Raw genomic sequence first — 55,971 nt, forward strand, 5'->3', positions numbered from 1 at the left:
CTTTGGGTGTTAAAAAAATGACAAGGTTATACGAAATACCTAAACGACCAGATATACTTATCGTTAATCCAATTATGCATACGTATATGAAATGCTCGAATTACATAACGAAACTAGCGCTACAATACGTGGCACCGGAAGACTTTCACCAGTATTCAATAGACGAATTTTTCATGGACATGACGGCTAGTATTCATTTGTTTGCAGCTAGTCCGTACGAATTTGCACTAAATTTTAAGCGTGAAGTCTACGACCGTACGCGTATTATATGCACAATCGGTATTGGTCCCAATTTATTAATGAGTAAGGTAGCACTGGATAGTGAGGCAAAGCGGAACAAAACCGGGATTACACAATGGACGTACGACGATATACCCGAGAAGTTATGGAGCATAAGGCCGCTTAGTAAATTTTGGGGTATATCGTACAAAACAGAAGCGAAGTTAAACCGAAAAGGAATTTATACAATCGGTGATCTAGCGAACTATCCACTGAAATATTTAAAACAAAACTTCGGGGTACTCGGAGAAGAATTACACTTACATAGTAACGGTATAGATTTCAGTCGTATATCGGAAAAACATATCCAGGCGGAAAAATCTATCGCTAAGAGCCAGATATTATTACGTGATTATATGATAGATGAGATTCCGATCATTTTGCTCGAGCATACAGAAGAAGTGTGCTATCGATTACGCATGCAAAAGAAACTCGCTCGAACAATCCACCTTTCGATAGGTAGCAGTAAAGGGTACGGTGGTGGCTTTAGAAAAACGCACACGTTCAGCCGGCCGACCAATTTAACGATGGATGTGTATCACGTTTGTACATATTATTTACACACACTATACACTGGTGAGCCAATTCGAACGGTTCGTATATCACTAACGAATCTAGTCGCAGAAGGTGAAGAACAGATGTCGTTATTTGATAACGTAATACAACGAGAAAAAGAAATGAGACTTACGCAGGTCATGGATGAAATTAGAACACGTTTCGGAAAAAATAGCATTTTACGAGGTGTTTCCTATACAGAAAATGCAACTGCGAAATATCGAAACACACTACTAGGGGGACACAAATCATGAATAACGCAAATATGCCAAAAGGAAGAGGTATGGTAAAATGGCAGCCGTTTGCAAGTATGCCGGAACAATTTGCCGGTATAAGAAGAATCATTAGAGAAAATGCAAAAGTGTCACGACCAATCGTAACGCAAGACTCCCAGGAACGAATTGAGAATCGTCTACTAATGTCGTTATTAACCGAAGAAGAAATATTAATTACATACTATGAGGATGGTTACGTACTTACTAGTTATATGACCGTTGTCGATATTGATCCTTTAAAAAAAGAAGTAATATGTACGGATGCATTTCATTATAAGAAGAGGTTTACATTTATCGATGTAATTGATATTGAATAAGGGATATTGAAATGACATGAAGCTTCATACTTGCTGTACACTAGGTGAATTAGAAGAAACTCGTTTTGTGCCTTTCTTCTATTAGCCGACGCCTTCACGACGGATGTGCCTCAAAAACTTCAGGTCTACAAAATGAACATTTTACAGGATGTAAAACGCGTTGAATGTATTTGTATTACTTCGAATATACGTACTCAATTTCGCTGATAAATCTCTAGGGAAAACGACTATAAAATAGGAAATAATAGGTTTAAAGCGTAAAAGAAAACTGCCTGTAAGGGCGGTCTTTTTTTACGCTTCTATATCTTTTTCCGCTGCTACCACTTTATCTCTCCACAACACTAGTAGTTTTCTAAACTCAGGGGTCTCAATTTTACATTGGTTATTTGGGGGACTCATAAAAAAGTTAATAGCACTTGTATAATTAGGTTCGATGTAGACAGCTGCCACGTTCCCCTCTATTTCATATTGCGGGAATTTTTTATCTACTACATTATCTAAAATCTGTATATATTCATCTGCCTCATCATCTAAAATATCTTCTAGAAAATGAGAAATAATAGGAATTTCTTTTGGCAAGCGTATTCTTAATCCACCAAGCCCATCACGATAAAATTCATATGTGTATTTCATTTTTTCACTCCTTGTATAAACAGGATATGCGGTTATTATCTCATTATTTTTTATAATCATTTCTACTCTATCCCATTCTTTAGGGAAAATAAAGAATGAGTTGTTTTTGTTCCGCCAGGCGTTTGAAAAATCCGCGCAAAATTTAAAACTTCGGGTCTAATTTACGAGATAATACGCTAGGTTTTATGATATGTAAGCCGTTTTGAATGCATTTGTATTGCATAGGGTTTACATACTTAATTTCGTTGGGAATTCTCTGGGGAAAACGACTTTAAAACATAAGATAATGGGGGGAATGTGAAATAATAGCTAGAGCTGACTTCTATAAGAAGTCAGCTCTAGCTATTATTTCAATTCTTTATTTTTCTCTTTTTTAAATTCTTTTTGTTTATCTAGCCAAATATGAATTAAATCTACTAATTCAATCGTTTCTATCTCACAAAAATCTCCCTTACCATCTTCAGCCAAATTGTCTAGGACAGTAGTTGTATCTTTCCGAATTTCTAAACCGCAAATGTTTCCATTTACTACTACGTAATTTTCTTTCCCATTTAAAACACTATGTATTTCTTCTAAAATCCAATCTCCAAACACAGAAACTTCAACGCCTAAAAAAGTCTCAATAAGTTTAATTTCTTGAGGAAGCCTCATAACTAATTTTCCGTTGGTAAGTACTTCAAAGCTATATGGATATTTCATTACTATTGTACTCCTTTATACTAAAAATAAAATTTATTCCGATGGGAAAGCAGAGATGATTTTCCCATTTCCATCTATATACATGCTAATCTTTATACCATCTGAACCTATTCCAGAATATGTGTTACCAAATTCATAAGTTCTATTATTATATGCTTCATTTTATAGTTTTGATTGTCCCGATTTTTAAATTTTAATAGTTTTTTTTATGTTTTTATAAAGTAAATAAAAAAGTTCAAACCCTTGGTATGGTTGGGTTTGAACTTCATAAAAAGATATGACCCCGGAGAGGCTCGAACTCACGACCTCCACCCTGTCAAAATAGCGTTTGGTATTAATTATATGTGATGGAATGGGAGAGAAGTGCATGAAATCAAGGTTTTACTTCTCTTCCCAAACATCTGTTTTTACTCTAATTTACTCTATTTTATATAAGTGTGTGGTCAAAAATGTGGTCATTGTGGTCAATGCGTGGCATCGTTTTTCTTTTGTTTCATTGCCTGTTCGAAGTTATTCGCCGCGTTCTCTTGCATATCAGGTAGCACATGACTATAAATGTCCAATGTAATATCAACACGACTATGTCCAAGACGCTCAGAAACGACTTTAGGATTTTCACTAAGTAATAATAAAATCGTTGCATGGGTATGTCTTAAATCATGAAAGCGAAGCTCTGGAACATTGGTCTCTTTTTTCATCCTTGCAAAATGTCGCAAAAGATTTCGTGGGTCAATGGGTTTCCCATCCTCTGTACAAACTATGAGGTCATTATCGATATAACCAGGGCCAAGTAATAGTTTGTATTTATTTTGTTCAGAGCGGTGCTTTTTTAACGCTGAAATGACTTCTTCAGTAATTGTAATCCGCCGCTTAGATCCTTTTGTTTTTGGCTCTTGGAAAACTAGTTTTCCATCCACTCGCGCTAATGTTTGTCGAATACTTACTTTAGCTTGTTCCAAGTCACAATCCCTCCAACGTAGCCCTAGAATCTCACCGCGACGCATTCCAGTATAAATAGCTAAAACATAAGCGATATGAAGACGCTCATTCTCGGTATGTTGAAGAAATTGATTGGCTTCTTCTAATGACCAAGTTTGAATATCTTTTGTTTCGATACGAGGAGGGTTGCACAAGCTCCATGGTGTTTTGACTGATTAGTTTCCAAATGACAGCTTGTTTAAAAACTTTTCGTAATACACTGTGCATTGTTCGTACATAATCAGGGCTTAATCCCTCACCTTGTACCATATCCTTATAGAACTTTTGTATAATCTCAGGGGGTATTTTGTTCAGCTTGTAATGTCCTATAGCTGGAATAATACGCTTTTCAATTAAATCTTTTCGATTATGAAAAGTAGAAGGGCGGAGGGATTGGCTAGCGATAAGGTCAAGCCAATCCATGAGAAGATCAGCCACTGTTTTTTCAGTAGGTTCAATGTAAGTCCCTTTATTGAGTTGGTTAATTAATTCATTACAAGATTTTTCAGCCTCTTTTTTTGTTTTGAAACCTGACATCGTTTTTTGTTTACGTTTCCCGGTAGGATCTTTTCCTAAATCAACAGTAAAAGACCATTTGGTACCGCGCTTTCGAAAATATCCTTTCATTTCTAACGCCTCCTAAGTTTCACTGTGCAATTAAACACGTTTTTGAAAATATATCCTGCAGGCGACTAGCTAATAATTGATTTTCATAATGTAAGAAACGTTGCTTTGCAATTTTAAATGAAACATTAAAAGTTTGTGCGATTAGACATATCGTCTCTATTTGTGTTTCAGGGAAATCCAGTTTTCTCAACATAAAAGTAGGAATGCAGAAATGTAACATGAAACTTTTAGCTTTAGCTTCCTGATAGTCTAAAAACATTTTCGGCACATGTAACTGATTTCCTACATGAAATAGAACATGACATAGTTCGTGGCTAAAATCTTCCCAACGATGGTAAATATCCTTTCGACTATCGATAATAATACTAGGTAAATCATCTCTACAAATAGCACGACTTCTGAATGGTGCGAAATGCAACCAAATATTTAATTTTTGAGCAATCGTTATCATATCAATTTGTTCAGGAACAAAGATAGATAGTGAGTGGTACAATTTCTCAATATAGTCTTCGATTTGTGTTGTGTAGTAGGATTGTGTTTTATGCATATTGTTTCACTCCATTACTAATTATACAAACATATGTTCCTATTATAACAAAAAAGAAAAGCCACGAAGTGACTTTTTTGTAAAAACATCCTATATATTTAGCTAATCTTCCCAGCTATTTCATCTGCAAATGCAGTATTACAATTAATAATTTAAAACTAGAGTGAAATTCATCAACTATAGTCAATGAGTAGACCTAAAAAAATATGCATTGAAAAGTGCATTTATATATACCCTATTCAATTAATGTTGTTTCTCCCCAGGCTTACGGTTTTTCTCCTTAGCTTTAATGAACTCCCAAAATTGTTTAAGTTCTTCCTGTTTTTCAGGAGAAGCATCTTTGATGTCTTTGAACCAAAGACCTAAATTTGGATCTGTTAAAGGATTATCAATAGTAGCATTCTTATCGGTATTTTTTACTGAATCTCGTCCTAGGAGATAATCAGCTGAAACCTCGAAAAAATCTGCAAATTTATTTAAGGTGTCATAATCAGGTTTTCTGTTTCCATTCTCATATCCAGATATTGTGGATTCTGCAAGATTTAATTTTTGACCTAATTCTTTCATAGTTAGTTTGTTTGTTTTTCTTAACTTTCGTAAACGTTCTCCAATCATAGGAATCCTCCTATTCATCTTCTAAGTTTAATTATACTTTGCAAAGTGCAAAATTTAAAATGAATTAATAAAAACTTTGCAAAACGCGTTGGCACTTTTTGTTATGCGTAGTATATTTTGTTTAACAACACAAATTGCAAAGTTTAGGTGGTGATAAAAGTGAACGGACCAAAAGAGATGCGTATGAAATTGGGAATTAGTATTGAAGAAGCTGCAAAGAAACTTGGCATTTCGGGTGGATATTTATCGCAAATTGAAAAGGGCCAACGTCAAGTAAGTACTGAACGAGCAGATCAAATTGCAAAACTATATGGGAAGAAAAAAGAAGAGATTTTTTTACCTACACGCTATTCAGTTTGCAAAGTTTCAGAATGATAAATAGGAGGTAGAAGATAATGTCAAACAAAACAATCAATGATTATCCATTAGTTCTTACAGCAGTTCATGTTTCGGAAATTCTTGGAATTTCTAAACGTGTTGCGTACGAAATTATGGAATACAAGGATTTTCCACTGGTTCGTGTCGGACGTCAGAAAAGGGTAGGGCGCGATGCATTTTTCAATTGGTTAGAATCACGTTCTCAGCAAGCTATATAAATATTGTAATGGATATATTTGTAACAAACAAATACCGATTTAGGTACAAAAAGGGTGAGGGAAATGTATATAGGAAAAGAAATAGCGTCGGTACGAAAACGAAAAGGTTATACGCAGGAAGAACTTTCATCTAGTATTCCAGCTAGTCGTGAGTCACTAGCGAAATATGAAACAGAAAATCGCATTTTACCGAAAGATATGCAAAAGCATCTTTCAGAAGCACTCGATGATCCACAATTCTTTTTCCAAGTGTGGGGAGAAGCGGCTGGAACAGTTAGTATTCCATATTTAGACGGAGAATATATAGATCAGCATCCTACTAGCATGAAGTACATGGTTCAAAAAGAAACGGCGGAGGCTCTTGAACAACTAGAAACAGTTTGTTGGTTTAAACCTCCTCAAGCTTTATCAGATTTAGAAAAACAAGAAATGAATAAAGTTATGCATGAAATTTTAGATGCGGCGGCATCGATGACAAATTTAGTAGCTGTTCTTTGTGAGCGGCATGATTTTTCAATGAAAGAGGTTTTTAAATATTGGAGGTTGTCCTTAAGGGCAAGGCGGTATACAGAAAATTAATTGAATGATTTTTGTATAGAAGGACTGAGGCGAAAGGAGAATACAAATGACAGTAGATTACAAAAATCCAAGTTTAAAAGAGTACAAGGAACTTATTCGTTATGATGCAAAGCTAACTGGTGAGATGAAAATTGCTAAAACATTTGCTGATAATAGAAAGTTTGAAGAGTTAAATCAAGAGAAGAAGTTAGTGGGTATTCGTATCAAAATTATCGAAGCGTCCTTCACTTTAAAGCATAAATGGGCAAAAGAAAAAGCTACCGCCTAGACAACAGTAGCTCGCAATAAATTCGATAAAGCAATTATAACATTTTATTATTTGTTTGGACAAGCACTGTGCTTGTCGTTATGACTAGAAAGGGATTGTTACCCCCATCCCCTTAAAAATGATTCTCCTTTCTGGTTGTAACGATGCGTACAGCATCAGTTTAAAAAGAAATGAGGTGTAATCTATGACAGCGAAATACAATCGCCTTCATGATCTTGTTCTTCCAGGAGATTTTTCATTTGCGAATAAACTTCACGACTGTATGATTGCATGCATTAATAACATGTTTAATGCGAAATCAGTTGAAGAATCAAATCGTTGGGAAGATGAACTTAATCGATGCGCTGAAGAATTTAAAATGCTTCGTGATGCAAAAGAAGAACATGAGGTATCGAAAAGCTATCGAGTAATAATCAAAGGTCTTCAAGCAAAGGGAGTTAATGTCTCCTTAGTAACTCGCAGAAAATAAAAAAATCTATCGCTTTGCCGAGCGATAGAAGAAAGTTACTTTTCAAATTTAACTTAGGTTAATTATACCAAACTGATGTTGGTATAACAATGGAGGGTGCTACATGCTTTTGGACAAATCATTACATAAAGTGTTGCTGAATCCAAAATTACTTCAGCAATCGACATCAGAGCAGCACCTTATTTATTTAGTAGAACAATATTTAAAAAAGCTTATAAAAATTATCGCTTATTACGTATAGAAGACGGATTTGCGATATGTAAACGGGAGGATGAATAACATGGCAATTTTCAGACCAGTACAAGTTTCATTTTGGCAGGATGCAAAAGTTATTGAAGAGATGACTCCGGAAGATAAATTATTTAATCTGTATCTTCTTACAAATCCATGTACTACACAAATCGGAGTGTACCAAATCACCAAAAAGCAAATGGCTTTTGATTTAGGTTACTCCATGGAAAGTGTTAATTCACTCTTAGATCGTTTTGAAAATCACCATAAATTAGTTAAATATAATCCAGAAACACGCGAACTAGCGATTATCAACTGGGGGAAATACAACCTTAATAGAGGAGGTAAACCAATTGAGGATTGTGTTCGCAAAGAACTGGATGGGGTAGTTGATATTAGTCTTGTTAGTTTAGTCGCTCCAAAAGTTAAAAATGATAAAATCCGTGCTATTTTTGAAGAATTCCTTGCTAACGACGATACGTCAACGACAGGTGGGCAAGAAAAAGAAGAAGAAAAAGAAGAAGAACAACAACAAGAAGAAAAATGCGCGAACGCGGAAGAAGTTGTTGAAGTTAATCCAATTTCTTTTTATGAACAAAACTTCGGAGTTATTTCTCCTTTCATCGCAGAAGGAATTCTTGCATGGGTTGATGATTTAAATGCAGAGCTAGTTATTAAGGCAATGGAAATCGCTTTAGAAAAAAATACAAGAAACATGTCTTATGTAAATTCAATTTTGAGAGATTGGCATGTTAAGGGCTTTAAAACAGTAACGGATGTTGAAGTAGCCGACAAAGAGTTTCGTGCTAAACGAACAACACAAGTAAACCAACAACCAGCACAACAACCTGTCGCTATGTCTGAATCTACTAAGCAAGTATTACAACAACAAGAATCATGGCAACGAAACATTCCTACAGACGAAGAACTTGCAGTACTTAATCAACAGAATGGATGGATGCAATAATGAGTAACGACATCATTCGTAATGTAGAGGCGGAACAAAGCGTTTTAGGGAGCATTATTGTTGAAGGAGATTTAATTAAAGATTGTCAGTTAAATCCAAATCAATTTTCTCTTCCAACGCATCAAGTTATTTTTAAGACGATGAAAGAACTTGATGATGCTGAAAGTCCTATAGATCTTGTAACTGTAGTTGAAAAATTAGATAGCTTTTTGGACCAAATTGGTGGTATTCAGTTTTTAGTTAATTTAGCCGAAGGCGTTTCGACAACAAAAAACTTTTCATATCACGAAGGGCTCGTAATAGAAGCATAGAAAATGCGACATGCTCAAGAGGTTGCTGGTGATTTATATAACCGTCTTCAGAAAGACAAGGATATTAGTGCAATCAGCAATACAATCGATGAACTAAATGCGATAGAGGAAACGGGTTATTCAGGTGAGTTTGATTTAAAAGAAACGCTTGTTGGGCTATATAAGAAGATGCAAATCGATGTTGGCGATTTAACAGGTATAAACACTGGATATAACGATTTTAATCGAATGACTTCCGGATTACAGACAGGAGACTTAATTATTGTTGGCGCACGTCCAGCAATGGGAAAAACGGCGTTTGTACTAAACGTTGCTTATCATGCTGCAAGTTCGGATACAGCAGTTGGAGTCTTTTCACTAGAGATGGGAGAAGAACAATTGCTCAAGCGAATGATTTCTAGTGCTGGTAATGTTGAGGCAACCAAAATGAAAAACCCTAAGAAGCTTTGCAATATCAAAGATTGGGAAAATATTAGTCAAGCGATGGGGCTGATAAATAATTTACCGCTGGAAATATACGATAAAGCAAATGTAACAATGCAAGAAATTTATGCAAAGACCAGAAAACTAAAACGTAAACATCCAGATAAAAAGGTATTAATAGCGATTGATTATTTACAGCTTATTGTTGGTGATCCAAAGCATCGAGGAAATCGTATGCAAGAGATTGGTGAGATTAGTCGTAAGTTGAAATTGATGGCCAGAGAATTAGATGTATGTGTAGTTGCTTTATCACAATTAAGTCGTGCTGTTGAGAGCAGACAAGATAAACGTCCTCTGTTATCCGACTTACGTGAGACAGGGCAAATTGAGCAAGATGCTGACTTGATTGCATTTTTATATCGTGAAGATTATTACGATGCTGAAACAGCGAATAAAAGCATAACTGAAATTATTCTGGCCAAGCAGAGAAATGGGCCTGTCGGTACAGTAGAGCTGGCATTCATTAAAGAATTTAGTAAGTTTGTTAACTTAGAACGTAAATTTAATGAGCAGCAGGAGGCCAGATGATGTTATTACGACGGGAAGTTGAAAGAAGAAAATTGTTTATTATTCGTAAATTACTAGACTTAGGATTATCTGAAATAAACGGACAAACATTAGACCAATTAACGTTAACGCAGCTTGAAGGGATTTTAGCAGCAAGCTTGCAAGTGCTGGAGGGAACAAAAAATGATTCTAACAAGAAATTGGCGTAATGGAGATACGATTCATCTCAAACGTAAAAAATTTAATGATATCCTACATGCCGTACAGGATTTAGAAAAAAGAGGATATTCATGTGTTCATCCGATTAGATCGTTAGTGCAGCGGCTGAGGGAATTCATTCATAAGCGAACGAACGGAAAGATTAGTACAGCTAATTATAGTTTTAAACAAACGGATGCTGATACTTGCTATGTTGTGATGATGAAAAAAGAAAAGAGTGAAGATTATGAAGCAGCTAACGATTTTTGATGTTGAGCCTGTTGTTTCATTTGATCTTAATAAAGCGAATGTTCATCGATTGAATTCAAAATTACGTTTTGTTGATGTAGTCGTGCAAATACCTCGTCAAGCCAAAGCAATTGATGAATTGAAACCAACGACAGCACCAGATGATCGTTATGAATTATTTGAAGAGTACGCAATTGGGGTTTGGCGTTATAAACGAGCTGAGGATAAACAATTTGAGTGGGAAGAAGCGGAAGAAATGTGTAGGCGAGCAAGGGATAGTAAAAAGCCAATTTCGATACGGCTTCACTTATCTATTGAACAACCGTTCATTCCAGAGAATGTTGTGCAATATTTATAGGCAAATAAAAAAGCCGGGATTACTCCCGACATAATTATTCGACAAAGTAATTATAACACAAATAGGAGTGGTTCCGGTGGCAATTATTAAGGAAAACATTGCAGAAATGAAGGCTGAAATTTCATTAGCGGAAAATATGATTTATGTTGTGAAAGATGGACAAGTTCATCCAATAGAGCCACCCACAAGTGGTCACGGGGAACAGTCCTTTGTATATAAAAGTGGAAAAGTAACTCGTATGGATGAACGGAAAACGCAGTTGATTTAATACCAAATTTGAATTTTGTATAAAAATTAAAGAAGCCTATACTTCAATATAGTATAGGCCGAGTGACTAAAATTAATCGGTTATTAATTTCGAATAAATATTTAAATCGATAAGCTTCCCAGCTGATTTTTCGCTTTTTCTTAGAGTCCCTTCAAAAGTGAATTGTGATTTTTGTAATACTTTTATGGAGTTCACATTTTCAGGTTCAACTTTTGCTTCGACACGATTTAGTTTCAGATGTGTAAAAGCGTAATCTAATAGAGCAGAAATCGCTTCAGGGGCATAACCTTTGCCCCAAAATGTTTTCGAAATATCATAACCAATCTCTGTTTTTGAGTTTTCGAAATCCAAGGAATTATAGCCACATGAACCGATAATTTGATTAGATTCTTTTTCAATAATAGTAAAACGGAGAGATTTGTTATTTTGAGCAAGTTCATTGAGAAAATGAATCATATCTTTCGCTTGGTTTTCATCAGTGAAATTACTTATATTCATGAATTTTGTAACGTCAGGATCAGACCATATTTTAAACATGCTTAATGAATCAGATTCCTTCATTTGTCTTAAATGTAATCTTTGTGTCTGTAATTCTGTAATCAATACTTTTACCTCCATTATGTTGTTGTGATGGGTAGATTAAAAATATTGATATCTGCGCATAATTCAGTCCCTTCTGGATTAGTTAACTTCTATTATATAAGAAATTACTAAATTGAACAAAAGCGTTATTTTAATCGAAATGGGGGATGCGGAGATGAAATAAGACCGCTCCTTTTATGAGAACGGTCCTGAAAGAAGCATTTGTTGGAGGTCGCTACGAATAGCTAACAATGTCTTCACCAATAAGTATGGACAATATTTTTACGTCTATACACAAAAAAGGCAGGCAACAATTAAGTTACCCGCCTGTTCTTAAACGACACGGAGGAGAGAGCTCCGTTTTGAAAGAGTACAGCCGTAGGGAAGCCGGCTCAGAGGTAGTATGTGTAATACAAAAAAGATTATTCGTAAAGGAGAATGAGAGATGGAATATATTGAAAAAGCAACTAAAGACATTAAAGAGAATTGGTTTGAAGATCATGTGTCTGAAATTCAAGGTGAAGAAGGATTACAGGTTATTTATTGGGGCAAGCCTGGGACGAATATGTATCGCACTAAATTTGCTCTTTCAGGATATAACGTGTTTGTTTCTGGTGATATTGGTGAAGCGGTGTACAACCTTACATGTCCAGCAACATTAGAAAATATCAAAGGATTCGATTTAGGGTATTTTACTGGAAAGTTAACGGCTTTTTGTGAAGAACGTTGGAATTTCGATGAAGAAAAGGCTAAAAGGGAACTTGATGAATATTGGAAAGAATACGATATGAATGAAACAACAGAAAGCGGACAAGAAGTATATGATCGCATTATTTCAGCGATTGATGAGAGTTCATCTATGGAAAGTTACCACTTTTGGTTAAGTGATGTTTATCATAATAGCTCATTAGATTCTGACACGATGGAAGATGTTTGGAATTTCGGTAAAAGGTTACCGCGTTGTTTAATTGGTTACTGGTTAGGATTGCAAATGGCAATTGAACAATTAGAGAAAAACAAACCTGCAGTAGAAGCAGTGACTGTATAACAAAATAGTTATTTTGCACAACAAAGCAGCTAGCTCAATTAGCTAACTACTTGTTGCACAAAAGAAGCGCCGCGCTTACAGCAATGATTTGTAACCTAAAGTTACAGCTATAGTTTAAACGGGAGTTGAAATATTATACGGGATTGAAAGAACCTAATAAAACTTAACTTGAGAACAAAAACTTTGTCCCACTAAATAGAGGAGAACAGCTTTTAAAGCTATTCTCCTAAACAGAAGTGGGGTAAACCAGAGAACCTCTCAGATGACAATTAATCAAGCTCTACAAAGGTAGTATGTACTTACATTGAAAATCTATACAACAAAGCAGCTGGCTCATCAAACCAACTGCTCGGTTGTCACAACTGTCTCTTAAGGAGTTAGAATTTAGCGTGATTTCACGGTAATAGAATTATGGCTGGTGGCCTATCTATAATTTGCACGATATTTGAACAAGTATTCACGAATGTTAGAGAAATTAATAAAAATTTCATTTTGTAGAGAAATGAGGAGATTCGATTGGGGTTTTATAAAGATGATTTGGTAATGGTTATTCATCCGGATTATCCAGAACTTCAAGGATTAGCAAAAGTTACAAAGGCATCGGAAGAAATAGCGTTAGTTTGGATTTACCTTTATGTAGATAATAGCGAGCGGTTTGCTCATATCGAATTTTTAAGACATGCAACAGATGGAGAAATAAGAGCAGCTAGCAAAAGCTAACTGCTCAGCCCAAGGAGTAGGGAGAAAGAGTTTAGGTATTACAAATATGAGTTATGGCTATTCAGCCTACTTATAGCATTAACGGGATTTGGAATTTTATTCAAACAACCAAAAGAACAGCTAGCTAAAGCTAACTGCCCTCTAGGGATGGGAACTAACACTGCTTGAGATTCATTTAAATGAGTTATGGCTATCGCCTATATACATTATATACGGAATATTTAGATTTATTCAAAAGGCTTATAATCTACAAATTATATTATGATAGTCGTTATTTCCCATACTGCCCAGAAAAGAACTAAAAATTCTAGCGAAATCCAAAGTGCTTTTTTCTCAGGTTTTTGAAATTCTTTTATTAAATAAAAAACAGCACTAATTGCTATAAGAATGAAAAGAACGATTTCTATCATATCTGGCATTTTAATCACTCCTAATTATAAGTTGAATTCATTATATAACGAATTTTAAATATTTAAATGATTAGCAATGAGAATTAAGCAAAATTTAAACAAAATAATCCTTTTATAAATTACCCAAAAAGAAGAAAATGGTATAATAGATACAATTGAATTATCAGTCCTACTGGAAGAACCAGCGGACATCGAACTGCAAAGAGCGTTAGCAATATTGCTCTGTAGTTTGATGTCCGCTTTTTTTATTTCATTAATAAAATAGACAAGGAGTGTTTATATATGACTCAATTAACTTTCTTGCCAAAGATTGATCGTAAAGCAACGCAGGCACGTTTAGAAAAGATTCTTGAAGACGTTCGTATTTATAGACAGTTTGGGATGATTAGAAATGAGATGAAGGTTACAGCTTCTTGTGAAGTAAGATATTATGGCCCAACAAATGTTGTAGGCAAACCAGCTGAGGATGTTGCTTTGGCTAATTTAGAATTGAGTAAACGAGAAGAGAGATTGAAACGTCTATCTTTTCAGATTGATAAGGCATTAAGTCGTTTCAGTAAGAATCAAAGGGACATTATCGTAAAACGTTATTTAGAAGATGAAGAAGTCTTTGATTACATGGTCTATAACGAGATTGGCATGAGTGAGCGTACATATAGACGTAATCAGTCCAATGCTTTTTATAAACTAGCTTTTGCTCTTAGATTAGAAGTATATGAGGCAGAAGAACATTACGGAGGGGATGACCTATGAACTTTGTCCAACCTATTCGAGATCCAGAGCAAATACAACAAATTAAAGAATCCCTAAAAGAAAAGAGTGAACGTAATTATATTCTTTTTGTAATGGGGATTAATACAGGGTTACGTATTAGTGATATTCTCAAATTGAAAGTAGGAGATTTAAAGAGTAGTCATATTTCGATGAGAGAAAAGAAAACAGGTAAACAGAAGCGTATTCAATTAACGCCATCATTAAAAAGAGAATTACGTTGGTATATTGAAGAAAGAGAAGACAATGAGTATTTGATTAAAAGTCGAGAAGGAAAGAATAAACCGATTGGGCGCAGCATGGCTTATAAAATACTTAGAAGCACAGCAGCAGAGTTTGGATTAAAAGAAATAGGGACTCATACATTACGTAAAACATTTGGATATCATATGTACATGCAAACAAAGAATATCGCTTTGCTTATGGAGATATTTAATCATTCATCTGAAAGAGTTACGTTAAGATATATTGGTGTGAACCAGGATGCAATGGATAAAGCGATGACTAAGTTTAAAATCTAGTCATCGCTTTTTATTTATACGGCTGAGCAGGAAGAAGACAAAAAGTATCGAATGAATGTATTTAAATAGTACTGTTTGCTTTTGGTATGAATATTAGTTAAAGATACGTTAATTACATTCCAATCTGTAACAAAAAAAGGCCATTAAATAACAGAGGGAGCAACTTACATGGAAAATATATTAAAGGTATCGTCAAAATCAAGTCCAAATTCAGTTGCAGGTGCAATTGCAGGTGTACTAAGAGCAAGTGGTAATGTAGAAATCCAAGTGATTGGAGCTGGTTCTTTAAATCAAGCGATTAAAGCAATTGCTATTGCAAGAGGTTTTGTAGCTCCTAGTGGCATTGACTTGGTTCTTGTTCCAGCGTTTCAGGAGGTTTCTATCAATAATCAAGAAAAAACAGCGATCAAATTAATTGTAGGTCCTAGAAAAAAAAGGTCCTAATAGAGAGCGTTAATATAAGGGAATTTTAAAAGGCCGATAGAAATCGGTCTTTTTCTTTTTTATTTATAATTAACCATTATTATTGTATTGTGTAACTCAAAATAGAAAGCCTTATAAAGTTAAGAATACCAAAGGGTTCAGCGATTGGATCAGTTACACAAAATATAAGATATGGATAATTCATTAGAAGAAAATACATAAGAGTAACAGATGAGGAAGAAGAAAAATAAGTGGCAGAGTTGTGACCGCTTTTTGGCAGGGAATGTGCCGGTTGTTTTGGATTCAACGTGATATATTTGTATTGTGAGAGTGGTGGAAAACACGGCTCACACCTACGTTTATATAGATCGTCACCAAATGGATGATGGTTGTGGGTTGAATGGATTGCCGTTTCATATAATTCACAGTGATTTGCGTGACATGCTTTGAAAATGAAGAAGGGCTTTTGCTCTTCTTTCAGTCGCTAATGCAGAGACACATGTATTAGGGAAAGACATATACTGTTTAGCGGTTGAAAGAGGCGTGAAAACACCTTAACCAAACTAAATGAAATATGCGATACACAAACACGACTTGTCTATTTTAGAAAGCTGTTATTCTGGTGAATAGCAGTTTTCTGCTTTTTAAAAGTAAAACTTCATTTACCGTATTTATAGCAGGAGCAACTGATATGTGGTTGCTCCTTTTTATTATGGAAAAGTTACATAGTTTTGTAGAGGTGGTTGAATGGCAAAAAATATGCAAAGCACTTTTATAAATCAACAGCATGGAAGAAGTGTAGAGCATTATACATAGCTACAACATTAGATGGAATGTGTGAGCACTGCAAAGAAGAGCCTGGATACATCGTTGACCATATTGTAGAAATCACACCAGATAATATAAACAATCCAGATATAACATTGAATCATGAGAACTTACAATACTTATGCTTACCTTGTCATAATACAAAGACGTTTGGTAAGTCTGTATTGATTAGAGAAGATGTAATGTTTGATAGCAATGGTGATTTGATTAAGAGGGATAGAGATGGATGAAAATGAAGGATTGGTATTATATAACAGATGTGAATTTATTATGTAGTAAATTCTTTAGAATCTATCCAGTGTTCTTGCTAGAATTTAAAAAAGACACCTTTTAAATTAAGAAGGTATCTTTTTTGTAGGATAGAAGTGTTTATAGAGGTACTGGACTTGTAAATGGAAGTCTTGCTGCTGCAAAGTTTACTGTTAGAGATGGAGGTAATTGACTAATTACACCACCATTAGTACTAAAGAAGGTGATGGTCACGATATCTCCTGCATGCAGTCCGTAAATAGTAGAAATATTTAATCTTGTATTGAAACCTGAATCCGGTGTAGTTTTCATATCAGAAGCGACGGTAATACCATTGACTTGCACATTTAATTCAGTACTATAGATAACTGTCAAATTTTGTGGAAGGAACAAAACACCCGCAATAATTGAATATATTCCATCTTGGCTAGGGCTGAAAGTATCAACACCGTTATACTCATTTCCGAAATCAAATTGTTCGATTTCAAAAGTAACAGTTACAGTAGCATTATCAGCAACATTTTGGGAGGATTGGTTTTTATTAGCTCTAAATGCAGATTCTATTATACCTGGCGCTGGAGGTCCTGGTATTCCTTGTGGACCTGGTATTCCTTGTGGACCTGGTATTCCTTGTGGACCTGGGGGTCCTTGTGATCCTTGGGAAATCGGACAACTAACAGGATTAGGAACAGGACAAGGGACCGCAGAAGGGTTGGAATTTCTTCGGTTATTTGGAAACATAAACAATCGAACTCCTTTATACAATACTTATAATATATGTATTGTATAAAGGAGCTTTTCGCTTGTATGCTTGTTCATGTTTATTTCATATAACATCTCATTATCGATAGTTACTAAATCTATAAAAGTAGATCTGTACAGAAAATCTAAGAACCTTTTAAAATTAGGGGGATTAACGCACAAAGAATAATACTAATATTAGGGCTATCGGTTGTGTTAGGGGAATTGACAGGAAAAGTGGAAATTGTTGCTACTCCAGTAAAATTAAGAAGGTGTCATTCTTTTTAGGATAGATGTTTTAGTATTTGTGGCTTTTCTTGTAATACGGCTAAGGAGCGAAGAAGATCGTGCAAAAGCAAAAGGAACTGGACTCGTAAAAGGAAATCTCGATGCGGCAAAATGAGTTGTTTCATCATCAATAAATTGAACAACTAAGCCACTAGTAGAACTAGAAACGACAATGGTCACAGCATCTCCTGCATGTAACCCATAAATAGTTGAAATATCAAGAACCGTAGCACGCTCAAGTTCTGGGTCACCAGGGGTAGTTTCTACAGCAGTTGCGACAGTAATACCATTGACGAAAACTGCAAATCCAATAGAATAATTAACAGTAAAATCATCTGGAATAAAAATGATATTTGAAACAATTGAATATATTCCATCTTGGTTTGGTATAAAAGTATCCAAACTGTTATATTCATTTCCCAAATCGAATTGTTCAGTTTGAAAAGTAACAGTTACCTCAGTAAGCGTAGGGACAGTTTGGCCACCACCCTCAGTTTTTATAGCCCTAAACGCAGATTCTATGATACCTGGTGCTGGAGTTCCTGGTATTCCTTGCGGCCCTGGTATTCCTTGCGGCCCTGGTATTCCTTGCGGCCCTGGTATTCCTTGCGATCCTGGTGGTCCTGGAGGTCCTTGGATACTTTGAATAGGAATGCTAACAGGATCAGGGACAGGACAAGGACATGGGCTGCAATGGCTTTTATTATGAGAATGCATTGAAAATCAACTCCTTTAATAAAAATTAAAAGGCTTATTTTATCTTATGGCAAAACAATTTCTTATTCTTGTATGTTTATCCATGTAAAAATACTAATGAATATCCTATTCATATCAAGAAATGTAAAAAAATCATTCAGGATTCTTTTAGAAGAAAATAAAAATAATAATCCCCCCTTTAAAAATAAATTTTTAAGTCTGATAGGGACCGAGGGGGGAGCTTCACGTAACACATGGGTCGCACGCGTGGGGGGTGTGGTCATGAAAGGAGTGATTACTTATGAGTAACGATCAAGTTTTAGAAATAGAAAAAAGAATTAAGCGAGAAATAACAAGATTAAACAGCTTATTGAAAAATTTAGAACCAAAAAAGAAAAGAGCAGTTTCTTCACTCATTAAGAATGCTGCTTTTATGGCCGTCACTTTAGAAGACCTGCAAGAGAAAATTAATAAGAATGGTACTACAGAGCAATATCAAAATGGAGCCAATCAATTCGGTACTAAAAAGTCCTCCGATGTAGAGGTGCATAACAATATGACGAAAAACCATGCCCAAGTTATGAAACAATTGATAGATCTACTTCCCAAAGAACAACCTAAAGAAGATGATGACGGATTCGATGATTTTGTGGCTGATAAATGAGTAAACGAGTAAGAAAGCAGTATCCGTTAGCTTATAATCCAATCATTGAGTATTACAATCAAATCGAATCTGGGGAAGTAATCGTATCTAGTAAAGTTAGACGAATATATAAGAAGCTTGTTGACGATGTTTATGATACTTCTTCTGTATTCGAGTATGATTCTAAGAAAGCAAATCATGTAATTGAATTTATTGAGAATTTTTGCAAACATTCGAAAGGCAAGTGGGGCGGTAAGCCGATTGAATTAGAGTTATGGCAAAAGGCATTTTTAGCTGCATCGTTTGGCTTTGTTCATAAGATTGATGGTACAAGAAAGTACAGAGAAGTCTTATTGATTGTGGCTCGTAAAAATGGTAAATCAACAATTGCTTCTGGTATCGGTTTGTATTTACAAGTAGCAGATGGAGAACCTGGGGCAGAGATTTATGCTGTAGCTACTAAATTAGACCAAGCGAAATTAGTTTGGTTAGATGCGAAAAGAATGGTTAAAAAGTCACCAGTGCTATTAAAACGAATTAAACCGCTTGTTCGTGAGTTGAATGCAGATTTTAATGATAGTACATTTAAACCATTAGGGAGCGATTCAGAAACTCTTGATGGTCTTAACGTTCACGGTGCTATGATGGATGAAATTCACGCTTGGAAAGATAAAAACTTATACGATGTTATAGTAGATGGTACTTCCGCAAGGGAACAGCCAATGATTTTTATGATTACAACAGCTGGAACTATTCGTGAATCCGTTTATGATATGAAATATGAAGAAGCTGAAATGCTTTTAAATGGTTTTGATGATCCAGACGGTTATAAAGACGATAGGTTTTTACCTATTATTTATGAATTAGACAAACGAGAAGAGTGGACGGATGAAAAGGCTTGGAAAAAAGCTAATCCGGGTCTTGGGACCATTAAAAAGGTTGACCAATTAGAAACCAAGGTAAATAAAGCGAAAGCTAATCCACTACTTGTTAAAAACCTATTAACGAAAGATTTTAATATACGTGAGACAAGTACAGAAGCATGGTTAACGTTTGAACAATTAAATAATAAAGCTATCTTTGATATAGCGAAATTAAAACCTTCTTATGGTATTGGCGGTTGTGACTTATCTTCCACAACTGACTTAACCGCGGCGAAGGTTATTTTTATGGTTCAAAACGATCCACATATCTATGTTAAACAAATGTATTGGCTTCCAGAAGATTTACTTGAACAAAGGAGTAAAGAAGATAAAATCCCTTATGATTTATGGTGTGAACAGGGATTATTAAGAACTACACCAGGAAATTCAGTTCATTATAAATTTGTTACCGAATGGTTCTTAGAAGTACGAGATGAACTAGGTATTTATATCCCTTGGATTGGTTACGATAGATGGTCTGCAAAGTATTGGGTTGAAGAAATGGAAGGATATTTTGGTAAGGAAGCGATGGTCCCAATTGCACAAGGGAAACAAACTTTATCTAGTCCTATGAAGCTATTGAGTGCTGATTTAGAAGCGAAATTAGTGAATTATAATAACAATCCTATCGATAAATGGTGCTTATCAAATACGGCTATTGATGTTGATAAAAACCTTAATATACAGCCGAACAAAACAAATAATCAGCGACGTCGTATTGATGGTACAGCAGCTCTTTTAAATGCATATGTAGTACTTCAAGAGAAGCGTAATGATTATTTGAATATGATTTAAGGGAGGTGAGAAATTGGGGTTATTTGATAAGATATTCGGCAAGAAACAATCACCTACCACAACTCGTTTTGAAATGATAAACGACAATGGAGGAGGTTTTTTCTCCTGGAATGGAAGTATCTATGAGAGTGATATTATTAGAGCTTGTATACGTCCTAAAGCAAAAGCGGTAGGGAAATTAATTGCTAAACATATTAGGGATAATGCAAATGAATTTAAAGTGAATCCTGATCCATATATGAGGTTTATTTTAGAAGAGCCGAATCCATTAATGACAGGACAAATATTTCAAGAAAAAATGACAGTTCAATTAGAACTGAATCATAATGCATTTGCTTATATTAAACGGGATGAGCTAGGTTTTGCTACTGAAATTTATCCTATTCCTTGTGTAACTGTAGAAGTTGTGGAAGGAGTTCAAGGTGATATTTTCTTAAGATTTTACTTTAAAAACGGAAAGAGAATGACTGTTCCATATGTGGATGTAATTCATCTCAGAAAAGACTTCAATGAAGATGATTTTTTTGGAGAACATCCGGGAAAATCACTATCCTCATTGATGGACATAGTTACAACTACTGATCAAGGGATTGTAAAAGCAATTAAAAATAGCGCAGTAGTGAAATGGATCTTGAAATTCAAATCTGTTTTAAAACAAGAGGATATTAATACACAAGTACAAAACTTTGTTAACAATTATTTAAGTATCGATAATGTGAATGGTGGAGCCGCTTCATCTGATCCACGTTATGACTTAGAACAAGTTAAACCAGAAGCGTTTGTTCCAGATTCTAAACAAATGCAAGAAACAACTCAAAGGATATATAACTTCTTCAATACAAACGAAAAAATTATACAAAGTAAGTATACAGAAGATGAATGGATATCCTACTTCGAGAGCGAAATTGAACCATTATCCTTACAATTAAGTGGTGAATTTACACGAAAATTGTTCACAAGACGTGAACGTGGATTTGGTAACAAGATAATTTTTGAAGCGGCAAGTCTTCAATATGCTTCTATGTCCACAAAAATGAACCTTGTTCAAATGGTAGATAGAGGAGCAATGACACCAAATGAATGGCGTTCAATTCTTTCTCTTGGCCCAATTGAAGGTGGAGATAAACCGATCCGCAGATTAGACACAGCTCTGGTTAAGGACGGTAAAACTACAGGTGAAGGAGGTGATAATAATGGACAAAACGGAAATGAGGGAAATAGTAACTCAGGGAATGGAAATTAGAGAAGATGCCGATGGGAATAAAATTCTTTCAGGATACGCTGTAAAGTGGGGTGAAAATTCAGTTGTGATGGGTTATTATCGAAAATTCCGCGAACAATTCCGACAAGGTGCATTCTTAGAGTCATTGCAAAAGGATGACCAACGTTTCTTATGGTCACATGATACATCTAAGGTTCTAGGAAGAACAAAGAATAACACCTTGCAATTAGCGGAAGATTCCATTGGATTAAGGTTTGAATTGACATTGCCTAAAACAACACTCGGAAACGACACATATGAAACAATCAAGCGTGGTGATGTCGATGGCGTTAGCTTTGGTTTTAGTATGATAACCGAGGAAATTGACGAACCAGACGATGATCTTATGTTGCGAACTGTAACCAAAGCTAAGTTATTAGAGGTTAGCGCAGTCGACTTTCCTGCTTATCCTGATTCAGAAGTTAGTGCGAGGGGTTACGACCCATATAAACATCATGAAGAAAGAAAACAGAAAGAAGAATTACGTAAAAAACTAATCTTAAAAACTTACTTATAGAGGAGAATGATATATGAATCGTTTACAAGAAATTTTACAACGTAAAGCGGAAATCCGCACAGCATTAGAAGGTAATGGAGAAGTTGATTTAGTAGCATTAGAAACCGAATTACGCGAACTAAGCGAAGAACAAACAGGAATTGAGACACGTCAACGTTTATTGCAAGAAGCGAGTGCTATTAATGAAGGTGGCGCACCTGAAACTCGTACAATTCACACTTTTAACACTCAACAGTCTGAAGAACGCGAATTCGGAACAGATTCACTGGAATATCGTAATGCTTTCATGAATTATGTGTTACGTGGTGAAGCAATTCCTGCTGAAATTCGTGCAAATGCGATTACAAAAACTGGCGATGTTGGTTCTGTTATTCCGCAAACAGTATTGAATCAAATTATTGAAAAAATTGAAGCTGTAGGAATGATTCTTCCACTTGTTACACGTACTGCAATTAAAGGTGGAGTGAGCATTCCGACTTCTTCTGTTAAACCAGTAGCAACATGGGTAGCTGAAGGAGCTGGAAGTGATACTCAAAAGAAAACGACTGGTAGCATTACATTTAATTACTACAAATTACGCTGTGCTGTAGCAGTTTCTTTAGAAGTTGATACTATGGCACTATCGGTCTTTGAATCTACTTTAATCAACAATGTTGTGGAAGCAATGACAAAAGCGATTGAGCAATCAATTATCAACGGAACTGGTTCTGGTCAACCAAAAGGTATTTTGACTGAAACACCTGTTGCAGGGCAATCGTTAGATATTGCTAAAATTGAGTATAAAACATTAGTTGATGCAGAAGCAGCGTTACCTCTTGAATATGAAGATGGTGCAGTTTGGTGCATAACAAAGAAAACGTTTATGTCTTATGCTGGGATGGTAGATGCAAATGGACAACCTATCGCAAGAGTAAACTATGGTATTAATGGAAAAACAGAACGAGTTCTGTTAGGACGTCAAGTTGTGCTTTGCAACTATATTGATAGCTTTTCAACGGCGGTAGTTGGTAAACCATTCGCTTTCTTATTCAATTTCAGTGATTATATTTTGAACACTAATTATCAAATGGGTGTTAAAAAATATGAAGATAACTTAACAGATGATATGGTAACAAAAGCAATTATGGTTGTCGATGGTAAAGCGGTAAATGTTAACTCTCTTGTAGTTCTTAAAAAGGCAGCAGCAGTTTAAGGGGCTGATAGCAGATGAAAAGCTTAGTTATTAAGCCGTTTATCGATAAAGATACACAAATAGGATATTCAGAAGGTGATATGTACGAGTCAATAGATTCTAAACGTATCACCTTTTTAGTTAAAGAAGGATATGTAAGTACACCACCTAAGAAAACGGTGAAGAAAGATGATTGATATCATGAAGAAAGCATTGCGTATTTCTCATAATGCTCTTGATGATGAAATTTCAGATCTAATTGAAGCAGCCCGGCATGACTTAATGTTGTCGGGCGTTGCTTCTACAAAAGTGAATGTGGACACTGATCCACTTATTAAACGAGCGATTATTACTTATGTAAAAGCTAATTTTATTCCAGATGCAAAAGAAGCAGAACGATTCCAATTATCTTATAACATGCTTAGAAACCACCTAACTTTAGCAGGTGATTATAAATGAACGATATTTTATTTTTCCCAGTTGTTACAATTATTGAAGATGAACTAGGACAAAAAGAGGAAATCAAAACATTTAGTAGACAAGTGTTTTGTAAGAAAAAGTCTGTTCCACAATCGGAATTTTTCCAAGCTGGGCAAAGTGGAATTAAAGCTAGTTGTACATTGATTGTTCATTCGTTGGACTATCAAGAAGAAACTAAAGTGAAATATAGTGAGAAAACGTATAGTATTTACCGCACATACGAAAGAGAAGATGAAAAGGTTGAATTGTATTGTGAGGTGAAAGCCGGTGTCTAGTATTAACGATTTTGCAAATGAGATTGCAAGAGAGCTGCAAAGATATTCTAACGCGCTTGAAGAAGGTGTTGAGAAAGCTACAGAAGAAGTTTCAGATAATCTTGTAGATGACTTACAACAAAATAGTCCAAAAAGGACTGGTAAGTATCGTAAAGGGTGGCGTAAGAAGAAAGAAGGAAAGAAATATATTATCCATAATAAAACCCACTATCAATTAACTCATTTGTTAGAAAAAGGTCATGCAAAAAAAGGTGGCGGTCGTGTTCCGGCTAAAGTTCATATTGCTCCAGCTGAAGAAAGAGCAATAGCTGATTTATTAGAACGTGTTGAAAGGGCGGCTAGTCAATGACATTAGCTGAATTAAAGAAAATTCTTGATGCTACAGGGTATTCTGTGGTTTATTCGCATTTCACAGCCACTCCAGATATTACAATACCTGAGCCACCTTATATTTGCTTTCTTGTGAACGGTTCAGCCAATCTCATGGCTGATAACAAGGTATATCAAAAAGTAAATGATGTCAGTATTGAACTTTATACATTAAGAAAAGATTTGGCTGCAGAAGCCAAGTTAGAGAAAGTCTTAGATGATCTTGAGATACCTTACGAATCATTTGAGGCTTTTATTGAATCTGAAAAATTATATCAAAAAATATATGAAATGAGGTTGATGTAAATGCCTGAAAATAAAGTTGTATTTGGTTTAAAAAAGGTGCATTACAGCGTAATTACTGAAGATGATACTGGAAAAATCACATATGGTACGGTTGGGAAATTACCTGGTGCGGTAGAAATGAAATTAGAGCCAAAAGGTGAACAAACTGACTTTTATGCGGATGATAGCAATTACTACACAGAATCAAGTAACCAAGGATATGAAGGTACATTAAATATTGCTAATATCACAGAAGCTTTTCGTACTGATGTTTTAGGTGAAATCTTAGATGAAACGGATAAAGTTCTCACAGAAGTTTCGAACGCTAAAATTAAAAAAATTGCTCTTATGTTTGAATTTGATGGAGATGTGAAAGCAACACGTCATGTACTTTATAACGTATCTGTGTCACGACCTGGTGTTTCTTCTTCCACAAAGAGTGATAAAACAGAACCAAGCACAACAGAATTGAATTTTGTGGCAGCACAACATCCATCTAATTCTAAAGTTAAGACATCAACAACAGTGGGTACACCAGCTGGCGTTTATGATGCTTGGTATACAAAACCTTATGAAAAAGCAGGAGCGTGAAAATAGATGGAAAAAACAATTGTAATTGATGATAAAAATGTACTTTTAAAAAGTACCGCTGGTACAGCTATCCGTTATAAGTCTCAATTTAGACGTGACATGTTCGCGGATATTCTTAGTTTAGGTGTACTTTCTTCATTGATTTCCCCTAATGGCGAGCAGGAGAATATCGACTTTACTCAAGCGGATTTGAGTAGATTAGATTTTGAAGTTATATATAACTTAGTTTGGGCGTTTGCTAAGACAGCAGATAAAAGTGTTCCAGATCCATTATCATGGCTTGATACATTTGGTGAGTTTCCGATTGCTGAGATTATTACTGAAATTCAAGATTTAATTAAAAGTACTGTTCAATCAAAAAAAAATAACAAGTAATGGGCAAGAAGAGCAAGGAGATGACGGTGATTTTTCCGTTGATACATTCCTTGCTCTTTGCTATTCATGCAAACTCTCAAAAATAGATTTAGAGGATATGACGATAGGTGACTGCTTAGATTACATTGACGAATATGTTGAAATGCAGAATCCGCAAAAGGAAAAACAAAATACAAGAAATGCTACTCAAAAAGACTTTAACGCCTTCTAAGAAAGAGAGGTGAGACTATGGCAGGAAGTAGAATAAAAGGTATTACAGTTGAAATCGGTGGCGAAACCACTGGACTTCAGAACGCCTTAAAAGATGTAAATAAACGCAGTAACGATTTAGCAAAAGAGTTAAAAGATGTTGAGCGATTATTAAAATTTAATCCAGGTAACGTGGAAGCATTAGCACAAAAACAACAGCTATTAACTCAGCGTATTGAAGCAACAACTGAAAAGTTAAGCCAATTAAAAGCAGCTGAACAACAGGTACAAGCTCAATTTGAGCGTGGTGATATTGGTGAAGAACAATATCGAGCGTTTAGGCGTGAACTTGAGTATACAGAAGGTTCCTTAGGTGGACTTCAAAACCAATTAAAGAACATGAAAGATGAGCAAGAAAGAGCCGCACGTTCAACTCGTGAATTAAATACTCTTTTTGATGCAACAGGAACAAGCGTTGATCAATTCGCTGATATATTAGGTGGTCGATTAACAACAGCAATTCGAAATGGAACAGCTACATCATCACAATTAGAAGAAGCAATTGAACGTATAGGACGAGAAGCTTTAGGAACCGATACGGATATTGATAAATTAAGACGTGCGCTATCTTCTCTAGATGATGGGAATTCAATTGAAAATGTGAGAAATGAATTAAGAGATTTATCACGAGAGGCTGAAAGAGCTCAAAATGACGTTAATGATTTGAATATTGAATTAGAAAACATGTTAGGCGCTGCAGCGGCTGGTGCTGGCATAGGTAAAGTGCTTGAAACCGCACTTGATACTTCTAAATTAAAAACAAAAATTGATATTACTTTTGATGTTCCTGAGGAATCGAAAAAGTCAGTAGAAGAAGCCGTTAGAAGTGTAGAAACATATGGTGTCGATGCAGAAGCATCACTTGAAGGAGTAAGACGCCAATGGGTACTAAATAAAAACGCTTCAGACGAAGCAAATACAGCTATTGCTAAACAGGCTGCTGTTATTGCTAATTCGTATGCTGGCTTAGATTTTACTGAATTAATTCAAGAGACGTATGAAATTGGAAATGAGTTAGGGATATCTCAAGAAAATGCAATAGCTATGGCTGATGCACTTTTAAAAGCCGGATTCCCACCTGAACAATTAGATATCATTGCTGAATATGGAGGACAGTTAACTCGAGCGGGTTTCAAAGCTGAAGAAATACAGGCAATTATGGAAGCAGGAGTCGAAACAGGCACTTGGAATTAGATTATAGTTCCCTTGTATGGCGACATACAATGAAAAACTCCTTTAATTCAGTGAAACTCTCAAATGAGACAATACTGAGCGAAGCCTTTTTATTAAGGAACGTGCAACGACTAGTCGAAAGACGTAGGGTGTAAGCAAATGACACTCGAAACGGGGAGCAACTCAAGTAGTTGAAGATATAGTCTAATCTATGCGGTGACGTATAGCAGTTCGTAAGAGAACGGGCGTGACGTTGCGAATCACGTTGAATATAAATGATTGATAATCTTTTAGATGGTTTGAAGGAAGGTCGGATTCAATTAGCTGAGTTTGCTCAAGGGGCGGATAAAGCTTTAAAAGAGGCTCTTGATGGTTCGGGTATTGCGACTGAACAAATAGAAAAATGGGGAGCAGCTGTAGCGGCTGGTGGAAAAGAAGGGTCACATGCTATGGTAGAGGTGGCCAAAGCGATTGAAGGAATAGAAGATCCTGTAAAAAGAAACCAAGTTGGAGTTAAAGTTCTAGCCACTATGTTTGAAGATCAAGGGTCAAATATAACCAATACTTTGATAAATGCGTTTCAAAAATCAATAGACTTTAAGAATAACCAAGATCAATTGAATGAATCCGTCAAAAAAATGGATGCAAATCCAGCTGTAATGATGCAACAAGCTATGGCTGATTTAAAAATAGCACTTGAGCCAGTCCTATTGGTTATTGCTCAAGTTGTGGGTAAAATTGCCGAATGGATTCAGAATAACCCTACATTAGCAGCAACTATTACTGTAATTGCTACAGCAATTGGAATTATTATGGCGGCACTGGTGGCACTGACTCCCGTACTTTTATTAGTAACAACTCAGGCACTAACCTTTGCAGGAGTCATGGCTGTATTAACTAGTCCGTTCACATTAATAGCTGCCGCAATAGCCGCAGTTATTGCCATTTTGATATTATTTGGCGATGAAATTATGCGTGTATACAACGAGTATTTGAAACCGACGGTAGATCAAATTGTAGCCACCATAAATGAAACTTTAAAGCCAGCATTCGAAAAAGGATTTTCAGTGATACAGAATATTGTTAAGGATGCATTCACAATCATTCAGCGTGTGTGGAATGAAATATTATCACCTGTGTTTTCAGTCCTTGTAACAATAATTAAAACAGTCCTTTTACCAGCATTTCAATTCGTATTCGGTGCAATTGGTAGTGTTGTGGGTGATGCGTTCAAAGGGATTGAAAGTGTGTGGAAGAATGTTTTAAAGCCAATTCTTAACGGAATTATAGATTTTATTAGTGGTGTATTTACAGGTGATTGGGAAAAAGCTTGGAATGGTATAGTTAAAATTTTTAGTGGAGTGTTCGAAGGTATTAAAGCGGCAGCAAAGGCTCCAATAAATGCTGTTATTTCAATGATAAATGCAATGATAAAAGGGATTAATAGTGTTTCTGTTCCTGATTGGGTTCCGGGTATCGGTGGTTCCTCAGCTAATATTTCTACAATTCCAATGTTAGCAACAGGTGGACATGTTCTTGGAGATGGACAATTTATAGCTGGGGAAGCTGGACCGGAATTATTCACTAAAAGTGGAAATCGTGTTTCTGTGACTCCATTATCTTCAAGTGAAAAATCGCTTGGTATCACAGGCACTATGAGCCGATTAATTGGTGATATGAGCTATACAATGGCTAGTTCTTTGAATCAATTATCTGATTTAAAAGGTGTAATGAGTGGGGTTTATAGCAGCCTATCAAATAGTTCACAAGCTATGAATCGAAATACAACTCAATCAACTGTGGATGGTAATTCCTCTAAATCAAATGGTAATATTTCATATAATTTCGCTGAGATGTTCAAAGGCTCATCATTTGTAATTAGAGAAGAAGTGGATATACAAAAACTAGCAAGGGAAATAAATAATCTTGTTAAAGGATCAGGTAGAGGAGTGAGATAAGTATGAGTTTAACAATAGATGGGAAAACGTTAAATGAATTAGGTTTAGCGCTTTTACCAGGGCATGAACATCCAGCGGCACCCTCTACTCGTGATTATACAGTTTCAATTCCAGGAGTACCTGGTGCATATGATTTTGGGGCGGATTTAGAACCAAGGCCTTTTACTTTGCCATTATTGGTTAAACCGCAACCAAGCCAAGCTTTATCAGCACGAAAAATAAGAGCAATCATGAAAACCTTTTTTGATCCATATGGGAAAACGAAAACAGTGAGATTGACTTTTGATTATGAACCGGATAAATACTACAAGGTTAGATATAGCGGTAGTTTAGACACAAGTCGCTATAAAACAATGGCTAACCTTGTTTTTCCATTAACAGCATTTGATCCATATGCATATTCGGTATTTGATACTACTAACGACATACTATGGGGAAGTGATATTCCTTTTATGTCAGATATACCGTTTGGGATTGGTGATTATATGTACGATGTTACCGCACCAACAACATTGAAAATTGAAAATGTGGGTTCACTTGTAGTACGTCCTATCATCAGGATAACTGGAAGTGCTAGTTCTATGACTCTTGCCACTAATGGTAAGAGTTTTTCTTTGGGCTCATTTCCTGAAGGTGCCAATCTTTTAATTGATAGCCAACACTATGCGGTCACTAGGGATGGACAGAATTATATTTCGAAGATGACAGGAGACTTTTTAGAGTTACTTCCAGGTGAAAATTCGATTTCTATTACTGGTACAAACTTAAATTTTCAAATTTCATTTGAATTTCACGCAAAATATATGTAAGAAGGCGGTGATACCGTGGCTGATGTACCTCGTTTATTAGAGTCAGACAAGTTATGGCAAGGAACACCAAAGATAAATCAAGCTATTGATGTTATAAATGGATTATCAAAACCAGCAACACGAGATCGAATTGCGGATAATGCTGTTAACTTCGAGAAAATGTATGTTCCTGAAGCTCAAATACTTAATAGGAACTATATTGAAGTTAACTATAAAACTCGAAAAATTACGATTCTAAAGAATTGTTCTATATCTATTGAAAAGTATGCATTTAATATATCACCATCACAAATTGAATTATCATTACCAGATCAAAGTAATGATGGTGTATTGCATTTATTAGTTTACAACCACCGTACAGGTGAATTGAGTTGCAAACCTTTTACTTCAGCAGGAGATAACGAACTATCAATTGCACGCCTCTATGGGAAGAAAGTGTACGGTCAAAACTACGAATTCATTACATTTGTTAGTGATGATGATAATTACAACTATCTAGCTGATAGAAAAATCACCGTTACAAATGCAAACGTTGCTGCAGATGCATTAGATTACACTCGAATTAATATGTATGAAGCAACAATTATAGAAAAAGATAAGGTTATTGTTGATTTAAAAAGAAAGAAAGCAATCATTAAACCAAATACATTTTCTACTATGGGTAACGATATTTTTAATTTAAATCAGACAGGAACAAACCTTTATATCGATCTCCCTACCGATGCAAAGTTATATGCGTTTGTTTTAGATATAACAAAATCTCCTTTTACTGTTTCGTTTGAAGTATATAACGACAAGACAAAGTTTAAAAATAAAAGACTATTATTCTATTATTACAACAACATTCCTTTAGGGAAAAATACAAACTTTATTAAGGTAATAGGGGAAATGGGTGAGATCCTAACAATTAAGGAAATCATTCATAAACATTTAAACAATCCATTTGTTCGAACAATTATCAAGCTTATTGGTGACTCTATCACAGCAGGACTGTGTGGGACTGGCTACAGTGCAACGGATAAACCAATTGGAAACACCGGATATAAGACGAACGTAACAACTGCGGTTTGTTGGGCGAATATGCTGAGAGATCATGTTATATCTGAATATAATCGTGAGTTCGATGTTTCAGTAAATGATCCGAATATTTCTTTCTTAGCTGCAACACATCAAATTGTAGAGAATAACGCTACCACGTTTAAATGGCAAGCTTTCTTCTCAAATACAACAACAAATAACGGTATCCAGTTCACTTTCTATGGTGATCACTTCAGTATTTACCATGCTACTGTTGGCGGTGGCGGTATAATGGATATTTATGTAGATGGCGTGAAATGGGGAGAATTAGACACTTACGGAACATATGCCGACAATGTGGAAAAGAAAATTACTGGTTTGACACTAGGAGATCATTTAGTTGAAATTCGAGAAACAAACCGAAAGAATGCTGGTGCATCAGGTTATTCTATATATATTCAAGGTCTAAAAATCCCTAAAACTGCTGATGTTGTTAATTTTGGAATTAGTGGTAAACATTCGCAATATCTATACCAACAAAGAGATCAGTTAATTGAATCTGCTGACAGCATCGTTATTATGCAAATTGGAACAAATGACCGTCATAATTTCAAAACAACGGCTGTAACAAAGAGTTATCAACGAGAACTTATAAAATACATTCGTTCGTTAGGAAAAGACGTAATTGTCATGGCAGCGAATCCAGTTTCAGTAGCGAACGATATGGAAGCAGTACGTAATTTCAAGATGGATGATGTTGATCGTTCTATCCATCAAGTAACAAAAGAGTTCAAGATGGATTACATTTCGAATTATAAAGGTTATATGGAATATGCAGTTAATACTGGCGTAACCATTGATTCTTTATTATTTGATGGTCTGCATCCAAACGATGAAGGATACAAAGTAATGTTTGAGAATACTGCAAAAGGTCTTGGATTAACATTGTTGAGAGATGGTGTAAGTTATGTATAATAGTAATTTTCGACATATAAAAGTCTATGATATTAAAATGAATTTAGTGGCTATCTTAGAAAATGCATATAAAATTGGATATGTTAAAGAGACAAATAATTTGTGGACGTGTTCCTTTTCATTACCTCTTAACGATCCAAAACGTTTTGAAGTTAAGCCAAAGTATTTTATTGAGCTATATGACCATGATAAATATATTGGGAAATTCATAGTCAATCCAAAGAAAACAGTTAAAAACGAAAGTGACAACAGCATAACTTACAATTGTGAGCATGTTTGGAGTACATTGCACTCAGACGTGCTTTTTCGTTACCATCAATTGACGAATTGGACAACAAGAGATGTACTTGAGTATTTATTAAGCAAACAAGAAATAAAACATTGGAAACTAGGGGATTGTCACTTTGAACGATATTTTCATTATGCATGGGAAAATGAAAATTCACTTTTAAATGCACTTGTAAGTGTTCCTAAGCCTTTCAATGAGTCCTATTTGTGGACTTGGGATGATACAACATATCCCTTTACCCTTAATCTAGTTCGTGTAACTAATGAAAAAGTTGATACCATTCGATATGGTAAGAATTTAAAAGGTATTGAGAAGGAAGAAGATCCAACTGGGTTGATAACTAGAATATTCCCTCTTGGATATGGTGAAGGGGTAAACCAGTTAGGAATTGAGAAAGTAAATGGTGGTGTACCTTATTTAGAAGCAGAATTCCCTATTATTGATGAACACGGCATTCATAAACAAATATGGGTTGATAGATGTTTTGAAGATGCAAAATCATTAAAAGCATCAGCACAAGCCTTGTTAGATAAGTATAAGAAGCCGCAAACCACTGTTTCTGTGGACTGTATAGATTACGAACTCATTGATCCATACAAGATTATAAAATATGACATTGCAAAAATAGTTGGTGTATATGACCAAGATGTCGATACAAATGATGATTTAAGAATCATGAAAATTACTAAGCCGGATATTTATGGAGATCCATCGAATATACAGTTTGATCTTGGAAACGTTCGTGAAGATATCGGAACAACAATTACTGATTTACAAAAGAAGCAATTAGTAAACGATACTTATTCACAAGGTTCAACTAATATTGATAGTCGTGATTTCCAAGATAATTGTGATCCAGATCATCCAGCCGTTATAAGGTTTCAAATACCAAATGATGTTATGAATGTGAATGAATTATTGCTCACATTTGAAACTTTAAGATTTAGAGCCTACGAACGTGCGATAAAAGGCGGTGGGGCTGTTGTGGGTTCGACTTCCGCAGGTGGATCAAACATGTCTACAACATCGGCAGGTGGCGGATTGGTGATAACGAGTAGCGCAGGTGGCGGTATTGTTAAAACATCGAGTGGGGGTGGAGACCACGTTCATAAGATGTTTCATGGCGGTGGTATTATGCCTGCTGAACCTACTACAATAGGATTGCATACAGCTTTTTCTGATCCAGGTAGGAATACATCAGCTTCAATATACGTAAAAGGAACAGGTTCAAGCTTATACACACATGGCTCTAGTGGTGACCATACGCATGAGACTACATTGCCAAATCACACCCATAGTACTACTGTTCCGCCTCACTCACATGATTACAGTACACCAAGCCATACACATGATATGACATTGCCCAACCATACCCACGAAATTGAGTACGGCATCTTCGAATTTAACGAGACGCCATCAAAAGTAACGATAACTGTGGATGGTAATGTAGTTCCTTTCACCTCAACAAGTGGACAAGATATAGACTTGGAACCATATATAGCAAAGGATGATGAAGGGAAATTTCAACGCGGTCGTTATGTTGAGATTAAAATTACACCTAATAGTTTAGCTAGAATAAATGCCACTGTTACTGGACGTCTTTTTATCCAGTCAAGAAAAGGTAGAACATTTTAATATAAATTATTAAAAATACAAAAGGAGATGGAAAAACATGCAAACAATTGAAATCCATACACAAAGCGGGTTAAAACACACGGTGCAAACTGAGGTATACAATGCACAGGTGCTAAACGATCAATTGAATAATAATGACCTAATCACCGTGCTTATCGGTGATTTTATTATTCAACGAATCGATGTGAAACGTATTCTTCCACTTGATCATCAAACTGTGGAAGGCACTACAAAAGTTGAAGTTCATACAAACGGCGGAAAAACAATTACGATTACGACAAATGATTATGATCCAATCTTCTTAAATGAACAATTAAACAACAGTAACACTGTAACAGTAGTTGTTGGAGATTACATCTTTTCAAGAATCGATGTAAAACAAGTGGTGCCTGTGAAAGAAGAACTAAAAGAACCAGAGCAACCAACAGACCCTGTTATTCCACCGACAACCGAGGAACCAGATCCAGAAGAAACAGGAGATGGTGGCACTACTGAGCCAACTACACCACCAACAGAAGGAGAAGAAACAACAGAAACGCCAAATGAACCTACAGAGCAGCAATAAGCTGGTCTTTTTATTTTGAAAGGAGCATGAATCATGTGGATTGTTATTATACAAGACTCCTATTCACCTAATGTATTCTATTTTATGGATTATGATGAAGCCAAAAGAAATTTTGATAAACAAGTTTCTATGGGTGTCGCATGTGTTTTGGCGGAATGTAAAGAAAGTAATTTTTAATGATACACTTTAGAATTGATATAGGTATTTAATAAGGAGGCTAAAGTATGATAAGAGATATGTTTGGCGACATAGTCTCAACAACCGAAAAGCGATGCAAAACGTGTAATCAAGTTACAGAAATAATATATAGTCATGGAGGGTTTTCTACTAGACCTTGTAAATGTACTGATGAGTTGTTTCGCAATATGATGAACGGAAAATCTAAAAAGGTTTTTATTGGAAAGGTACAGGGTCGTAAATTTGAATAAAATACGGCTTTGAATAGAAAAAGGGAGACTTTAACTCTCTTTTTCTTTAATATAGAAAGAGAATAAATGTTTTATATGATTAAATGGGTATGTGAGGTGAATATATGGAACAGTTTATTTCCATAATTATATTTTCTTTACCAGGATTACTTGCTTATTTTTGGTTACAACTCTTTGGCTTAAATCCAACAGTCAAGCATACACCAACTGAAATGGTAGGGCTTGTAGCCTTACTGTGGGTTCCAACTACTGGTTTAACAATTATTACGTATAACCTAGCAGTATATCTATTATCAATTCCAACTATTTATCTTACCGACATTAAAGAGATAAGCACATTATCAACAAATTTACTATTTTTGATGAGTTACGTGTTGTTAAGTACCTGTTTTAGTTTTTTAGTTGCTTTTATGTGGGGAAGCTATTTATACAAACTGGTTTTGAAATTGGTTAACAGGGTAAGGAAGCAACGTAAAACCTCTAGACTTTCAGAAGATACGAGTGTATGGGATACATTCTTTTTCAGGCTTGAAAAAGCTGAGGAAAAGGCACTTATTGTGGAAATGTACAAAATTGATAAGCCAGATGAAAAAACATATGGAGCTGTAATTAGGATGTCCCGCCCTTTTGAGACGGAACGATCCTTAATACTAGATGAATCTGAAGAATGGAAAGAATCACATGAGTACTATAAATATCCTGTTAAAAGAACTTACGTAGACACGAAATCAGGAATAGTAGTCAATGAGTTAGACCATTTAAACCCGACTGTCACTTCTTAGGTGGTCGCGGAGCTGAGTATGTAGGTCTTTCTCCTGAACGGATTTCACGCGGTGTAGGCGTTGCAGTCACTTTAGGAGTATTTGTTTGATTTGAATTAGACATGTTACAACCTCCTTTCTTCCAAATAATACAATAGTTTTTGAAAGAATTCGACAAAAAATTAAGAGGTCATTATACAAGTTTAAGAGAAGCGATTTCGCTTCTCTTTTTATTTTGAGGAGATGATCAGTGTGAAACGAATAGTAAATCAAGCAATTTATGAAAAGCATGTTAGCCAAGAAAATAAAAATCTAGTCAAAGATTTTCTAATTGAAAAGAAAGCACAAGGAAAAGCGGCAAGCACTTTACAGCAATACAATTGGGATTTACGAATTATTTTGTTTCTAATACATGAACACTTCGAAAATAAAAATCTTATTGGTTTAACACGAAAGGATATTCGAAATTTATCTATCATCTTTCAAGAAATGGGGATGTCCAATGCACGTGTAAATGGATTGATGAGTGCTTTACGTTCAGCACTTGAATTTTGCGCAGACGATGATGACTATAATTATGAATTCAATGTAGGTTCAAGGGTACGAGGTTTACCTAAGAATCCAATTAGAGAAATTACATTTATCACTGAGGACCAAATTAATTGGTTAATTGATGAATTACTTGAACAAGAGAAATATATGTTAGCAACTTATTTATCACTTTCATATTTTAGTGCAGCAAGAAAAAATGAAGTATATCAGGTACAAAAAAATGAATTAACTCAAAAATATTACACTAATATCGTACAAGGTAAACGTGGGAAGAAATTTCGATTGTACTATAACGATCGTGTACAAGAGTGTATAAAAATGTATTTGAATCAAAGAGGTAGGGATGCGATTCCTCAGTTGTTTGTAAAGTTATATAAAAACGGTCGACGACAATTAATTAATAAAAGTACATTTAATTATTGGTGTAAGATTTTTGGCCATATGTTAAGCGGAAAAGAAGGTAAAGAATATCGTATTAATCCACACTGTTTCCGACATAGTCGATTAGATAACTTGAAAGTTCAAGGAATACCATTAGAAATGCTAAAGTCTTTAGCGAATCACTCAGATATTTCTACAACAGAATCATATCTGAAGGATAGAAGTGAAGAGGATATCGCGAAGATTTTTGGTATGGATCCAAAATTATTTATTGCCTAGTAAGAAGGGACAAAATGTTCCTTCTTTTTATTGTGGAAGGGGATGAGACCAGTGGACAAATGCAAAGAGTGTGAAGAAAACAAATCAAAGATGCAAAATGTAGAGATACGTCTTGCTGTTGTAGAAAGTAAGGTAGCAAAAATCGAAGAAAACATTGAAAAAATCCTCAATAATACAAATTGGCTTGTGAAAAGTATTGTTGGTGGAATCATCGCAGCTATTCTCGCTTTCTTATTGAAAGGAGGTGGTATGTAATGATTAGTTTAGCTGTAATGATTGGAATTGTCGTTGGTCTTTCGCAGATTGCAAAAACAATTGGATTACAAACAAAATACATTCCGTTAGTGAATTTAACGCTTGGCATTGTGCTAGGCGTTTTATTTTTGGGCGGAGATATTAAAACAAATGTATTTCAAGGAATCATCATCGGACTATCAGCAAGTGGATTATTTGACCACACAAAAATTATGAAAAAGGATGCTGATGTAAAATGAAACAAACATTAAAGGGAATCTCTACAGTTTTATTAGCCGTTATTTTAGTATTGTCAATTGCAACGAGTGCATTTGCTGACAGAACGCTTATTATTCCTGATTTACCTAAGCAGCCGTATAGATATGGTGTAGATGCTTATGAAGGCGTTGTTGCTCACAGTACAGCAACCCCAGAAGCTCCAGCTATTAATATTAAAAAGTATGAGTCTCGTACATGGCGTTCGGCTTTCGTACATTATGCAGTAGATTGGAATGAAACAATTCAAATCGCTGATACAAAGTATATCGCTTATGGGGCTGGTTCAAGTGCTAATAAACGTTTTGTACATGTAGAATTATGTGAAACAGCAAATTATGATAAATTCAAACGTTCATACAATAAGTACGTAAAGCTATTGGCTAAAATCTTAAAAGATAACAATCTATCTGTAGAAAAAGGATTGTGGACTCACTACGATGTAACGAAATATCTTGGTGGTACAGATCACGAAGATCCACTTGATTATTTACGTAGTCACGGTGTATCAGAAGCGCAATTTCGTGCTGATGTAAAACGTGCATATAATAACAGTGATATTTCCGTTTCAGAGAAACCGTCTAAACCAGGCGAACCAATCGAAAATGTGGAAGGAATCGCATATATTGAAGGTTACAATGTAAATCTTCGTAAAGGGGCAGGTGCAAGTCACTCTGTTATTCGTCAGTTGAATAAACCAGAATCATATAAAGTATGGGGCGAAAAAGACGGATGGTTAAATCTCGGTGGGGATCAGTGGGTATATAACAATCATTCTTACATCAAGTTTGAGAAGAAAGAACCAGTTAATCCAATTGCAGGTAAACGTGTTGTTGCTAAAGTGGACAATCTACGTTTCTATGATTCTCCATCTTGGCAGGATAAAGATGTTGCTGGTACTTTAGATTCAGGATTAGGATTTGCAATTGATGCAAAGGTAAGTGTAAATGGTTCTCCGCAGTACAAGGTACACAACAGCAAAGGTAAAACATACTATGTTACTGCAAATAAAGCCTATGTATATGTGAAGTAGGAAATGAAAAAAGAGCATTCTGAATTGGGAGGAATGCCCTTTTTCTTGTGGTTTCTCTTGAACCTATTAAAAATTATATGTAGTCAATTCTCAATGTATTCATATAAAGCCAAAAGCACCATCTTCCCCAGTTGAAGATGGTACTTTTCTATGGTGCTTGCTCTAGGTGTCATTTGTATTATACGCAAAATGCAATTTAATAATTACTAAATATATTACTGTAAATGAAGCTTATTGAAAATATTACCAATGTTTTCGACTACAACAACAAATAATGAAACAATCACAATGACACTTATCTTCCTTACACTTCCAACAATCACAATGATGCTTGTCTTTAGATTTCCAATCATCACAATGACGCTTGTTTTTACACTTCCAACAATCACAATGATGCTTGTCCTTAGATTTCCAACAATCATGTTCCCAGCACATTTTTTATACCTCCCTTCAATTAAGGGTCATATTATTCTATGTTTTAGTAAAAAAACGGCTTGTTTACTAACCTATTATTTTATTTCTACATGATAGAATGATTTCTACTAGATATAGAACTAATACAAATAATGCTCCTTACGATAATTTTAGAGGGAGAGTGAATGGAACTTTAGATGCAGGACTTAGGATTTACAATCGATGAAAAAGTAACTGTCAATGGATCATCACAATACAAAGTACACAATTCGAAAGGGAATACGTACTACATTACGGCTAGTGATGCGTACGTAAACGCACGTTAACGTAAAAGAAACCGGCTCTTAATTGAGTCGGTTTTTTAAGCTTTACCTCCCTAGGAAAATATTTTCTGATAATTATTTTTCAATTAATTTAAACAGGGAGTTTATATACAATATATAGAATTATGCTAGTATTTAGGAAAATGAGGGGGGACTTGTTATGAGTGCACATATAGTAACTAAAGAGCAAATCAAGTACTTATTCGATACTTGGTATCAATCAATGTTGAAACAACAAGTGGAGAAAGCAAGGCAACTAAAAGAAGAAATTGACAATAATATTAATCATGTAGAATTGGATGAAGATGTATTACTGTATTTTGCCTTATTAAATTTCAGATATAATGTGCTGACTGACTGGATTTCGATTAAAGAAGATAGCTTTAATAATGTGGAATCTTTTGAAATTCCTAACAAAGGATACTTGGCATATTATTATCACTTTTTCAAAGCCATTTATCTTATGTTTGTTACAAAATATAAAGAAGCAAAAGAACAATTTGAGACAGCTGAAAATCTTTTGAAATATGTTCCAAATAAGTTGGAACAGGCGGAATTTTATTATCGATTAGGCTATTTTTATAATCAGTCTTATCAACATATGTCAGCGATTGATTGCATAAAAAAAGCAAAAGAAGAATTCATAAAGCAACCAGATTGCGAGATTAATGTTGCTTTATGTGAAAATATGTTTGGATTATGTTGTATCGATTTAAGACAATTTGAATTAGCTGAAGAAACATTTAATGCTGCACTAGATGTATTTCGAAAAGCTAATCATAAAAAATATGTGTTGATGGTTCGAAATAACCTAGGATTACTGTATGCAAATCAAAATTTATCAGAATTAGCAATTCGTCATTTATCAGAAGTTACAAATCACTCTCAAAATCATTTTCGTGCAATTTATTTGGAATCGGATGAAAATTTGAAAATAGGTGAATATGAAAAAGCTGAAGGATTAATAGAAAAAGGATTGTACATCTGTGATCAACTGGAAAATCAGGAGTATCAACATCGTTTCATGATTTTAAAAGCAATGAATACAAATACAGCTGCATTGGAAAAGGCTGTTTTGGCAGGAATTTCGTATTTCGAAAAAGAAGAATTATTTGATTGCATTGAAGAATATGCAGATCGTTTAGCTGATAAATTTTATAATGACAACAACTATGAAAAAGCAGTCGAGTATTATCGCATGGGTAAAGAAGCCCGAAAAAAACAAATGGAAAAAGGAGCATTAAGATGATAAAAAAAATCCTCTTAACAACAATAGGTTGTGCATTTGCGGTATCTATAACAACTGGATTTTCGACATTAAACAAAGGAGATGGAGGAGCACCTGTAAGGCCAGATTTAGCGTTAAATAAAGTTGATACGATATCTGATAATAAGGGGGATGGTGGCGGAGCTCCTGCAAGACCTGACTATGTTAATATTGGTGACGGTGGTGGTTCGCCTTCTAATGCGCATGGAAACGGTGGAGGCATTGTAGCAAAAGAAATTTAAGTGAATTTACAGTAAAAGAAGAACATTTACCCTCACTAAAAGATGTTCTTCTTCTTTTTTTACTTTAAATCAGATATCTTTCTAACCTGTTTTTCCTTCGATTTAAAAGCCTCCTTGTATTGTTTAAATTCTTGTTTATCAACGTAAAACTTTTCACCCGTAGCTACATTCTTTACTAATTGTGTTTTAGTGAAAATTGCCTTTGTATAATAGTAAACCAAAAATGCTACTAAAGAAAAAGTAAGAGTTGGAATGAATAGAATAAATGCAATAACAATTAGCCATGTATCTAAAGTGGAATATATTGGCTTTAATACTAATCTCTTTCCTGCTGCGGCTTCTGCTTGCGCTAATTGTTCCATACGTTGTAGCGATGCTACTGTATCATAACTCATCAAAAAACCTCCTTGAAGTAATACCTAAATCATACCAATTTTACGTAATAACTGTAAATATCACATTCTCATAGTATCATTTTAGAGGTTTTTAACTCGTTCAAGTAAATCAATTACTTGTGTATGTTTCTCTTTTAATTCTTCTAAAGAGATTTTTAATGCACTAGGATTGTCTAGTAAAAATTGTTTATATGATTGATGTTCATATATAAGGTGTGCAATCTCTATTTGATTACTTTGTTGATTTAATAGATACCCACTTTGTTTTTGAGCCATAAACATTTCTCTAATTAGTTTGTCTTTTTCAAATGCTATCGGATTGATTATCATATGCGCTTCCTCCAATTAAAATTTTAATTGTTCGTGATTTAGATGGATCACGGTGAATATACCCTTTCTCTTCTAGATGCAGTAAATGTCCATGTACTGTGGAACTAGAAGCAAGGCCAGTTGCTTTGCAAATTTCTCTGACAGTTGGAGGATATCCGTTTTCTATAACTTTTTCTTGGATGAAAGTTAGAATTTGAGCTTGTCTAGGAGTTAATGTTTTCATTTTGTAGTACCCTCTCTTTGTATAGGAAATATAATACTAAATAAATAGAATGAAATCAAACATACGTTCTAGTTATAGACAACAAAAAATGTATACATGGTGGAGAGTTAAACCAGTTTAGTTCTCTATCATGTACACATTGAATAACCTATGCCATAACAAGAAATGAAATATAATATAGAAGAAACATAAAACATCAATTATTAATTGGTGTTTTATGTTGGAGTGAATGTGGTCAAAATGTGGTCAATTAAGATTAGGAATAGAAAAATGCGATTCCATATTTTTAAGGAATCGCATTTTAACAGGGTTTTTAGTATGACCCCGGAGAGGCTCGAACTCACGACCTCCACCCTGTCAAGGTGGCGCTCTCCCTGCTGAGCTACGGGATCGTAATAAATATTGATGTTATTTTATGTCTGATAATTCTGTTAAGTTGATTATACATAACTAATTGTCACATTACAATAGTTTTTAATTACAATATGTAAACTGTTATATACTAGTTGGAAATGAGAAGTGTATGGAAAGGTTTTACGTGTTAGAAGAAAGAAAGGTTTATAGAGTATGTTTTTTTAGAAGTGATCATTGCAAGTATTTAAATGAAAGAAAAGAATGTCAGCTTGTATTATTTCTTCCTAAACTTTAATAAAGGACTTGTATCACTTAATTCAACAAAGAAGGGAAAAAGAAATAAGAAAGGTAAAGCATGAGCACCAAATTCAAACGTATCATCTGAAAGATATTGTCTTTCAAAACAATAAGGACAGTCCTTACCATCATTTTGCATGAGAAGTGACCAGGTATCTTTTGCTTTCCATTTCGCTTTACAATTCGTACAACGAGTCATAAAACGCCTCCTTTTCCTTTGGTTTATTATATTCCCCTAAATATCCCATTTAATTATATACAGAATACATACTAGAGTAAATGAAATCGGGTAGAAGTTTATATGTATTACGTGTGAACCGGTAATACAGTATCATTGTAAATAATGTATATTCATTTAATTTGAAACTTCGATATAAGCCTATGATCTATAAATGAAAGGAGAGTATCACAATGGTTAAAAAAGTGATTGGTTTTGTTATGGGAGGCCTTGTTTTATTTGGAGTTATACTCGGCAGCGTTATGTGGTTTCATAAAACAGATAAACAAGAAACGAATGTTGAAAAAACTGAGACAATGAAAGAGGTAGATAAATCAAAAGATATTGGCATGAAGATTAGAGAAATGCATAGTGATTTAAATCATATTACTGGTTGGGAAAAGTATGAGGGTTTTGAGAAAACGGATGCTCCAGCTTGGGAAAAAAATGAATCGGGATTCAAATTAATTGATACAATGTTAAAAGAAGCGGTTTCTTTATGTAAAGGGGATTTGAAAGAAGATTTAGAGCGAGCTAAAAAATTGCTTGCTATTTCAGTTCAAAATCATGATACAACAGCGTTAATATATGTTCATCGTATTTTACATGATCTTGATATCGGACAAAACAGATTGAAAGAGAAAGATGTATTTAATAGTGCAAAAGCAGGGGCTGGTAATGCTAGTGAAATACCTACTTATGATGATTATATGAAGAGACATAGCAAATAAATCTTTCATTTCTAGTTGTTTTGGTAGGATATTCTTTTTACAACGTCATGGAAATAGTATATAACAGAAATAGAGAATAGATTTATAAATATTCATAGATTAAAGGAGCACATACGAATGGTAAGAAAAACTTTCAAGATGCGTGTACCTAGAAATAGAACAATTTCAATAAATGGTGCGATTCTTGATGTGGATGTTTCTCATGATGAATTTTTAGATGAGTTTATTGAATGGGTGGATTCAAAGGGCTGGTCCTTTATGGGAATGACTGATGAGGTTACAGAAGAGGAAGCTGGAAATAATTTAATAGATTTATTGGCTGATGAGAAGGATAAGAAAGAATGAGTCCTTCTTATTTTTATGCGTATGATTATGTCCTTTCTTGTAAAATTATGATATAGTGAAAAACGGTAATTATTTTTCCATTTTAATACCAATTCGCTGTCGGATTGGTAAAGTTAGTACATACGGTGAAAAAGAAAATAGAAAAGGGAGAGTCATATGGTAAATTGTAAGAAGATTTTGGTTTTTATGATGGTTATTTGTTTATTCTTTTTAACACCTATGACATTGTACGCTGAAACTGGCACTGCACCAGTACCGGCACTAGGCCAAGGGCCAAATGTATTTGGTCAGTTTGCAGTTTCAATCGATGCAAAAACAGGGGATGTGTTGTACGACAAAAATGCATATCAACATGCATTTCCAGCAAGTATGACGAAGGTATTGACTGCTATTTTATTAATGGAGCATGTGAAGCCGGAGGAGCAATTTACGTTTTCACAACCTGCATTAGATCAGGAAAAGAGTAATTATCAACTTGAATTTCAAGTAGGGGAAACGATCGATCGGAATACAGCGCTTATAATTTTAATGGTGCTGAGTGCAAATGATGTTTCGTATGCAATTGGTGAACGTATTGGAGGAAGTATAGAGAATTTTGCAAATATGATGAATGAGAAAGCAAAGCAACTAGGAGCAAAAGATAGTCATTTTATAACGCCAAATGGTTTACATGACCCAAATCATTATACGACGGCATATGATATGGCAATGATTACGAGAGGGATTCAGCAATATCCTGAGATTTTACAAGCTATGAATACAAAAAGGATAACGGTTACAACATCTAGACAAACGGTTTCTATTTTTAATAAAGCTACCTATTTTGAAAACCCATACAGTATTGGGGGAAAAACGGGTTTTACAAATGAAGCACGCAACACACTTGTATTGTTAAATGAGAAAGATGGCAATCGTATTATCAATGTTGTGATGGCATCACAAAGACCCGAAATTTATGAAGATATGCGTCAAATTGCAGATCATTCCTTCGCTCAATTTACAAAGCAAATGGTATTAGATAAAAATAATTGGCATCAGCAGGCAACATATTTAGACAAAAATATAGATTGTGAACTGGAAAAAAGTGCAGAATTGATGTTAAAGAAAGATGAAGGAAAGAATGTGAAAACAGTTTTTAAAGCGGCTTCGGTTGATAAGGAACAATTATATCAAAAAGGAATTCAACGCGGAGATGTGATCGGGACAGTAGATGTGACGAAAAATAATCAAACGATTGAAAGCATTAATGTTCTTTCTAAGGAAGATGTGACATTTGCAATGCCTAAAAAAAATATAAAGCCAGCTGAGCCTACGTACCCATTTGGGTTGATGGCAAGTATCGGAATTGGATGTATTGCTTGCATGATAATAGGCTTATATATGGTAAGGCGAGCTAAAAAGAATGCGATTTCAGAAGGGGAATAGGCAATGATCCATTGCCTATTTTTTATTGCGTTTTCCGGTTGTTCATTATAGTATTGATTTAAGTTCTCTTTTAAGAACAACTCAGGATATCCTTGTTTTACGTGCATATACATAATAAAAAGGAGGAGATACGGATGAAACTAGTTTGGAAGATTATTAGTAACGTTATCTCATTTGTTTTATTTGCGCTCATGGTTTGTTTAGCGTTTATTGTCATTTCATCAAAAGCGAGCGGCGGGGATCCAACCGTAATGGGATATCAATTTAAAACGGTACTATCTGGATCGATGGAACCAACATTTTTAACAGGGTCAATTATTGCGATTGAACCAACGAAAGATGGATCTAAATATAAAAAAGGTGATGTAATTACTTTTAAAGAAGATGAGAAAAAAATTGTCACTCACCGTGTTATTGGTGTGAAAGATGTAAATGGGAAAGTCATGTATGAAACAAAAGGTGACAATAATAATGGCCCAGATTTAAAGCCAGTCTTAGCGGAAAATGTTATTGGAAAATATGAAAATATTACAATTCCATATGTAGGATATTTGCTGAACTATGCAAATTCAAAAGCTGGAGCTGCCTTGCTTTTAATTATTCCAGGCGTATGCTTACTCATGTATTCTATAATTTCTATTTTTAGTGCAATCCGCAGCATTGACAATGAAAAGAAAAATAAATCTACAGATGTTGGGCAATCTGTGTAATTCCGTTATTTTATCTACTTTGGAGATTATAAATATATAGATAGTATTGGGGATATGGACATGACCTTAAAGAGAAAATTGGGAATGGGAATTATATCGGCAATTATAGGAGCATCATTAATTGGAGGAGGAACATATGCGTACTTTAACGATAAAGAAGTCTCAAATAATACATTTGCGGCAGGTACGCTTGATTTAACTGCAAATCCGACAGCAATTATTAATGTAAATAATATTAAGCCTGGTGATACGATTATTCGTGATTTTGAACTGGTAAACAGCGGTACGCTAGATATTGAAAAAGTTTTATTATACTCCGAATATAGCGTGAAAGATGCAAAAGGTGACAATATTGAAGATTTTGGTGACCATATTAAAGTAACGATTTTAAGAAATATGGACAAGGGACATGCGATTATAAAAGAAAAGAAATTATCTCAATTAACAGGAAAACCATCCGTACCAGTTAATAACGACGCCCTTTCTGAGAGAGTAGATGAGAAGGGAATTAAAGCGGGGAACAAGGATACATTTAAAGTGAAATTCGAGTTTATGGATAATGGAAAAAATCAAAATCAATTCCAAGGAGATATGCTTGAGTTGAAATGGACTTTTGAAGCGCAACAAACAGCTGGTATAGAGACAGAATGATATGAATAGGCTATCAAATTGATAGTCTATTCTATTGTATATATTATTTTCGAACGATTATACGGAGATATGTAGACGAGAGAATAGATCGATAGAACTAAGGTGTTTTTAATGTGCAGAAAGGTTATATGACACAAAATTGTAAAAAAATTCTATATTTTTTATTTAATTTTCGGATTTTATTCTTTATAATGAAATTATGTTCTTTATAGAGAATTGAATGCGAGTAATAGGAGAGATTGGAATGCTGAAATCATCAAAAAAAATAAAAACAATGCTCATGTTACCATGTATGTGTTCAATGGCTTTCTATATGGGATCACAAGTAGTTACGTATACAGAGGCTGCTTTTGTAAATGAGACAAAAGTCTATTCTACGGTTTCAACTGCAATTGTATTTCCAAAAACGATTGATACTTTGATGAAAGAAGCAGAGCAGCATGAGAATTTTATTTTAAAGGTAGCTGAGGGAATGAATAAGGAAACAAAAGCTGATTCTGTAGAAGTACTCGAACAAAAAGTGCAGCAGTGGAGAGAACAATTTGAAAAAGTAAAAGTAGAACGTGAGGCCTTGCAGCAAATATATGCAGAAATAGAAGATTATTATAAGCAATCAGTAGAAAATGTAAGGGTAAATAATAGCGATTCAAGTAAGCAAGTGCTTCAATATGTGCAAGGTGGTTTTACTAAAGTAGGGAGCATGAAGGATAATATTGATAAAAAAGTATCGGTACAAAAAATCGAAGAATTTATGCTAACCCTACAAAAGAAAATCGAAAATGAAAAAGCGCAACAGGTAAGTAACACACCTCAAAAAACAGAGCAGGAACAAGTAGTACCTTCTTCTGAGCAAAAAGAATCAAGCAGACAAGAAGAAATAAAGCAACCATTAAAGTCTAAACAAGAACAAGTAGTACCTTCTTCTGAGCAAAAAGAATCAAGCAGACAAGAAGAAATAAAGCAACCATCAAACCCTAAACAAGAACAAGTCAATCAAGCTCAACATGTGAAGAAGACCAATCCAGTATTACAACAACCTGAAGAGAATAAAGAAGAAGTACAGAAACGAGATTCAAGCGCTGTACATGAAAATCACTGATTTTTGGGTTATACCTTCTACAAATGTAGAGGTTAACATAAAAAAAATGAAGTTCAGGGGGAATATGGGATGGGAATTAAGAAAAAATTAGGAATGGGTGTTGCATCAGCTGCATTAGGACTATCTTTAATTGGTGGAGGAACATTTGCATACTTTAGTGATAAGGAAGTATCAAATAATACATTTGCAGCAGGTACATTAGATCTTTCTGTAGATCCAACGACGATTATTGATGTTGATAATATTAAGCCAGGGGATAAAATGACACGTGACTTTAAGCTTGTCAATAATGGTTCATTAGATATAAAAACTGTGAAATTATTAACGGATTATAATGTAGTAGATTCAAAAGGAGATAATTCAGAAGACTTCGGTAAGCATATCCGCGTGAATTTCTTCTGGAATTGGGATAAATTAAGTGAACCTATTTTCTCAACGACATTGGCTGATTTAAAAGCTATGTCTCCAGATGCAGTGGAAAAAAGTATTTTTGCAGGTTGGTTTGCTGAAAATGGCGGTTTGAAACATGGTGATTCTGATTATCTTTGGGTACAATATGAATTTGTAGATAATAAACAAGATCAAAATCAATTCCAAGGTGATAAACTTGAGTTGAAATGGACATTTGAAGCAGAACAAACAGAAGGATCAGAAAAATAATAGAATTGATAGAAAAAAGGTAGGTTTTACCTGCCTTTTTTCTATACCAATTCTTGTTATATGAGGGATGCATATGAATAAGAAGTGGTTATTTATCATGAGTATATATCTGATTCTAGTATTATTCATTGGTATTACAAAAAATATTGATCAAGTGTATGCGGAGGAGCGGCGAGAAATAGATATAAGCCTTGAGCCAAAAGAAGTACTATTCCATGTTTCAAATATGAAGCCGGGTGACTGGGCAAATCGAAGTATACGTATCAGTAATGTAGGGACACAGAAATTATCATATATTATAAAAAGCGAGGTTTCAGAAGGATCTGAGAAATTATATGAAGCTCTTAGGATCACTGTAAAAGATAAAAAAAGAGTTTTATATGAGGGAAGTCTTGGGAAACTTCAAAGTATGGAAAAGCGCACATTAGCAGTTGATAAAATTGACGAGCTTCTCTATACGATACATGTTCCTAAAGAGTTAGGAAATGAGTATCAAGGATTACAAACAATAGTAAAATTTATTTTTTATGCGGAAGGACCAAGCGGGAATGGTATGGGTACTGAAAATGAAATGGGAAGCAATCAAATACAACCTCCTACATCCGTAAATTCTAATAATAGCTGGCAGCTACCACGTACAGGTATGCAGCAGAGTAGCCTGATTTTAATAGGGCTTGGCTTAGTATGGTGTGGATTTTATTTTTATAAAAAGTATATTCAAATGAAGTATAGGAAGGATTAATTCTTTTTTGTACATGTCTAGAAATAGAGTGCAGATGAAGTGAGCGAGGAATTGAAGCGGGCTTTAATAAAGAAAACTTAGAAATACTTTTAACTGTTTTTAGATAACAAAATTAATATTATTTTATAGTTGCAATTACACCCTTACGTTCTTTATAATGAACATAAGGTGACTTTTTAAAGAACAGACGGATTTAGAGGATATTGTACATACATTTGCCATACCTCTTATCCTGTATTAAGAGATAACAATAAAAAATAGCTAGGGGGAATTTAAAGTGAGTTTAAAGAAAAAATTAGGTATGGGAGTCGCTTCAGCGGCATTAGGATTATCTTTAATCGGTGGAGGAACGTTCGCTTACTTTAGTGACAAAGAAGTATCAAATAATACGTTTGCAGCGGGTACATTAGATCTTACTTTGGACCCAAAAACACTTGTAGACATTAAAGATTTAAAACCAGGTGATACTGTTAAGAAAGAGTTCTTATTAAAGAACAGTGGTACATTAGCAATTAAAGATGTGAAATTAGTAACGAAATACGAAGTAAAAGATGCAAAAGGCGATAATGCTGGGGAAGATTTCGGTAAGCATATTAAAGTAAAATTCCTTTGGAACTGGGATAAACAAAGTGAACCTGTATATGAAACAACACTAGCAGATTTACAAAACGTTGATCCAGATGTTTTAGCGAAAGATATCTTTGCTCCAGAGTGGGGTGAAAAAGGCGGTTTAGAAGCTGGAACAGAAGATTACCTATGGGTACAATTTGAGTTTGTGGATAATAAAGACGATCAAAATAAATTCCAAGGCGATGCATTAAACCTAGAATGGACATTTAATGCAAACCAAACAGATGGGGAAGAAAGATAAGAAAATTAAGCAAAAAAGCGGGGAGATTCCCCGCTTTTTTCTTAAATAAAAAAAGAGTGCTCCCCAGTATGCACCCCTTCTCGTATACACTATTTCTGGTTTTGCTTCCATTTTGTAAACTCTAGAAATTCGCGGAATTGCTCTTTTGAAACGCCGGAGTTCATGGCTTCTTTGACGAGATGTGTCCATTCCGAGTCCAATTGGCTTTCGGATGTTGTTTCGTCATGGAGGAGCATGTCAACTGGTATTTGTAGAACATTTGCGATTTTTTCAAGAAATTGAATGGAAGGATTCTTTTGCAAGTTACGTTCAATAGAGCTGATGTAAGACTTCGCCACACCGGCTTTTTCAGCAAGTTCTGTTAAAGAAATCCCTCTTTGCAAACGAAGGCGTTTTATGCGTTCTCCTATCATCTTTGCGCACCTTTCTGTAAGTATGTAATCGGCTTATGATGTCATTAGTATAACACAAATTTCGTTAAAAAGAACACCTCTGCTAGTTTCCAGTAGGCTGGTTCATACGTTGGAAAAAGTGTTCGATATCTTGAATCGTGATTCCAGCATCTAGAGCTTCGAGCATTAAATCAATCCAATCTTGATCTAGCGTATCTGCCTTGTCTTTGTACAAAATGTATTCCTCCCTAATGTTCAATTGTCATGTCATGAATCGTACAAAATAAACAATCTTTTAAACACATTATAATGTTTTGAAAAGTTAATTTGGTAAAAATAATGTTAATTTATTGTATATTTTGTAGGTAAAACCAATGAAGAAGTTACAATTTCGTCATTCTATAAAGAAATTGTAATAGTTTTATCGTAAATTATCAATATCTTCAGAAATAACTGATATATAGATGAGTATTTTTATGAAAAATATGAAATTTTTACAAAAATATTACGAATTTTACAAAATAACGCAAAATAAAACAAATTATTGAAAAGTTACTGAATTTTTATTATTATCTAAATATTAGTACATATTCTTATTAGGGGAGGAAATGGGGATGAAAAAGAAACCATTCAAAGTGTTATCAACACTTGCTTTAGCAGCTGTACTAGGCTGCTCGTTTGGGGCTGGTAGCCAATCTGTTTATGCAGAAACACCTGCAAAAACACCTACAAGTCCAATTGATGATCATTTAATTCCAGAGGAGCGTTTAGCGGATGCTCTGAAAAAACGTGGAGTAATTGATTCATCAGCTTCAAAAGAAGAAACAAAGAAAGCTGTCGAAAAGTATGTAGAGAAAAAGAAGGGTGACAACCCGGGGAAAGAAGTAACAACTGGTGATTCTGTTACAAAAGAAGCATCTGATTTCTTGAAGAAGGTTAAAGATGCAAAGGCAGATACAAAGGAAAAATTAGAACAGCCAGCAAATGGAAATGGTGCTGGGACAGGTCCAGTTAGAGGTGCCTTAAATGGTAAAGTACCAACGGCTCCTGCAAAAGCAAAAGAGTATAACGGAGAGGTTCGTAAAGATAAAGTACTAGTTTTATTAGTAGAGTATGCAGACTTTAAACATAACAATATCGATAAAGAGCCTGGTTATATGTATTCTAGTGATTTTAACCAAGAACATTATCAAAAAATGTTATTTGGTGACGAACCGTTTAAATTAGAAGATGGGACAAGCATTGAAACATTTAAGAAATATTATGAAGAACAATCTGGCGGTAGCTATACAGTAGATGGAACAGTTACAAAATGGTTAACAGTTCCAGGTAAAGCGGCTGATTACGGTGCAGATGCTGGAGACGGTGGTCATGATAATAAAGGACCATTAGGACCTCGTGATCTGATCAAAGATGCGTTAAAAGCTGCGGTAGATAGTGGCCTTGATTTATCAGAATTTGATCAATTTGATCAATACGATGTAAACCAAGATGGAAATAAAAATCAAGCAGACGGTTTGATTGACCACTTAATGGTTATCCATGCTGGTGTTGGACAAGAAGCTGGTGGCGGTAAGTTAGGTGACGATGCAATTTGGTCACATCGCTGGACAATTGGCCAAAAACCATATGAAATAGAAGGTACACAAGCAAAAGTACCATACTGGAATGGTAAAATGGCAGCATTTGACTACACAATTGAACCTGAAGATGGAGCAGTTGGTGTATTCGCACATGAATATGGTCATGATTTAGGACTTCCAGATGAGTATGATACAAAGTATTCTGGCGGTGGTGAACCAATTCAATCATGGTCAATTATGAGTGGCGGTAGCTGGGCAGGTAAAATTGCTGGAACAACACCAACAAGTTTATCTCCACAAAACAAAGAGTTTTTCCAAAAAACAATTGGTGGAAACTGGGCGAATATTGTGGAAGTAGATTATGATAAGTTAAACCGAGGAATTGGTTATGCAACATACTTAGATCAAAGTGTAACAAAAACAGCTCGACCAGGCATGGTTCGTGTTAACTTACCAGATAAAGAGGTAAAAGGAATTGAGCCTGCATTCGGTAAGAAGTACTACTATAGTACAAAAGGTGACGACCTTCATACAACATTAGAAACACCTTTATTTGATTTAACAAACGCAGCAAATGCAAAGTTTGATTACAAATCGTTGTATGAAATCGAAACAGATTATGATTTCTTAGAAGTACATGCAGTTGCAGAAGATGGCACAAAAACATTAATCGATACGATTGGTAAGAAGAATGTAAAAGATGGTGCGGATACATCACTTGGAAAATGGGTAGACAAATCTTATGATTTAAGCCAATTCAAAGGCAAAAAAGTGAAGCTTGTATTTGAATACATTACTGATGGTGGATTAGCATTAAATGGATTTACTCTTGATAATGCAACGCTAACAGTAGATGGTAAAGTTGTATTCTCTGATGATGCAGAAGGCGAAACTCAATTTAAGCTAGATGGATTCGTTGTTTCTAACGGAATTGAGCAGAAAAAGCACAACTACTATGTAGAGTGGAGAAACTATGCTGGTTCGGACGAAGCGCTTAAACATGCTCGTGGTCCAGTGTACAACACAGGTATGGTTGTATGGTATGCAGACTCTAGCTATACAGATAACTGGGTTGGCGTACATCCAGGATACGGATTCCTTGGTGTAGTTGACTCTCATCCTGAAGCAATTGCAGGAACTTTAAATGGCAAGCCAACATTTAAAGATAGCACACGTTATCAAATTGCTGATGCAGCATTCTCTTTCGATCAAACACCAGCTTGGAAAGTTGTATCACCAACTCGTGGAACATTTGAATACAATGGATTACCAGGCGTTGCGAAATTCGACGATTCTAAAACTTATATTAACAAACAAATTCCAGATGCAGGACGTATCTTACCGAAACTTGGCCTGAAATTTGAAGTAGTTGGCCAAGCTGATGATAAATCTGCAGGTGCAGTTCGCTTATATCGTTAATTCTGAAGAAGCTGTTGAAAGTTTTCCTTTCAACAGCTTTTTTCATGAGCAAATGTATTTTATATGAAATGAAAACTCATATATAATGAAACTTTAAGGATAGAAAATCTTTTCTTGTAGGTGGGAAAGATGGTCCAATCATGCGTAGAAGCGGTCAGACCATTTTTAGCCCCAGGCCAAGTAAAAAAAGAGAAACTGGGTGGAAATTTACTTTTATTTTCATAGCAGTGACAGGTACGCTGAAAATTAAAATAGAGTTATATAAGTTGAAGAATGGATAGAAAACTTTTCTGTTTAGAAGGAAGAGAGGTCCGTCTATGCGTAGAAACGTTTAGCATATGCCAAGTGAAAACAGAGGGAGAAAACGAGTGTAGGTCACTTTTTGTTTTCATAGCAGTGAAGGAGATTTTGAAACATCAATATAAATATAGAAGGAGGGATAACAGATGGATATCACTTCTATTGTGAACGAACAAAAGTTATATTTTTATAAAGGGCACACAAGAAATATAGAAGTAAGAAAACAAAATTTAAAAAGATTATATGAAGGGATTCAGCAGTATGAATCTGATATTTTTCAAGCGTTAAAATTAGATTTAAATAAATCAGATCATGAATCATTTACGACAGAGGTTGGATACGTTTTAAAGGAAATTTCATTTTTAATGAAACACCTATCTTCATGGAGTAAGCCAAAGCGCGTTCGTACAGCACTGACACACGTTGGTTCGAAAGGGAAAGTCGTTCCAGAGCCATACGGTGTTACTCTTGTAATGGCTCCGTGGAATTATCCATTTCAACTTGCTATTGCACCCCTTGTAGGGGCAATAGCCGCTGGAAATACAGTTGTATTAAAACCTTCCGAATTGACACCAAATGTGTCTAGTCTTCTTGCAAACATGTTACGGGAGTTATTTCCGGCCGAACTGGTTGCGGTTGTTGAAGGCGGTATTGAGGAAAGTACCGCACTCTTAAAAGAGCCATTTGATTATATTTTCTTCACGGGTAGTGTTGGAGTAGGGAAAATTGTTATGGAAGCAGCGGCCAAAAATTTGACGCCCCTTACGCTAGAACTTGGCGGGAAAAGCCCATGTATTGTGCATCATGATGCAAAATTAGAAATAGCAGCAAGGCGCATTGTTTGGGGGAAATTCTTAAATGCAGGTCAAACATGTGTTGCGCCGGATTACATATATGTTCATGCTTCTGTCAAAGAACAATTTATTGAAGCACTACGAACTGAAATTAAAAATCAATATGGAGAAAAGCCACTGCAAAATGAAAATTATGTTCGGATTGTTAGTAAACGTCATTTTGAAAGGTTATGTTCGTTTTTACAAGATGGTAAGATTGAATTTGGTGGAAAATATAATGAAGAAACGTTGCATATTGAGCCAAGTATTGTAACGAATATTACATGGCAGGATTCGATTATGGAGGATGAAATTTTCGGTCCGATTTTGCCAATTATGGAGTATGAGAAAATAGAAGATATAGTTGAAATTATTCAAAGGCAACCTAAATCATTAGCCTTATACGTATTTTCAGAGAGTAAAGAAGTTCAAAAAAAAATTACACGTAATATTTCATATGGTGGAGGGTGCATGAATGACGTTGTGTATCACCTTGCGACGCCATATTTACCCTTTGGCGGCGTTGGAAGTAGTGGATTAGGAAGTTATCATGGAAAACAAAGTTTTCGCACATTTTCGCACTATAAAAGCATTTTATCTCAATCTACAGTGTTTGATATGAAAATTCGTTATTCTTCTACAAAAAGTGCTTTAAAATTCATACGAAAGTTGTTAAAATGATGATGGTGTTTATCAGTAGGCGTAGCCGTATGATAAAAACCCCTTCTCACGTGAAGGGGTTTTTCTGTTCGACATATGTATCATGAGAAAATGAATCAAACATACTACATAAGGAATAGAAGCGGACGCTGTTAAACAATCATTTTTGTTTGGATCGAAACAAAAGAATTTATATAAAACTAATATTTATTTATGAATATAAAGATTAAAAATTCGAGGTAGATAGGACGGGAAAATGAAAAAGATTATTAAAGTTGAAGCGGTAGAAAAACATTTTGGAGATCAAGTGATTATTCCACCTCTTTCTTTAGATATTAAAGAAGGAGAATTTTTAACAATTCTTGGACCGAGTGGGTGTGGGAAAACAACGTTACTGCGTATGATTGCAGGGTTTGAAACTCCTACAAAAGGTAATCTTTTACTCGATGAGGAGAGAATCAATGATTTGCCACCTTATAAGCGTCATATGAACTTAGTGTTCCAGCATTATGCATTGTTTCCGCATATGACGGTTGAGAAAAATATTTGTTTTGGTATGAAGATGCAAAAAGTATCCGCAGCAGAACAAAAAGAACGCGCAGAAGAAGCGATGCGTTTAACGCAGCTTCTTGAATTCCGTAATCGTAAACCAGCAAAACTTTCTGGTGGACAACAACAGCGTGTTGCAATTGCACGAGCAATCGTAAACAATCCGCGAGTATTATTACTAGATGAGCCACTTGGAGCACTAGACTTTAAATTAAGAAAAGATTTGCAACGTGAATTGAAAAACCTGCAGCGTAATTTAGGAATTACGTTCATCTATGTAACGCATGACCAAGAAGAAGCAATGAGTATGAGTGATCGTATTGTCGTTATGAATAAAGGGCATATCGAACAAAT

The 55,971-nt window shown here is 35.0% G+C and carries 69 protein-coding genes, 1 tRNA gene and 7 pseudogenes (1 of these 77 only partly in view); 59 read left to right on the top strand and 18 right to left on the bottom strand.

The window, feature by feature from the left end:
• Both KFD70_RS11885 and KFD70_RS11890 read left to right on the top strand, forming a co-directional pair.
• Positions 1–1,088, top strand: a 1,088-nt coding sequence (locus KFD70_RS11885; RefSeq protein WP_431613199.1) for a Y-family DNA polymerase, incomplete at its 5' end; no start/stop codon positions are given.
• Positions 1,085–1,426 carry a YolD-like family protein gene (locus tag KFD70_RS11890; RefSeq protein WP_336452843.1) on the top strand — a complete coding sequence of 114 codons (342 nt, stop codon included), beginning with the start codon at positions 1,085–1,087 and terminating at the stop codon, positions 1,424–1,426. The genes KFD70_RS11885 and KFD70_RS11890, both read left to right, overlap by 4 nt.
• Before the next feature lie 291 nt (positions 1,427–1,717).
• On the opposite strand, the gene KFD70_RS11895 is transcribed toward KFD70_RS11890, so the two are convergent.
• The 6 genes and pseudogenes from KFD70_RS11895 to KFD70_RS11925 all read right to left on the bottom strand — a co-directional run bounded on the left by KFD70_RS11895 (position 1,718) and on the right by KFD70_RS11925 (position 5,525).
• The gene (locus KFD70_RS11895) at positions 1,718–2,059 is read right to left on the bottom strand and encodes a hypothetical protein (protein WP_336452842.1); all 342 of its coding nucleotides are present in this window, start codon (positions 2,057–2,059) and stop codon (positions 1,718–1,720) included.
• 345 nt (positions 2,060–2,404) lie between these two features.
• Positions 2,405–2,758, bottom strand: a complete 354-nt coding sequence (locus KFD70_RS11900; RefSeq protein ID WP_336452841.1) for a type II toxin-antitoxin system toxin — start codon at positions 2,756–2,758, stop codon at positions 2,405–2,407.
• A 33-nt stretch (positions 2,759–2,791) separates the two neighbouring features.
• Positions 2,792–2,920: pseudogene (locus KFD70_RS11905) on the bottom strand (EndoU domain-containing protein); the annotation flags it as partial.
• 302 nt (positions 2,921–3,222) lie between these two features.
• Positions 3,223–4,363 (bottom strand): annotated as a pseudogene (locus KFD70_RS29440) (site-specific integrase).
• Positions 4,364–4,382: 19 nt separating this feature from the next.
• Complete coding sequence (locus KFD70_RS11920) at positions 4,383–4,910, bottom strand: ImmA/IrrE family metallo-endopeptidase (RefSeq protein ID WP_336452838.1); 528 nt, start codon at positions 4,908–4,910, stop codon at positions 4,383–4,385.
• A 243-nt stretch (positions 4,911–5,153) separates the two neighbouring features.
• A complete protein-coding gene (locus KFD70_RS11925) occupies positions 5,154–5,525 on the bottom strand; it encodes a helix-turn-helix domain-containing protein (RefSeq protein WP_336452837.1) in 372 nt (123 codons plus the stop codon).
• 159 nt (positions 5,526–5,684) lie between these two features.
• On the opposite strand from KFD70_RS11925, the gene KFD70_RS11930 reads away from it, so the two are divergent.
• The 12 genes and pseudogenes from KFD70_RS11930 to KFD70_RS11985 all read left to right on the top strand — a co-directional run bounded on the left by KFD70_RS11930 (position 5,685) and on the right by KFD70_RS11985 (position 11,009).
• Complete coding sequence (locus KFD70_RS11930) at positions 5,685–5,900, top strand: helix-turn-helix domain-containing protein (protein ID WP_336452836.1); 216 nt, start codon at positions 5,685–5,687, stop codon at positions 5,898–5,900.
• 20 nt (positions 5,901–5,920) lie between these two features.
• A complete protein-coding gene (locus KFD70_RS11935) occupies positions 5,921–6,121 on the top strand; it encodes a helix-turn-helix domain-containing protein (RefSeq protein ID WP_336452835.1) in 201 nt (66 codons plus the stop codon).
• A 63-nt stretch (positions 6,122–6,184) separates the two neighbouring features.
• Positions 6,185–6,700: a helix-turn-helix domain-containing protein gene (locus KFD70_RS11940; protein WP_336452834.1), complete on the top strand. Its 516-nt coding sequence runs from the start codon at positions 6,185–6,187 to the stop codon at positions 6,698–6,700.
• Between the two features lie 46 nt (positions 6,701–6,746).
• Positions 6,747–6,968: an RNA polymerase subunit sigma gene (locus KFD70_RS11945; protein ID WP_336452833.1), complete on the top strand. Its 222-nt coding sequence runs from the start codon at positions 6,747–6,749 to the stop codon at positions 6,966–6,968.
• 184 nt (positions 6,969–7,152) lie between these two features.
• The gene (locus tag KFD70_RS11950; protein WP_018764090.1) at positions 7,153–7,437 is read left to right on the top strand and encodes a hypothetical protein; all 285 of its coding nucleotides are present in this window, start codon (positions 7,153–7,155) and stop codon (positions 7,435–7,437) included.
• 103 nt (positions 7,438–7,540) lie between these two features.
• Positions 7,541–7,678, top strand: coding sequence for a hypothetical protein (locus tag KFD70_RS11955; protein WP_336452864.1), 138 nt, complete (start codon positions 7,541–7,543; stop codon positions 7,676–7,678).
• A gap of 39 nt (positions 7,679–7,717) precedes the next feature.
• The gene (locus KFD70_RS11960) at positions 7,718–8,635 is read left to right on the top strand and encodes a DnaD domain-containing protein (RefSeq protein WP_431613200.1); all 918 of its coding nucleotides are present in this window, start codon (positions 7,718–7,720) and stop codon (positions 8,633–8,635) included.
• Positions 8,635–9,957, top strand: a pseudogene (gene dnaB, locus KFD70_RS11965) (replicative DNA helicase). Before KFD70_RS11960 ends, dnaB begins: the two are co-directional and overlap by 1 nt.
• Positions 9,957–10,145: a hypothetical protein gene (locus KFD70_RS11970; RefSeq protein ID WP_098100898.1), complete on the top strand. Its 189-nt coding sequence runs from the start codon at positions 9,957–9,959 to the stop codon at positions 10,143–10,145. The pseudogene dnaB and the gene KFD70_RS11970 overlap by 1 nt, the downstream one beginning before the upstream one ends.
• Positions 10,120–10,404: a hypothetical protein gene (locus KFD70_RS11975; protein ID WP_336452830.1), complete on the top strand. Its 285-nt coding sequence runs from the start codon at positions 10,120–10,122 to the stop codon at positions 10,402–10,404. The genes KFD70_RS11970 and KFD70_RS11975 overlap by 26 nt, the downstream gene beginning before the upstream one ends.
• Positions 10,379–10,741, top strand: coding sequence for a cell division protein SepF (locus KFD70_RS11980; protein ID WP_336452862.1), 363 nt, complete (start codon positions 10,379–10,381; stop codon positions 10,739–10,741). Before KFD70_RS11975 ends, KFD70_RS11980 begins: the two co-directional genes overlap by 26 nt.
• Before the next feature lie 76 nt (positions 10,742–10,817).
• Positions 10,818–11,009, top strand: coding sequence for a DUF3954 domain-containing protein (locus KFD70_RS11985; protein WP_174101889.1), 192 nt, complete (start codon positions 10,818–10,820; stop codon positions 11,007–11,009).
• A 72-nt stretch (positions 11,010–11,081) separates the two neighbouring features.
• On the opposite strand, the gene KFD70_RS11990 is transcribed toward KFD70_RS11985, so the two are convergent.
• Positions 11,082–11,612 (bottom strand): GNAT family N-acetyltransferase, encoded by a 531-nt coding sequence (locus KFD70_RS11990; protein WP_336452829.1) that lies wholly within the window; start codon positions 11,610–11,612, stop codon positions 11,082–11,084.
• Between the two features lie 424 nt (positions 11,613–12,036).
• On the opposite strand from KFD70_RS11990, the gene KFD70_RS11995 reads away from it, so the two are divergent.
• Positions 12,037–12,639 (top strand): hypothetical protein, encoded by a 603-nt coding sequence (locus tag KFD70_RS11995; protein WP_336452828.1) that lies wholly within the window; start codon positions 12,037–12,039, stop codon positions 12,637–12,639.
• Between the two features lie 516 nt (positions 12,640–13,155).
• Entirely contained in the window at positions 13,156–13,359 is a 204-nt protein-coding gene (locus KFD70_RS12000; RefSeq protein ID WP_336452827.1) for a hypothetical protein, read from the top strand.
• 254 nt (positions 13,360–13,613) lie between these two features.
• Here KFD70_RS12000 and KFD70_RS12005 read toward each other — a convergent pair whose 3' ends face one another.
• Entirely contained in the window at positions 13,614–13,778 is a 165-nt protein-coding gene (locus KFD70_RS12005; RefSeq protein WP_336452826.1) for a hypothetical protein, read from the bottom strand.
• 273 nt (positions 13,779–14,051) lie between these two features.
• Here KFD70_RS12005 and KFD70_RS12010 point away from each other — a divergent pair, with 273 nt between their 5' ends.
• The 4 genes from KFD70_RS12010 to KFD70_RS12025 all read left to right on the top strand — a co-directional run bounded on the left by KFD70_RS12010 (position 14,052) and on the right by KFD70_RS12025 (position 16,542).
• Positions 14,052–14,522, top strand: a complete 471-nt coding sequence (locus KFD70_RS12010; RefSeq protein WP_336452825.1) for an ArpU family phage packaging/lysis transcriptional regulator — start codon at positions 14,052–14,054, stop codon at positions 14,520–14,522.
• Complete coding sequence (locus KFD70_RS12015) at positions 14,519–15,061, top strand: site-specific integrase (protein WP_336452824.1); 543 nt, start codon at positions 14,519–14,521, stop codon at positions 15,059–15,061. The genes KFD70_RS12010 and KFD70_RS12015 overlap by 4 nt, the downstream gene beginning before the upstream one ends.
• A gap of 168 nt (positions 15,062–15,229) precedes the next feature.
• Positions 15,230–15,505, top strand: coding sequence for a stage V sporulation protein S (locus KFD70_RS12020; protein ID WP_241815924.1), 276 nt, complete (start codon positions 15,230–15,232; stop codon positions 15,503–15,505).
• Between the two features lie 722 nt (positions 15,506–16,227).
• Positions 16,228–16,542 carry an HNH endonuclease signature motif containing protein gene (locus KFD70_RS12025; RefSeq protein WP_336452823.1) on the top strand — a complete coding sequence of 105 codons (315 nt, stop codon included), beginning with the start codon at positions 16,228–16,230 and terminating at the stop codon, positions 16,540–16,542.
• 139 nt (positions 16,543–16,681) lie between these two features.
• On the opposite strand, the gene KFD70_RS12030 is transcribed toward KFD70_RS12025, so the two are convergent.
• On the bottom strand, positions 16,682–17,302 hold the full coding sequence (locus KFD70_RS12030) for an exosporium leader peptide (RefSeq protein WP_431613201.1): 621 nt from the start codon (positions 17,300–17,302) through the stop codon (positions 16,682–16,684).
• A 264-nt stretch (positions 17,303–17,566) separates the two neighbouring features.
• The gene (locus KFD70_RS12035; protein ID WP_431613202.1) at positions 17,567–18,307 is read right to left on the bottom strand and encodes a hypothetical protein; all 741 of its coding nucleotides are present in this window, start codon (positions 18,305–18,307) and stop codon (positions 17,567–17,569) included.
• Positions 18,308–18,587: 280 nt separating this feature from the next.
• Between KFD70_RS12035 and KFD70_RS12040 the strand changes: the two genes are divergently transcribed.
• The 24 genes and pseudogenes from KFD70_RS12040 (at position 18,588) to KFD70_RS12155 (ending at position 38,585) form a co-directional block, all read left to right on the top strand.
• Positions 18,588–18,950 carry a hypothetical protein gene (locus tag KFD70_RS12040; protein WP_241818656.1) on the top strand — a complete coding sequence of 121 codons (363 nt, stop codon included), beginning with the start codon at positions 18,588–18,590 and terminating at the stop codon, positions 18,948–18,950.
• Positions 18,947–20,647, top strand: coding sequence for a terminase large subunit (locus tag KFD70_RS12045; RefSeq protein ID WP_336452820.1), 1,701 nt, complete (start codon positions 18,947–18,949; stop codon positions 20,645–20,647). The genes KFD70_RS12040 and KFD70_RS12045 overlap by 4 nt, the downstream gene beginning before the upstream one ends.
• A gap of 13 nt (positions 20,648–20,660) precedes the next feature.
• Entirely contained in the window at positions 20,661–21,890 is a 1,230-nt protein-coding gene (locus KFD70_RS12050) for a phage portal protein (protein ID WP_431613203.1), read from the top strand.
• The gene (locus KFD70_RS12055) at positions 21,841–22,425 is read left to right on the top strand and encodes an HK97 family phage prohead protease (RefSeq protein WP_336452818.1); all 585 of its coding nucleotides are present in this window, start codon (positions 21,841–21,843) and stop codon (positions 22,423–22,425) included. The genes KFD70_RS12050 and KFD70_RS12055 overlap by 50 nt, the downstream gene beginning before the upstream one ends.
• A 13-nt stretch (positions 22,426–22,438) precedes the next feature.
• Positions 22,439–23,617 carry a phage major capsid protein gene (locus tag KFD70_RS12060; RefSeq protein ID WP_336452817.1) on the top strand — a complete coding sequence of 393 codons (1,179 nt, stop codon included), beginning with the start codon at positions 22,439–22,441 and terminating at the stop codon, positions 23,615–23,617.
• A gap of 14 nt (positions 23,618–23,631) precedes the next feature.
• Positions 23,632–23,793, top strand: a complete 162-nt coding sequence (locus tag KFD70_RS12065) for a hypothetical protein (protein ID WP_336452816.1) — start codon at positions 23,632–23,634, stop codon at positions 23,791–23,793.
• Positions 23,786–24,055: a head-tail connector protein gene (locus KFD70_RS12070; RefSeq protein ID WP_336452815.1), complete on the top strand. Its 270-nt coding sequence runs from the start codon at positions 23,786–23,788 to the stop codon at positions 24,053–24,055. The genes KFD70_RS12065 and KFD70_RS12070 overlap by 8 nt, the downstream gene beginning before the upstream one ends.
• Complete coding sequence (locus KFD70_RS12075) at positions 24,052–24,351, top strand: phage head closure protein (protein WP_241818662.1); 300 nt, start codon at positions 24,052–24,054, stop codon at positions 24,349–24,351. Before KFD70_RS12070 ends, KFD70_RS12075 begins: the two co-directional genes overlap by 4 nt.
• The gene (locus KFD70_RS12080) at positions 24,344–24,700 is read left to right on the top strand and encodes an HK97 gp10 family phage protein (protein ID WP_336452814.1); all 357 of its coding nucleotides are present in this window, start codon (positions 24,344–24,346) and stop codon (positions 24,698–24,700) included. The genes KFD70_RS12075 and KFD70_RS12080 overlap by 8 nt, the downstream gene beginning before the upstream one ends.
• On the top strand, positions 24,697–25,026 hold the full coding sequence (locus KFD70_RS12085) for a hypothetical protein (protein ID WP_336452813.1): 330 nt from the start codon (positions 24,697–24,699) through the stop codon (positions 25,024–25,026). The genes KFD70_RS12080 and KFD70_RS12085 overlap by 4 nt, the downstream gene beginning before the upstream one ends.
• Entirely contained in the window at positions 25,027–25,596 is a 570-nt protein-coding gene (locus KFD70_RS12090) for a major tail protein (protein ID WP_336452812.1), read from the top strand. It abuts the gene before it with no gap.
• Positions 25,597–25,602: 6 nt separating this feature from the next.
• On the top strand, positions 25,603–25,971 hold the full coding sequence (locus KFD70_RS12095) for a hypothetical protein (RefSeq protein ID WP_336452811.1): 369 nt from the start codon (positions 25,603–25,605) through the stop codon (positions 25,969–25,971).
• 228 nt (positions 25,972–26,199) lie between these two features.
• A pseudogene (locus tag KFD70_RS12100) lies at positions 26,200–27,411 on the top strand (hypothetical protein); the annotation flags it as partial.
• A gap of 260 nt (positions 27,412–27,671) precedes the next feature.
• A pseudogene (locus KFD70_RS12105) lies at positions 27,672–29,351 on the top strand (phage tail protein); the annotation flags it as partial.
• Between the two features lie 2 nt (positions 29,352–29,353).
• Positions 29,354–30,160, top strand: a complete 807-nt coding sequence (locus tag KFD70_RS12110) for a phage tail domain-containing protein (RefSeq protein ID WP_336452809.1) — start codon at positions 29,354–29,356, stop codon at positions 30,158–30,160.
• Positions 30,161–30,175: 15 nt separating this feature from the next.
• Entirely contained in the window at positions 30,176–32,152 is a 1,977-nt protein-coding gene (locus KFD70_RS12115; RefSeq protein ID WP_241818668.1) for an SGNH/GDSL hydrolase family protein, read from the top strand.
• Entirely contained in the window at positions 32,145–34,076 is a 1,932-nt protein-coding gene (locus KFD70_RS12120; protein WP_336452808.1) for a phage tail spike protein, read from the top strand. The genes KFD70_RS12115 and KFD70_RS12120 overlap by 8 nt, the downstream gene beginning before the upstream one ends.
• 37 nt (positions 34,077–34,113) lie before the next feature.
• Complete coding sequence (locus KFD70_RS12125) at positions 34,114–34,641, top strand: hypothetical protein (protein WP_336452807.1); 528 nt, start codon at positions 34,114–34,116, stop codon at positions 34,639–34,641.
• A gap of 33 nt (positions 34,642–34,674) precedes the next feature.
• Positions 34,675–34,818 carry a hypothetical protein gene (locus KFD70_RS12130; RefSeq protein ID WP_241818671.1) on the top strand — a complete coding sequence of 48 codons (144 nt, stop codon included), beginning with the start codon at positions 34,675–34,677 and terminating at the stop codon, positions 34,816–34,818.
• A 355-nt stretch (positions 34,819–35,173) separates the two neighbouring features.
• Complete coding sequence (locus tag KFD70_RS12135) at positions 35,174–35,851, top strand: hypothetical protein (RefSeq protein WP_336452806.1); 678 nt, start codon at positions 35,174–35,176, stop codon at positions 35,849–35,851.
• 231 nt (positions 35,852–36,082) lie between these two features.
• Complete coding sequence (locus KFD70_RS12140; RefSeq protein WP_241818674.1) at positions 36,083–37,042, top strand: tyrosine-type recombinase/integrase; 960 nt, start codon at positions 36,083–36,085, stop codon at positions 37,040–37,042.
• A 42-nt stretch (positions 37,043–37,084) separates the two neighbouring features.
• Positions 37,085–37,297 (top strand): hemolysin XhlA family protein, encoded by a 213-nt coding sequence (locus KFD70_RS12145; RefSeq protein ID WP_241818675.1) that lies wholly within the window; start codon positions 37,085–37,087, stop codon positions 37,295–37,297.
• Positions 37,297–37,536: a holin gene (locus tag KFD70_RS12150; RefSeq protein ID WP_336452805.1), complete on the top strand. Its 240-nt coding sequence runs from the start codon at positions 37,297–37,299 to the stop codon at positions 37,534–37,536. Before KFD70_RS12145 ends, KFD70_RS12150 begins: the two co-directional genes overlap by 1 nt.
• The gene (locus tag KFD70_RS12155) at positions 37,533–38,585 is read left to right on the top strand and encodes an N-acetylmuramoyl-L-alanine amidase (RefSeq protein ID WP_336452804.1); all 1,053 of its coding nucleotides are present in this window, start codon (positions 37,533–37,535) and stop codon (positions 38,583–38,585) included. Before KFD70_RS12150 ends, KFD70_RS12155 begins: the two co-directional genes overlap by 4 nt.
• 215 nt (positions 38,586–38,800) lie before the next feature.
• On the opposite strand, the gene KFD70_RS12160 is transcribed toward KFD70_RS12155, so the two are convergent.
• Complete coding sequence (locus tag KFD70_RS12160) at positions 38,801–39,007, bottom strand: hypothetical protein (protein ID WP_336452803.1); 207 nt, start codon at positions 39,005–39,007, stop codon at positions 38,801–38,803.
• A 173-nt stretch (positions 39,008–39,180) separates the two neighbouring features.
• Between KFD70_RS12160 and KFD70_RS12165 the strand changes: the two are divergent.
• From KFD70_RS12165 to KFD70_RS12175, 3 genes and pseudogenes are all read left to right on the top strand, one after another.
• Positions 39,181–39,325 (top strand): annotated as a pseudogene (locus KFD70_RS12165) (N-acetylmuramoyl-L-alanine amidase); the annotation flags it as partial.
• A gap of 157 nt (positions 39,326–39,482) precedes the next feature.
• Positions 39,483–40,571: a response regulator aspartate phosphatase gene (locus tag KFD70_RS12170; RefSeq protein WP_336452802.1), complete on the top strand. Its 1,089-nt coding sequence runs from the start codon at positions 39,483–39,485 to the stop codon at positions 40,569–40,571.
• Complete coding sequence (locus KFD70_RS12175) at positions 40,571–40,831, top strand: hypothetical protein (RefSeq protein WP_033799691.1); 261 nt, start codon at positions 40,571–40,573, stop codon at positions 40,829–40,831. Before KFD70_RS12170 ends, KFD70_RS12175 begins: the two co-directional genes overlap by 1 nt.
• 59 nt (positions 40,832–40,890) lie before the next feature.
• On the opposite strand, the gene KFD70_RS12180 is transcribed toward KFD70_RS12175, so the two are convergent.
• From KFD70_RS12180 to KFD70_RS12200, 5 genes and pseudogenes are all read right to left on the bottom strand, one after another.
• The gene (locus KFD70_RS12180) at positions 40,891–41,226 is read right to left on the bottom strand and encodes a hypothetical protein (RefSeq protein ID WP_336452801.1); all 336 of its coding nucleotides are present in this window, start codon (positions 41,224–41,226) and stop codon (positions 40,891–40,893) included.
• A gap of 81 nt (positions 41,227–41,307) precedes the next feature.
• Positions 41,308–41,556 carry a hypothetical protein gene (locus KFD70_RS12185; RefSeq protein WP_336452800.1) on the bottom strand — a complete coding sequence of 83 codons (249 nt, stop codon included), beginning with the start codon at positions 41,554–41,556 and terminating at the stop codon, positions 41,308–41,310.
• Positions 41,534–41,779 (bottom strand): annotated as a pseudogene (locus KFD70_RS12190) (LexA family protein); the annotation flags it as partial. The gene KFD70_RS12185 and the pseudogene KFD70_RS12190, both read right to left, overlap by 23 nt.
• 319 nt (positions 41,780–42,098) lie before the next feature.
• Positions 42,099–42,171 (bottom strand) — tRNA-Val (locus KFD70_RS12195).
• Between the two features lie 236 nt (positions 42,172–42,407).
• Positions 42,408–42,629 carry a hypothetical protein gene (locus KFD70_RS12200; protein WP_336452798.1) on the bottom strand — a complete coding sequence of 74 codons (222 nt, stop codon included), beginning with the start codon at positions 42,627–42,629 and terminating at the stop codon, positions 42,408–42,410.
• Positions 42,630–42,841: 212 nt separating this feature from the next.
• On the opposite strand from KFD70_RS12200, the gene KFD70_RS12205 reads away from it, so the two are divergent.
• The 9 genes from KFD70_RS12205 (at position 42,842) to calY (ending at position 49,881) form a co-directional block, all read left to right on the top strand.
• The gene (locus KFD70_RS12205; protein ID WP_336452797.1) at positions 42,842–43,378 is read left to right on the top strand and encodes a hypothetical protein; all 537 of its coding nucleotides are present in this window, start codon (positions 42,842–42,844) and stop codon (positions 43,376–43,378) included.
• Positions 43,379–43,495: 117 nt separating this feature from the next.
• On the top strand, positions 43,496–43,723 hold the full coding sequence (locus KFD70_RS12210) for a hypothetical protein (RefSeq protein WP_336452796.1): 228 nt from the start codon (positions 43,496–43,498) through the stop codon (positions 43,721–43,723).
• A gap of 156 nt (positions 43,724–43,879) precedes the next feature.
• Positions 43,880–45,148: a D-alanyl-D-alanine carboxypeptidase family protein gene (locus KFD70_RS12215; RefSeq protein WP_336452795.1), complete on the top strand. Its 1,269-nt coding sequence runs from the start codon at positions 43,880–43,882 to the stop codon at positions 45,146–45,148.
• Between the two features lie 134 nt (positions 45,149–45,282).
• On the top strand, positions 45,283–45,858 hold the full coding sequence (gene sipW / locus KFD70_RS12220) for a signal peptidase I SipW (protein ID WP_336452794.1): 576 nt from the start codon (positions 45,283–45,285) through the stop codon (positions 45,856–45,858).
• Positions 45,859–45,918: 60 nt separating this feature from the next.
• Positions 45,919–46,509: a TasA family protein gene (locus tag KFD70_RS12225; protein WP_336452793.1), complete on the top strand. Its 591-nt coding sequence runs from the start codon at positions 45,919–45,921 to the stop codon at positions 46,507–46,509.
• A gap of 244 nt (positions 46,510–46,753) precedes the next feature.
• Positions 46,754–47,608 (top strand): DUF4047 domain-containing protein, encoded by an 855-nt coding sequence (locus KFD70_RS12230; RefSeq protein ID WP_336452792.1) that lies wholly within the window; start codon positions 46,754–46,756, stop codon positions 47,606–47,608.
• 69 nt (positions 47,609–47,677) lie between these two features.
• On the top strand, positions 47,678–48,268 hold the full coding sequence (locus KFD70_RS12235; protein ID WP_336452791.1) for a TasA family protein: 591 nt from the start codon (positions 47,678–47,680) through the stop codon (positions 48,266–48,268).
• Positions 48,269–48,341: 73 nt separating this feature from the next.
• Positions 48,342–49,010 carry a TasA family protein gene (locus tag KFD70_RS12240; RefSeq protein WP_336452790.1) on the top strand — a complete coding sequence of 223 codons (669 nt, stop codon included), beginning with the start codon at positions 48,342–48,344 and terminating at the stop codon, positions 49,008–49,010.
• Between the two features lie 277 nt (positions 49,011–49,287).
• Complete coding sequence (gene calY / locus KFD70_RS12245; RefSeq protein ID WP_336452789.1) at positions 49,288–49,881, top strand: biofilm matrix protein CalY; 594 nt, start codon at positions 49,288–49,290, stop codon at positions 49,879–49,881.
• An 89-nt stretch (positions 49,882–49,970) separates the two neighbouring features.
• On the opposite strand, the gene KFD70_RS12250 is transcribed toward calY, so the two are convergent.
• Together KFD70_RS12250 and KFD70_RS12255 are read right to left on the bottom strand one after the other, a co-directional pair.
• Positions 49,971–50,294: a helix-turn-helix domain-containing protein gene (locus tag KFD70_RS12250; protein ID WP_336452788.1), complete on the bottom strand. Its 324-nt coding sequence runs from the start codon at positions 50,292–50,294 to the stop codon at positions 49,971–49,973.
• An 82-nt stretch (positions 50,295–50,376) separates the two neighbouring features.
• Positions 50,377–50,508: an anti-repressor SinI family protein gene (locus KFD70_RS12255; RefSeq protein WP_098359351.1), complete on the bottom strand. Its 132-nt coding sequence runs from the start codon at positions 50,506–50,508 to the stop codon at positions 50,377–50,379.
• 379 nt (positions 50,509–50,887) lie between these two features.
• Here KFD70_RS12255 and KFD70_RS12260 point away from each other — a divergent pair, with 379 nt between their 5' ends.
• The 3 genes from KFD70_RS12260 to potA form a co-directional block, all read left to right on the top strand.
• Entirely contained in the window at positions 50,888–53,275 is a 2,388-nt protein-coding gene (locus KFD70_RS12260) for an immune inhibitor A domain-containing protein (RefSeq protein WP_336452787.1), read from the top strand.
• A 446-nt stretch (positions 53,276–53,721) separates the two neighbouring features.
• Positions 53,722–55,089 (top strand): aldehyde dehydrogenase, encoded by a 1,368-nt coding sequence (locus KFD70_RS12265; RefSeq protein ID WP_336452786.1) that lies wholly within the window; start codon positions 53,722–53,724, stop codon positions 55,087–55,089.
• A 235-nt stretch (positions 55,090–55,324) separates the two neighbouring features.
• Positions 55,325–55,971, top strand: the 5' portion of a protein-coding gene (potA, locus tag KFD70_RS12270) for a spermidine/putrescine ABC transporter ATP-binding protein PotA (RefSeq protein WP_336452785.1). 337 nt of this gene lie beyond the right edge of the window; 647 of the gene's 984 nt are visible here — the first part of the coding sequence; it begins with the start codon at positions 55,325–55,327; the stop codon falls past the right edge of the window.

This window comes from Bacillus pfraonensis, from assembly GCF_050768835.1.
Lineage (GTDB): Bacteria > Bacillota > Bacilli > Bacillales > Bacillaceae_G > Bacillus_A > Bacillus_A pfraonensis.

What these genes read in the sequence shown, in the direction of transcription:
- KFD70_RS11890 (WP_336452843.1), top strand. Translation starts at nt 1,085, where the DNA reads ATGAATAACGCAAATATGCCAAAAGGAAGAGGTATGGTAAAATGGCAG.
- KFD70_RS11895 (WP_336452842.1), bottom strand. Translation starts at nt 2,059, where the DNA reads ATGAAATACACATATGAATTTTATCGTGATGGGCTTGGTGGATTAAGA.
- KFD70_RS11900 (WP_336452841.1), bottom strand. Translation starts at nt 2,758, where the DNA reads ATGAAATATCCATATAGCTTTGAAGTACTTACCAACGGAAAATTAGTT.
- KFD70_RS11920 (WP_336452838.1), bottom strand. Translation starts at nt 4,910, where the DNA reads ATGCATAAAACACAATCCTACTACACAACACAAATCGAAGACTATATT.
- KFD70_RS11925 (WP_336452837.1), bottom strand. Translation starts at nt 5,525, where the DNA reads ATGATTGGAGAACGTTTACGAAAGTTAAGAAAAACAAACAAACTAACT.
- KFD70_RS11935 (WP_336452835.1), top strand. Translation starts at nt 5,921, where the DNA reads ATGTCAAACAAAACAATCAATGATTATCCATTAGTTCTTACAGCAGTT.
- KFD70_RS11940 (WP_336452834.1), top strand. Translation starts at nt 6,185, where the DNA reads ATGTATATAGGAAAAGAAATAGCGTCGGTACGAAAACGAAAAGGTTAT.
- KFD70_RS11945 (WP_336452833.1), top strand. Translation starts at nt 6,747, where the DNA reads ATGACAGTAGATTACAAAAATCCAAGTTTAAAAGAGTACAAGGAACTT.
- KFD70_RS11950 (WP_018764090.1), top strand. Translation starts at nt 7,153, where the DNA reads ATGACAGCGAAATACAATCGCCTTCATGATCTTGTTCTTCCAGGAGAT.
- KFD70_RS11955 (WP_336452864.1), top strand. Translation starts at nt 7,541, where the DNA reads ATGCTTTTGGACAAATCATTACATAAAGTGTTGCTGAATCCAAAATTA.
- KFD70_RS11960 (WP_431613200.1), top strand. Translation starts at nt 7,718, where the DNA reads ATGGCAATTTTCAGACCAGTACAAGTTTCATTTTGGCAGGATGCAAAA.
- KFD70_RS11970 (WP_098100898.1), top strand. Translation starts at nt 9,957, where the DNA reads ATGTTATTACGACGGGAAGTTGAAAGAAGAAAATTGTTTATTATTCGT.
- KFD70_RS11975 (WP_336452830.1), top strand. Translation starts at nt 10,120, where the DNA reads ATGATTCTAACAAGAAATTGGCGTAATGGAGATACGATTCATCTCAAA.
- KFD70_RS11995 (WP_336452828.1), top strand. Translation starts at nt 12,037, where the DNA reads ATGGAATATATTGAAAAAGCAACTAAAGACATTAAAGAGAATTGGTTT.
- KFD70_RS12005 (WP_336452826.1), bottom strand. Translation starts at nt 13,778, where the DNA reads ATGCCAGATATGATAGAAATCGTTCTTTTCATTCTTATAGCAATTAGT.
- KFD70_RS12010 (WP_336452825.1), top strand. Translation starts at nt 14,052, where the DNA reads ATGACTCAATTAACTTTCTTGCCAAAGATTGATCGTAAAGCAACGCAG.
- KFD70_RS12015 (WP_336452824.1), top strand. Translation starts at nt 14,519, where the DNA reads ATGAACTTTGTCCAACCTATTCGAGATCCAGAGCAAATACAACAAATT.
- KFD70_RS12020 (WP_241815924.1), top strand. Translation starts at nt 15,230, where the DNA reads ATGGAAAATATATTAAAGGTATCGTCAAAATCAAGTCCAAATTCAGTT.
- KFD70_RS12030 (WP_431613201.1), bottom strand. Translation starts at nt 17,302, where the DNA reads ATGTTTCCAAATAACCGAAGAAATTCCAACCCTTCTGCGGTCCCTTGT.
- KFD70_RS12035 (WP_431613202.1), bottom strand. Translation starts at nt 18,307, where the DNA reads ATGCATTCTCATAATAAAAGCCATTGCAGCCCATGTCCTTGTCCTGTC.
- KFD70_RS12040 (WP_241818656.1), top strand. Translation starts at nt 18,588, where the DNA reads ATGAGTAACGATCAAGTTTTAGAAATAGAAAAAAGAATTAAGCGAGAA.
- KFD70_RS12045 (WP_336452820.1), top strand. Translation starts at nt 18,947, where the DNA reads ATGAGTAAACGAGTAAGAAAGCAGTATCCGTTAGCTTATAATCCAATC.
- KFD70_RS12055 (WP_336452818.1), top strand. Translation starts at nt 21,841, where the DNA reads ATGGACAAAACGGAAATGAGGGAAATAGTAACTCAGGGAATGGAAATT.
- KFD70_RS12060 (WP_336452817.1), top strand. Translation starts at nt 22,439, where the DNA reads ATGAATCGTTTACAAGAAATTTTACAACGTAAAGCGGAAATCCGCACA.
- KFD70_RS12065 (WP_336452816.1), top strand. Translation starts at nt 23,632, where the DNA reads ATGAAAAGCTTAGTTATTAAGCCGTTTATCGATAAAGATACACAAATA.
- KFD70_RS12070 (WP_336452815.1), top strand. Translation starts at nt 23,786, where the DNA reads ATGATTGATATCATGAAGAAAGCATTGCGTATTTCTCATAATGCTCTT.
- KFD70_RS12075 (WP_241818662.1), top strand. Translation starts at nt 24,052, where the DNA reads ATGAACGATATTTTATTTTTCCCAGTTGTTACAATTATTGAAGATGAA.
- KFD70_RS12085 (WP_336452813.1), top strand. Translation starts at nt 24,697, where the DNA reads ATGACATTAGCTGAATTAAAGAAAATTCTTGATGCTACAGGGTATTCT.
- KFD70_RS12090 (WP_336452812.1), top strand. Translation starts at nt 25,027, where the DNA reads ATGCCTGAAAATAAAGTTGTATTTGGTTTAAAAAAGGTGCATTACAGC.
- KFD70_RS12095 (WP_336452811.1), top strand. Translation starts at nt 25,603, where the DNA reads ATGGAAAAAACAATTGTAATTGATGATAAAAATGTACTTTTAAAAAGT.
- KFD70_RS12110 (WP_336452809.1), top strand. Translation starts at nt 29,354, where the DNA reads ATGAGTTTAACAATAGATGGGAAAACGTTAAATGAATTAGGTTTAGCG.
- KFD70_RS12120 (WP_336452808.1), top strand. Translation starts at nt 32,145, where the DNA reads ATGTATAATAGTAATTTTCGACATATAAAAGTCTATGATATTAAAATG.
- KFD70_RS12125 (WP_336452807.1), top strand. Translation starts at nt 34,114, where the DNA reads ATGCAAACAATTGAAATCCATACACAAAGCGGGTTAAAACACACGGTG.
- KFD70_RS12130 (WP_241818671.1), top strand. Translation starts at nt 34,675, where the DNA reads ATGTGGATTGTTATTATACAAGACTCCTATTCACCTAATGTATTCTAT.
- KFD70_RS12135 (WP_336452806.1), top strand. Translation starts at nt 35,174, where the DNA reads ATGGAACAGTTTATTTCCATAATTATATTTTCTTTACCAGGATTACTT.
- KFD70_RS12145 (WP_241818675.1), top strand. Translation starts at nt 37,085, where the DNA reads ATGAGACCAGTGGACAAATGCAAAGAGTGTGAAGAAAACAAATCAAAG.
- KFD70_RS12150 (WP_336452805.1), top strand. Translation starts at nt 37,297, where the DNA reads ATGATTAGTTTAGCTGTAATGATTGGAATTGTCGTTGGTCTTTCGCAG.
- KFD70_RS12155 (WP_336452804.1), top strand. Translation starts at nt 37,533, where the DNA reads ATGAAACAAACATTAAAGGGAATCTCTACAGTTTTATTAGCCGTTATT.
- KFD70_RS12160 (WP_336452803.1), bottom strand. Translation starts at nt 39,007, where the DNA reads ATGATTGTTGGAAATCTAAGGACAAGCATCATTGTGATTGTTGGAAGT.
- KFD70_RS12170 (WP_336452802.1), top strand. Translation starts at nt 39,483, where the DNA reads ATGAGTGCACATATAGTAACTAAAGAGCAAATCAAGTACTTATTCGAT.
- KFD70_RS12180 (WP_336452801.1), bottom strand. Translation starts at nt 41,226, where the DNA reads ATGAGTTATGATACAGTAGCATCGCTACAACGTATGGAACAATTAGCG.
- KFD70_RS12185 (WP_336452800.1), bottom strand. Translation starts at nt 41,556, where the DNA reads ATGATAATCAATCCGATAGCATTTGAAAAAGACAAACTAATTAGAGAA.
- KFD70_RS12200 (WP_336452798.1), bottom strand. Translation starts at nt 42,629, where the DNA reads ATGACTCGTTGTACGAATTGTAAAGCGAAATGGAAAGCAAAAGATACC.
- KFD70_RS12205 (WP_336452797.1), top strand. Translation starts at nt 42,842, where the DNA reads ATGGTTAAAAAAGTGATTGGTTTTGTTATGGGAGGCCTTGTTTTATTT.
- KFD70_RS12210 (WP_336452796.1), top strand. Translation starts at nt 43,496, where the DNA reads ATGGTAAGAAAAACTTTCAAGATGCGTGTACCTAGAAATAGAACAATT.
- KFD70_RS12215 (WP_336452795.1), top strand. Translation starts at nt 43,880, where the DNA reads ATGGTAAATTGTAAGAAGATTTTGGTTTTTATGATGGTTATTTGTTTA.
- sipW (WP_336452794.1), top strand. Translation starts at nt 45,283, where the DNA reads ATGAAACTAGTTTGGAAGATTATTAGTAACGTTATCTCATTTGTTTTA.
- KFD70_RS12225 (WP_336452793.1), top strand. Translation starts at nt 45,919, where the DNA reads ATGACCTTAAAGAGAAAATTGGGAATGGGAATTATATCGGCAATTATA.
- KFD70_RS12230 (WP_336452792.1), top strand. Translation starts at nt 46,754, where the DNA reads ATGCTGAAATCATCAAAAAAAATAAAAACAATGCTCATGTTACCATGT.
- KFD70_RS12235 (WP_336452791.1), top strand. Translation starts at nt 47,678, where the DNA reads ATGGGAATTAAGAAAAAATTAGGAATGGGTGTTGCATCAGCTGCATTA.
- KFD70_RS12240 (WP_336452790.1), top strand. Translation starts at nt 48,342, where the DNA reads ATGAATAAGAAGTGGTTATTTATCATGAGTATATATCTGATTCTAGTA.
- KFD70_RS12250 (WP_336452788.1), bottom strand. Translation starts at nt 50,294, where the DNA reads ATGATAGGAGAACGCATAAAACGCCTTCGTTTGCAAAGAGGGATTTCT.
- KFD70_RS12260 (WP_336452787.1), top strand. Translation starts at nt 50,888, where the DNA reads ATGAAAAAGAAACCATTCAAAGTGTTATCAACACTTGCTTTAGCAGCT.
- KFD70_RS12265 (WP_336452786.1), top strand. Translation starts at nt 53,722, where the DNA reads ATGGATATCACTTCTATTGTGAACGAACAAAAGTTATATTTTTATAAA.